Source organism: Kitasatospora sp. NPDC048194, assembly GCF_043202455.1.
GTDB lineage: Bacteria > Actinomycetota > Actinomycetes > Streptomycetales > Streptomycetaceae > Kitasatospora.
The window spans coordinates 1-57,671 of sequence record NZ_JBIDAK010000037.1 but is presented as its reverse complement, the minus strand read 5'-3'; the positions used below and the strand labels follow the sequence as shown (position 1 = coordinate 57,671).

The 57,671-nt window shown below is 74.4% G+C and carries 46 protein-coding genes and 1 rRNA gene (1 of these 47 running past the window's edge); 12 read left to right on the top strand and 35 right to left on the bottom strand.

Going from position 1 to position 57,671, the window contains the following annotated elements; all coding sequences use genetic code 11:
- A protein-coding gene (gene eccCa, locus ACGF07_RS30845; protein ID WP_392904077.1) for a type VII secretion protein EccCa crosses the window boundary here: on the top strand, positions 1-124 show its 3' portion. It extends 3,818 nt beyond the left edge of the window; only the last 124 of its 3,942 coding nucleotides appear in the window; the start codon falls outside the window, past its left edge; it ends in the stop codon at positions 122-124.
- 471 nt (positions 125-595) lie between these two features.
- Positions 596-2,002 carry an APC family permease gene (locus ACGF07_RS30840; protein WP_350744596.1) on the top strand — a complete coding sequence of 469 codons (1,407 nt, stop codon included), beginning with the start codon at positions 596-598 and terminating at the stop codon, positions 2,000-2,002.
- A gap of 107 nt (positions 2,003-2,109) precedes the next feature.
- Here the strand turns inward: ACGF07_RS30840 and ACGF07_RS30835 are convergent, their stop codons facing one another.
- From ACGF07_RS30835 to ACGF07_RS30815, 5 genes are all read right to left on the bottom strand, one after another.
- Entirely contained in the window at positions 2,110-2,262 is a 153-nt protein-coding gene (locus tag ACGF07_RS30835; RefSeq protein ID WP_392904075.1) for a hypothetical protein, read from the bottom strand.
- Between the two features lie 38 nt (positions 2,263-2,300).
- A complete protein-coding gene (gene mycP, locus ACGF07_RS30830) occupies positions 2,301-3,575 on the bottom strand; it encodes a type VII secretion-associated serine protease mycosin (RefSeq protein WP_392904074.1) in 1,275 nt (424 codons plus the stop codon).
- A 99-nt stretch (positions 3,576-3,674) separates the two neighbouring features.
- Complete coding sequence (locus ACGF07_RS30825; protein ID WP_350747808.1) at positions 3,675-3,965, bottom strand: WXG100 family type VII secretion target; 291 nt, start codon at positions 3,963-3,965, stop codon at positions 3,675-3,677.
- 102 nt (positions 3,966-4,067) lie between these two features.
- Entirely contained in the window at positions 4,068-4,370 is a 303-nt protein-coding gene (locus ACGF07_RS30820) for a WXG100 family type VII secretion target (protein WP_350747805.1), read from the bottom strand.
- Between the two features lie 181 nt (positions 4,371-4,551).
- The gene (locus ACGF07_RS30815) at positions 4,552-6,228 is read right to left on the bottom strand and encodes a type VII secretion protein EccB (protein WP_350747802.1); all 1,677 of its coding nucleotides are present in this window, start codon (positions 6,226-6,228) and stop codon (positions 4,552-4,554) included.
- 333 nt (positions 6,229-6,561) lie between these two features.
- Here ACGF07_RS30815 and eccE point away from each other — a divergent pair, with 333 nt between their 5' ends.
- The 3 genes from eccE (at position 6,562) to ACGF07_RS30800 (ending at position 10,962) form a co-directional block, all read left to right on the top strand.
- Positions 6,562-7,821: a type VII secretion protein EccE gene (eccE, locus tag ACGF07_RS30810; protein WP_392904071.1), complete on the top strand. Its 1,260-nt coding sequence runs from the start codon at positions 6,562-6,564 to the stop codon at positions 7,819-7,821.
- Positions 7,821-8,588, top strand: a complete 768-nt coding sequence (locus ACGF07_RS30805; RefSeq protein WP_392904069.1) for a hypothetical protein — start codon at positions 7,821-7,823, stop codon at positions 8,586-8,588. The genes eccE and ACGF07_RS30805 overlap by 1 nt, the downstream gene beginning before the upstream one ends.
- Before the next feature lie 130 nt (positions 8,589-8,718).
- Positions 8,719-10,962 (top strand): MinD/ParA family protein, encoded by a 2,244-nt coding sequence (locus ACGF07_RS30800; protein WP_392904067.1) that lies wholly within the window; start codon positions 8,719-8,721, stop codon positions 10,960-10,962.
- Between the two features lie 54 nt (positions 10,963-11,016).
- Here ACGF07_RS30800 and ACGF07_RS30795 read toward each other — a convergent pair whose 3' ends face one another.
- The 10 genes from ACGF07_RS30795 to rimP all read right to left on the bottom strand — a co-directional run bounded on the left by ACGF07_RS30795 (position 11,017) and on the right by rimP (position 24,253).
- On the bottom strand, positions 11,017-11,961 hold the full coding sequence (locus ACGF07_RS30795; RefSeq protein ID WP_350748427.1) for a bifunctional riboflavin kinase/FAD synthetase: 945 nt from the start codon (positions 11,959-11,961) through the stop codon (positions 11,017-11,019).
- A 65-nt stretch (positions 11,962-12,026) separates the two neighbouring features.
- Entirely contained in the window at positions 12,027-15,602 is a 3,576-nt protein-coding gene (locus ACGF07_RS30790; protein ID WP_392904065.1) for a serine protease, read from the bottom strand.
- A gap of 226 nt (positions 15,603-15,828) precedes the next feature.
- The gene (gene truB / locus ACGF07_RS30785) at positions 15,829-16,758 is read right to left on the bottom strand and encodes a tRNA pseudouridine(55) synthase TruB (protein ID WP_392904062.1); all 930 of its coding nucleotides are present in this window, start codon (positions 16,756-16,758) and stop codon (positions 15,829-15,831) included.
- 41 nt (positions 16,759-16,799) lie between these two features.
- Positions 16,800-17,903 (bottom strand): bifunctional oligoribonuclease/PAP phosphatase NrnA, encoded by a 1,104-nt coding sequence (locus ACGF07_RS30780; protein ID WP_350748435.1) that lies wholly within the window; start codon positions 17,901-17,903, stop codon positions 16,800-16,802.
- A gap of 2 nt (positions 17,904-17,905) precedes the next feature.
- Positions 17,906-18,349, bottom strand: coding sequence for a 30S ribosome-binding factor RbfA (rbfA, locus tag ACGF07_RS30775; protein ID WP_350748438.1), 444 nt, complete (start codon positions 18,347-18,349; stop codon positions 17,906-17,908).
- A 152-nt stretch (positions 18,350-18,501) separates the two neighbouring features.
- On the bottom strand, positions 18,502-18,795 hold the full coding sequence (locus ACGF07_RS30770; RefSeq protein WP_392904059.1) for a DUF503 domain-containing protein: 294 nt from the start codon (positions 18,793-18,795) through the stop codon (positions 18,502-18,504).
- A 136-nt stretch (positions 18,796-18,931) separates the two neighbouring features.
- On the bottom strand, positions 18,932-22,039 hold the full coding sequence (infB, locus tag ACGF07_RS30765; protein ID WP_392904057.1) for a translation initiation factor IF-2: 3,108 nt from the start codon (positions 22,037-22,039) through the stop codon (positions 18,932-18,934).
- 230 nt (positions 22,040-22,269) lie between these two features.
- On the bottom strand, positions 22,270-22,512 hold the full coding sequence (locus ACGF07_RS30760) for a YlxR family protein (protein WP_350746996.1): 243 nt from the start codon (positions 22,510-22,512) through the stop codon (positions 22,270-22,272).
- A 126-nt stretch (positions 22,513-22,638) separates the two neighbouring features.
- Positions 22,639-23,640 carry a transcription termination factor NusA gene (gene nusA / locus ACGF07_RS30755; RefSeq protein WP_350746993.1) on the bottom strand — a complete coding sequence of 334 codons (1,002 nt, stop codon included), beginning with the start codon at positions 23,638-23,640 and terminating at the stop codon, positions 22,639-22,641.
- 55 nt (positions 23,641-23,695) lie between these two features.
- Positions 23,696-24,253 (bottom strand): ribosome maturation factor RimP, encoded by a 558-nt coding sequence (rimP, locus tag ACGF07_RS30750; protein ID WP_392904054.1) that lies wholly within the window; start codon positions 24,251-24,253, stop codon positions 23,696-23,698.
- 293 nt (positions 24,254-24,546) lie between these two features.
- On the opposite strand from rimP, the gene ACGF07_RS30745 reads away from it, so the two are divergent.
- Positions 24,547-25,590, top strand: coding sequence for a DUF4439 domain-containing protein (locus ACGF07_RS30745; protein ID WP_392904083.1), 1,044 nt, complete (start codon positions 24,547-24,549; stop codon positions 25,588-25,590).
- A gap of 114 nt (positions 25,591-25,704) precedes the next feature.
- A complete protein-coding gene (locus tag ACGF07_RS30740) occupies positions 25,705-26,658 on the top strand; it encodes an aminoglycoside phosphotransferase family protein (protein ID WP_392904052.1) in 954 nt (317 codons plus the stop codon).
- Positions 26,659-26,700: 42 nt separating this feature from the next.
- Here ACGF07_RS30740 and ACGF07_RS30735 read toward each other — a convergent pair whose 3' ends face one another.
- The 5 genes from ACGF07_RS30735 to dxr form a co-directional block, all read right to left on the bottom strand.
- Positions 26,701-27,258, bottom strand: a complete 558-nt coding sequence (locus ACGF07_RS30735; protein WP_392904049.1) for a GNAT family N-acetyltransferase — start codon at positions 27,256-27,258, stop codon at positions 26,701-26,703.
- Between the two features lie 88 nt (positions 27,259-27,346).
- Positions 27,347-28,240 (bottom strand): GNAT family N-acetyltransferase, encoded by an 894-nt coding sequence (locus ACGF07_RS30730; RefSeq protein WP_392904047.1) that lies wholly within the window; start codon positions 28,238-28,240, stop codon positions 27,347-27,349.
- A gap of 177 nt (positions 28,241-28,417) precedes the next feature.
- The gene (gene ispG, locus ACGF07_RS30725) at positions 28,418-29,578 is read right to left on the bottom strand and encodes a flavodoxin-dependent (E)-4-hydroxy-3-methylbut-2-enyl-diphosphate synthase (RefSeq protein WP_207813195.1); all 1,161 of its coding nucleotides are present in this window, start codon (positions 29,576-29,578) and stop codon (positions 28,418-28,420) included.
- Positions 29,579-29,756: 178 nt separating this feature from the next.
- On the bottom strand, positions 29,757-31,061 hold the full coding sequence (locus tag ACGF07_RS30720) for a M50 family metallopeptidase (RefSeq protein WP_392904045.1): 1,305 nt from the start codon (positions 31,059-31,061) through the stop codon (positions 29,757-29,759).
- 94 nt (positions 31,062-31,155) lie between these two features.
- Complete coding sequence (dxr, locus tag ACGF07_RS30715; RefSeq protein WP_350746975.1) at positions 31,156-32,385, bottom strand: 1-deoxy-D-xylulose-5-phosphate reductoisomerase; 1,230 nt, start codon at positions 32,383-32,385, stop codon at positions 31,156-31,158.
- 203 nt (positions 32,386-32,588) lie between these two features.
- On the opposite strand from dxr, the gene ACGF07_RS30710 reads away from it, so the two are divergent.
- Positions 32,589-33,257, top strand: coding sequence for an NAD(P)H-binding protein (locus ACGF07_RS30710; RefSeq protein ID WP_392904042.1), 669 nt, complete (start codon positions 32,589-32,591; stop codon positions 33,255-33,257).
- Between the two features lie 108 nt (positions 33,258-33,365).
- On the opposite strand, the gene ACGF07_RS30705 is transcribed toward ACGF07_RS30710, so the two are convergent.
- From ACGF07_RS30705 to ACGF07_RS30695, 3 genes are all read right to left on the bottom strand, one after another.
- Entirely contained in the window at positions 33,366-34,808 is a 1,443-nt protein-coding gene (locus ACGF07_RS30705; RefSeq protein WP_350748796.1) for an aldehyde dehydrogenase family protein, read from the bottom strand.
- Between the two features lie 144 nt (positions 34,809-34,952).
- Positions 34,953-36,518 (bottom strand): PucR family transcriptional regulator, encoded by a 1,566-nt coding sequence (locus ACGF07_RS30700; protein ID WP_350748793.1) that lies wholly within the window; start codon positions 36,516-36,518, stop codon positions 34,953-34,955.
- Between the two features lie 154 nt (positions 36,519-36,672).
- Complete coding sequence (locus ACGF07_RS30695) at positions 36,673-38,754, bottom strand: ATP-binding protein (protein ID WP_392904039.1); 2,082 nt, start codon at positions 38,752-38,754, stop codon at positions 36,673-36,675.
- A gap of 241 nt (positions 38,755-38,995) precedes the next feature.
- Between ACGF07_RS30695 and gabT the strand changes: the two genes are divergently transcribed.
- Entirely contained in the window at positions 38,996-40,336 is a 1,341-nt protein-coding gene (gene gabT / locus ACGF07_RS30690) for a 4-aminobutyrate--2-oxoglutarate transaminase (protein WP_392904037.1), read from the top strand.
- 561 nt (positions 40,337-40,897) lie between these two features.
- Positions 40,898-41,551, top strand: coding sequence for a phosphatase PAP2 family protein (locus tag ACGF07_RS30685; protein ID WP_392904035.1), 654 nt, complete (start codon positions 40,898-40,900; stop codon positions 41,549-41,551).
- Here the strand turns inward: ACGF07_RS30685 and ACGF07_RS30680 are convergent.
- Positions 41,524-41,856, bottom strand: a complete 333-nt coding sequence (locus tag ACGF07_RS30680; protein WP_350744942.1) for a DUF2218 domain-containing protein — start codon at positions 41,854-41,856, stop codon at positions 41,524-41,526. The genes ACGF07_RS30685 and ACGF07_RS30680 overlap by 28 nt on opposite strands.
- A gap of 179 nt (positions 41,857-42,035) precedes the next feature.
- On the opposite strand from ACGF07_RS30680, the gene ACGF07_RS30675 reads away from it, so the two are divergent.
- The gene (locus ACGF07_RS30675) at positions 42,036-42,623 is read left to right on the top strand and encodes a MarR family winged helix-turn-helix transcriptional regulator (RefSeq protein WP_392904033.1); all 588 of its coding nucleotides are present in this window, start codon (positions 42,036-42,038) and stop codon (positions 42,621-42,623) included.
- Here ACGF07_RS30675 and ACGF07_RS30670 read toward each other — a convergent pair.
- Positions 42,514-43,455 (bottom strand): EamA family transporter, encoded by a 942-nt coding sequence (locus tag ACGF07_RS30670; RefSeq protein ID WP_392904081.1) that lies wholly within the window; start codon positions 43,453-43,455, stop codon positions 42,514-42,516. The genes ACGF07_RS30675 and ACGF07_RS30670 overlap by 110 nt on opposite strands.
- 102 nt (positions 43,456-43,557) lie before the next feature.
- Between ACGF07_RS30670 and ACGF07_RS30665 the strand changes: the two genes are divergently transcribed.
- Positions 43,558-44,463, top strand: a complete 906-nt coding sequence (locus ACGF07_RS30665) for a LysR family transcriptional regulator (protein ID WP_392904030.1) — start codon at positions 43,558-43,560, stop codon at positions 44,461-44,463.
- A gap of 144 nt (positions 44,464-44,607) precedes the next feature.
- On the opposite strand, the gene ACGF07_RS30660 is transcribed toward ACGF07_RS30665, so the two are convergent.
- The 10 genes from ACGF07_RS30660 to rrf all read right to left on the bottom strand — a co-directional run.
- A complete protein-coding gene (locus ACGF07_RS30660) occupies positions 44,608-45,372 on the bottom strand; it encodes a ZIP family metal transporter (RefSeq protein WP_392904027.1) in 765 nt (254 codons plus the stop codon).
- 375 nt (positions 45,373-45,747) lie between these two features.
- Positions 45,748-47,442: a restriction endonuclease gene (locus ACGF07_RS30655; protein WP_392904025.1), complete on the bottom strand. Its 1,695-nt coding sequence runs from the start codon at positions 47,440-47,442 to the stop codon at positions 45,748-45,750.
- Positions 47,443-47,557: 115 nt separating this feature from the next.
- Complete coding sequence (locus ACGF07_RS30650) at positions 47,558-49,468, bottom strand: hypothetical protein (protein WP_392904022.1); 1,911 nt, start codon at positions 49,466-49,468, stop codon at positions 47,558-47,560.
- 323 nt (positions 49,469-49,791) lie between these two features.
- Complete coding sequence (locus ACGF07_RS30645) at positions 49,792-50,448, bottom strand: YigZ family protein (RefSeq protein WP_350744954.1); 657 nt, start codon at positions 50,446-50,448, stop codon at positions 49,792-49,794.
- Positions 50,449-50,699: 251 nt separating this feature from the next.
- A complete protein-coding gene (locus ACGF07_RS30640; RefSeq protein WP_392904020.1) occupies positions 50,700-51,923 on the bottom strand; it encodes an IS4 family transposase in 1,224 nt (407 codons plus the stop codon).
- Between the two features lie 131 nt (positions 51,924-52,054).
- The gene (locus ACGF07_RS30635; RefSeq protein WP_392904018.1) at positions 52,055-53,344 is read right to left on the bottom strand and encodes a DUF6986 family protein; all 1,290 of its coding nucleotides are present in this window, start codon (positions 53,342-53,344) and stop codon (positions 52,055-52,057) included.
- 106 nt (positions 53,345-53,450) lie between these two features.
- Complete coding sequence (locus ACGF07_RS30630; protein ID WP_392904016.1) at positions 53,451-55,079, bottom strand: DUF2637 domain-containing protein; 1,629 nt, start codon at positions 55,077-55,079, stop codon at positions 53,451-53,453.
- 200 nt (positions 55,080-55,279) lie between these two features.
- Entirely contained in the window at positions 55,280-55,945 is a 666-nt protein-coding gene (locus ACGF07_RS30625) for a response regulator transcription factor (RefSeq protein ID WP_350744960.1), read from the bottom strand.
- Positions 55,897-57,306 (bottom strand): sensor histidine kinase, encoded by a 1,410-nt coding sequence (locus ACGF07_RS30620; RefSeq protein ID WP_392904013.1) that lies wholly within the window; start codon positions 57,304-57,306, stop codon positions 55,897-55,899. Before ACGF07_RS30620 ends, ACGF07_RS30625 begins: the two co-directional genes overlap by 49 nt.
- A 290-nt stretch (positions 57,307-57,596) precedes the next feature.
- Positions 57,597-57,671 (bottom strand): 5S ribosomal RNA (gene rrf, locus ACGF07_RS30615); the annotation flags it as partial.

Sequence of the window (57,671 nt, the reverse complement as noted above, 5' to 3'; positions counted from 1 at the left end):
GGACGAGGGGGCGCTGCTGGGGACGGTCAGGCCGCAGGCGCTGCCGCCGGGCCGGGGCGTCTTCGTGTCCCGCCGGGTGACCAGCGGGCAGATGGTCCAGACGGGCTGGCTGCCGGTGGTGTGATCACGCCGTCCGCTACGGAGGGTGATGGAAGGGGTCGGGCTCGCGGGAGTCCGACCCCTTCCGCCGTCCCAGCTGCTGAAACGTTACCTAGATCTTTCCGGGCCGGGGCTGCGGTTCCCGTACCTCGCGGGGGAGTTGCCTCTTCGCGAAGAGGCGCCTGGGGCTCACCCTGTTCGACCCGATCAAAGCCTTCGAATGAAGGCGTGCAACATGCTGTTCACCTTCGATTCATCCTCGATGGGGACGAGGTAACAAGTCGGACAAACCGCACGATGACCCTACGTGATCATCGGATCGCATGTTTATACCGTTCATGGCAACGGATTCCGAAGCAGTTCCGGCGTTGACGCGATCAATACGCCCAAGGTTCCATTGCGGCCCGGGAGCGACCGGAGAAGACCCGAGCAACCAGCCAGCGGAGGCGATACCGCTCCCCACCCCCAGGACCGTTCAGAGCCGATCGGAAGCCACATGACTGACACGCTTCGCCCGCCACAGCCCGTAGCCGCCACGGCGGCCGCGGCAGCCGCGCCCCAGCAGCTCAAGCGCTCGATCGGCGTGGTGGGCGGAACCCTGCTCACGCTGTCCTGCGTCACGCCGGCCTCGACCCTCTTCGTGATCGTGCCGGAGCTGTTCTCCAGCATCGGCAGCGCCACCGCCCTGGCCATCGCCATCGGCTCGGTGCTCTGCATCGCGGTCGCGTTCTGCTACTCCGAGCTCGGCACCCTGATCCCCAGCGCCGGCGGCGAGTACGCGATGGTCGGCACCCTGGCCGGCCGCCTGGCGGGCTGGCTGGTCTTCATCCAGTCGTTGATCGTGGTGATGATCGTCCCCTCGGTCATCGCCCTCGGCACCGCCGACTACCTGGCGCCCGTCCTCCACGTCGACAAGCCGATCGCCGGCGCCGCGGTGATGCTCGCCGCCACCCTGGCCGGTCTGCTCGACCTGCGCGCCAACGCCTGGATCACCGGCATCTTCCTGGTCCTGGAGGTCATCGCCGCCGGTGTCGTGTCGGTGCTCGGCTTCTCCCACACCAACTCCGCCCACCCCAGCCTGCTGCACGGCGTGGTCGCCGGGGACGGCGGCGCGGTCAGCCCGGTCGGCATCGGCGCCATCATCGGCGCGCTCGGCATCGCCCTGTTCGCCACCCAGGGCTTCTCCACCGCCGTCTACCTCTCCGAGGAGCTGGAGAACCCCCGCCGCACCGTCTCCCGCACCGTGCTGTGGACGCTCGGCCTCTCCAGCGCGATCATCCTGATCCCGGTCGCCGCCATCACCATGGGCGCCCCCGACCTGCAGACCCTGGCCTCCGGCGACATCTCCGGCATGGTCACCGCCTGGAGCAACTCCGCGGTCGGCACCTTCATCAGCCTGTGCATCGCGCTGGCCATCATCAACGCCGGCATCGTGATGGTCATCCAGAACTCCCGGGTGCTGTTCGCCTCCGCCCGTGACAAGGCCTGGCCCGAGCCGGTCAACAAGGCCTTCAGCACCCTCGGCCGCTTCGGCTCCCCGTGGATCGCCACCCTCGCGGTCGGCCTGCCCGGCGCCGCGCTCTGCTTCGTCAAGGGCGAGCTGCTGAGCAACATCACCGGCGTCGCCGTCACCGCGATGTACCTGCTGGTCGCGGTCGCCTCGCTGCTCTCCCGCCGCGGCCACCACAAGCACGCCGCCGCCTGGCGGATGCCGCTGTGGCCGGTCGTCCCGGTGGTGCTGATCGTCGTGCTGGTCTACATCATGACCCAGCTGGACGCCGAGCCCCTGCTGTGGACCGGTGGCATCACGGCCGCCGCGACCCTCTACTGGCTGCTCTACCTGCGCCCCCGGCAGGCCACCCGCTGGGTGATCAGCCTCCCCGAGGACCAGCAGGAGGGCTGACCCCCGGCCTCCTCCCCCGGCCCTCCGGGCCCCTGGCCCCCACCCCTCCCCCACACGGCAGTGCCCCGGGCTCCCCCTCGCCCGGGGCACTGCCACGTCCAGGACCGCTACTTCCTGAGCGTCCACACCGGGGCGGCCGCGATCGCCCGCATCTGGTCGTTGCTCAGCACCGGGGCCTTGCGGGTCGCCGGCGTCTTCTGGGTGCCGCCCTGCTCCGGACGAAAACCACCACCCGTACGAGTGAGCCGCAGAGAAGTCACGCTCGAACCCGTCCGGGCGCTCCGCGGGATCCTCCGGATCAGTCGGCGGACTGGCGGCGCCGGTCGCGCAGCACCACGCCGCCGCCGATCAGCAGTGCCACCAGCAGCGCACCGATGCCGAGCACGTACGTCGCGGTGCGCCCGTCGCGGTCCGCCTGGGTCTCGCCGAGGCCGACCGGCGCCGGCACGATCGGGGCGGCGGCCAGCTGCACCGGGGCGTCGGGGACGGCGGCGGAGGGCGCGGACTCGGGAGCCGTGGTGACGGCCTTGACCGGGTCCACCACGCCCCAGCCGACGAACCGGTTCGGGTCGCGCTCGGTGCGCTGGGCGGTCTGCTCGATCCAGGCCCGCACCTGGGCCGCCGTCCACTTCGGGTGCGCGCCGATCAGCAGCGCGGCCAGCCCGGAGACGTACGGGGCGGCGAAGCTGGTGCCGTTGTCCACGCACTGGCCGCCCCCGGGCACCGTGGAGAGCATGTCGACACCGGGCGCGGCGACCTTCACGAAGGAGCCGTACTGGGAGAACGGCGCGCGCTCGTTGTTGCGGTCGGAGGCGCCGACGGCCAGCACGGTCGGGAAGGCGCCCGGGAAGGTGTCGCCCTCCTTGCCGTCGTTGCCGGTGGAGGCCACCACCACGACGTTCTTCTGCTCGGCGCGCTGGACGGCGGCCTTCAGGTCCGCGTAGCCGCCGAAGTGGGAGTCGCCCGCGCCGCGGACGTCCTGCGAGATGTTGATGACCCTGGCGTTGCCGTCGACCGCGTCGTCGATGGCCTTGACGAGGGTGGTGACGTCGCCGTTGCCCTCGCTGTCGTTCTGCCGGATCGAGAGGATCTGGGCGTCGGGGGCCAGCCCGACGAAGCCGGTCCGGTCGCTCCGGGCCGCGGCGATGATGCCGGCCACCTTGGTGCCGTGGCCCACCGGGTCGTCCTTGGAGGTGCCCTCGACGGGCTGGTTGGTCTCCTTGTTGACCAGCAGGCTGGGGCCCGCCTGGACCTTGTCCACCGGCTGGGGGTGCTCGGGGTCGCCGGAGGGGACCTGCCCGGCGAGCTGCGGGTTGCGGACGTCGACCCCGGTGTCGATGACCGCCACCTTCACGCCCGCCCCGGTGGTCCGCCCGCCCTGCCAGAGCGCGTCCAGCAGGAGTCGCTGGAGCGACCACGGCACGGTCTGCACGTCGGGCGCGGGCTTGGGGCAGTCACCGGCGGCGGCGAGCCCGGGCCCGCCGTCCGCGTACGCCGGGGCGGTGAGCGGGCCGCCCAGCACCGCGAGCGCGGCCAGCACCGCGGCCGTCCTACGGAACCCGCGTCGGGACACCCTGCCACCCCTCATGTCTCTCCACCCCTGCCACGCGCCGAAGGGCGGGTGCCCGGAACCCGGGTACCCGCCCCTGTCGTCCCGTCCGGGACCGCTCGGTCAGTGCCAGAGCTTGGCGTTGGCGTCCTCGGTCTGCTTGTAGCTCTGCGCGGCGCTCTCCAGCGAGCTCGCGATCTTCGAGCAGGTCTCCTTCAGGTTGGAGGCGGCGCTGTCCCACTTGACCTGCTGGGCGTGGTAGCCCTCCTGGGCCTTGCCCTGCCAGCTCTGGGCGATGCGGGCGACGTCCTTCTTCAGGTCGCTCAGCATCGTGTCGATGCGGCCGGCCGAGGCCTTGACCTCCTCGGCGGCGTGGTGGACGGTCTGGAAGTTCACGAGGATGTGGTCGGACACGGTGTCTCCCTTGACGAGTGGGCCGGGCACCCCGCGCTCGACCGCGGGCGCCCCGGCGGGCGGAAGGTCGGAACTGGGCGGTGATCAGTGCGAACCGGGCGGTCAGCCCTGGTTGCCGAACAGCGCCTTCTGCTCCTCTTCGGTGCTCGCGTAGTGCTTCGTGGTCAGCTCGATGGCGTGCTGGATCTTGCCCAGCGACTCCTTGAGGTCGGCGATGTCCTTGTTGACCTGCGTCTGCAGCGTCGTGTAGGCGCTCGCCGCCTGGCCCTTCCAACCGCTGGTGATGTTGGTGACCGTGCTCTCGAGCTTCACCCGCTCGGCCTCGATCTTGCCGATCGCGTCCTCGATGCGCTTGGCGAAAGCCTGCATCTCCTGAGCAGTCATCGTGAACTGACCGTCAGCCATGCTCCACCGTCCCCCATGAGACAAACATTGCGTGTACGGAGCGCCACAGGAGCCCTCCGCCGCATCACCCGTGTGATGTCCAGCAGCACTGTAGTCGGCACACGCAACTCACCCAACCTCGAGCACCGAGTAGTTACCAGACCATGACACTGACGCCAAGTCCTTTGCCGGATCCGGCCGATCAGGCGTTCTGCGGCTGCGCGGCGCTCTTCGCCGTGAGCGGCGGGCCGGCCGGGACCAGGTTCGACCACTGCTGCGGCACCGGCAGCGGCTGGACGTTCGGGTAGCCCAACCGCGCCTGGTTGCCGCCCGGTTGGTCGTCCGGGTTCTGGGTCGGCTGCTGGTCCGGACCGGTGGCTCCCGGCTGCGGGGTCGGCGTCTTCGGGGCGCCGCCCTGGCCGCCGCCGGGCGGGGCGGTCGCGGCCCGGCCGCCGTCGCCGTTCGACGGGACGGCGTAGCGCAGGCCGGTCTCGGTGATCAGGAAGTCGGTGCCGGAGCCGCCGGCGGCGTTGTCCAGCGCCCGGTAGAACAGGCCGTGACCGGGCGTCACGTACGCGGCGCCCGCGCCGTTGTTGTACGGCGCCGGGTAGGCCGTGCCGGCCCAGACGCTGCGCTTGGGGGTGCGCCCGTCCTCGGCCAGGCCGTCGAAGGTGCTGCAGACCACCAGCCGGGCGTCCTGGCGGTCCTGCCAGTTGTTCACGGGCGCACCGGTCCTCAGCGGCCAGTCGTCCGCGGTGCCCGGCAGCCGGGTGTCGGTGTTGTACCTGGACTGCTCGGCCGGGGTCAGCTCGTCGCTGCGCGGCTTCTTGTCCTGGTCGTTCTTGTAGAGCACCTGGTAGGCCGGGTTCTGCCGGATCAGCTCCTCCTGGAAGGGGGTGATCAGGAAGAGCCGGTCCTTGCCGACCACGTAGTGGCGGTCCTGGTAGTGCACCAGCCGGCCGATCCGGCGGTCCGCCTGGTTTCCCAGCTCCACCGAGGAGTTGGGGCCCTGGGTGTCGGCCGCCCCCTTGACGTCCGGGAAGGTGATCGGGGTGCCGGGCACCAGGGTGTCCAGCCACTCCCGCTTGACCCGCTGCGGCACCGCGTTGGGGCCGAACACCGCGGTGATCAGCGCCTTGCGCTCCCTGTCGTCGGACTGCGGCGACCCGATCTCGTGCTTGCGGCCCTGGGCGTCGACCAGGAACGCCTTCGCGCCGCCCGCGGCCGGCTGCCCCGGCGCCGGAGCGGCGGAGACCTGCTGGTCGTCCGCCTGCTGCACCAGCATCAGCTGGTCCGGGCCGAGCACCCGGTCCTTGGCCGACAGCGCCGCCGCGTCCGCACCCGCCGCCACGAACACCGCCTGGTTGACGGTCTCCTGCTTGTCGTCCGAGCCGGGTCGGTCGCAGACCGCCCACTTCATGGGCTGGCTCGCGTTGTCCTTGCTCGGCAACTTGTCCGGCGCGTACGGGATGCCGATCGTCGGGCCGTGGTTCGGGTAGCGGTCGAGCACGCCGTCGTCCACCACCACGACCTTGGCCTCCGCGGGCAGCACCAGCCGCGCCGAGGACATGTTCAGCACCTGGTGCAGCCGCTTGGTCCTGCCGTCCGGGTCGGTCAGCACCACGTACCGGGTGGTGGACTGCTTGCCCTGGATGATGTTCTTGCCGTTGTCCCACTGCAGGGGCGCGGCCGGCTTGAACACCCCCCAGAGCCCGAAACCGCCCACCACCAACGCCCCGACCAGGACGCTCGGCAGCACCGCCTTCACCGGTCGCGGCGCGTCCTCGTCGCTTCCGCCGCCGGAGGGCAGCAGGAACGCCCCCACCGTGCGTTTGCGGGCGAAGGTGTACGCGTTCAGCTCGTCCCGGCGCGATGCCATCCTCGTCGTCCCCCTTGTCAGACGTAAGCCGTACGCGGTCGGCCCTGTCGGCACGACCTGCCCCGCGGTCCGCACCCGCCGGGCGGGATCCGGCCCGAACCCTCTACGATGCGGCAGCAGACGGTGAGTACGGTACGGGTACGGTCCGCGAACCAGCCAGCCGGGCCGCGACAACGGATCAGAGAGGGCCACCGGGGGATGCCAAGCCAGACCGCTCCAGGACGCCGCGGCACCGCAGGCGACGGGAGGTCGCGCCGGTCCGGCCGGGCCCGGCGCGGGCCGGCCGTCGAGGCCGCGGCCGGCCGTCCGCCGACGGCCGGCGGCCCCGTCCAGGTGCGCGTCAACCCTCGCCCGGGGCTGCTCGGCGGGCGGCTGAAGCTCCAACAGCTGGTGCTGGTCGAGGTCGCGGTCGCCCTGGTCGCGGTGGGCTGGACGATCAGCCGCCCGGTCGCGGCCGGCTTCGGCGCGGTCTCGCTGGCGCTGCTGGTGCTGGCGCTCGTCCCGCTGCGCGGCCGCACCATCCCCGAGCTGCTGCGCGTCCGCTCCGCGCTCAAGTCCCGCCGCCGGCAGGCGAAGGAGCTGCTGCCGCCGCCCGGCACCGACCCGGCCCTGGCCCCCGCGCTGGAACTCGAACCGGGGCTGCGCACCTGCACCCACGCCACCGAGGCGGAGTTCGGCGGCCGTCCGGTCCGCCGGGAGACCGGCATGGTCGGCGACGGCACCTTCCTCAGCTCGGTGCTGCTCGTACAGGCCAAGGACCAGCCGCTGCGCCCGGCGCGCACCGCACTGCCGCTGCCGCTGGACGTGATCTGCTCGGCGCTCACCGTGGACGACATCACCCTGGAGTCGGTGCAGCTGGTCCAGCACACCCAGCCCGCCCCGGCCCCGCACCTGCCCGAGCAGTCGCTGGCCGCCCGCGCCTACCGCGAGCTGCCGGACGGCACCTCCACCCCCGGACTGCGGCTGACCTGGATCGCCCTCAAACTCGACCCGGAGCGCGCGGCCACCGCCGTCCGGGCCCGCGGCGGCGGCGAGGAGGGCGCCCGCAAGGCACTCCAGCGTGTGACCGACCAGCTGGCCGGGCGGCTCAACAGCGCCGGGTTCAACGCGACCGTGCTGGACGAGCGGGAGCTGATCGCCGCCCTGGCCATCGCGACCTGCGCCAACCCGATCGCGGTCGCCGGGCGCCAGGGCACCGGCAGCGGCGGCGGCACCACCCGCCGCACCCAGGAGGGCAACCGCTTCTGGCGGATCGACGACCGCTGGCACACCACCTACTGGATCTCCCGCTGGCCGCAGCTGAGCCGCCCGGGCGGCGCCCCCGGCCGGATCGCCGCGCCGGACCTGGTCAACCTGATCACCGGCTCCCCGGCACTGGCCAGCACCTTCAGCCTGACCGCCGCGCACGGCACCGGCGGCTCGGTGACCGTCAGCGGACACCTGCGGGTGACCGGACGCAGCGAGAGCGAGGTCGGCCAGGTCGGCCGCCAGGTCGAGGCGCGGGCGCAGAGCTGCGGGCTCGGCCTGGTCCGGCTCGACCTCGAGCAGGCCCCCGGCATGCTCGCCACCCTGCCGCTGGGAGGAGCGTCCTGATGGCGTACCAGACCTACCCCGCCCCCGGTCCGACGCCCGGCGCGGAGCAGCGCCGGCCCCGGCCGCGGATCCTGCCCGGCTTCGGGCTGCGCGGGCCCCGCCGGGAGAAGCACGTGCTGGAGGCCGCCGACCTCGGGGCGCTGGCCTTCCCGGTCGGCGACGACGGCGTGGTCATCGGCGTCGACCCGCAGGGACTGCCCGCGGTGCTCGGGCTGTTCCGCCCCAGCGCCTACGACCTGGTGCTGGTCGGCGGCATGTGGACGGCGCAGATCATCGCGCTGCGCGCGGCCGCGGTCGGTGCCCGGGTCGTGGTGGAGACCGCGCGCGGGCAGCTCTGGGGGCCGCTCGCGCAGGCCGCCGGCGGCGGACAGCCCTGCGTGACGGTCCACCAGGTCGGCAGGCTCGGCCCGCAGGGCGCCTCGGTGGCCTCGCCGGTGCTGGTGGTGCGCGACCTCGGTGCCCGCCCGCCGCGCAGCCGGCTCTCCGCCGCGCCCTGGCAGACCACCCTGACCCTGCTGCCCTACCTCGGCCCGAACGCCGCCCGGGTGCTGAACTCCGCCGACCTGGTCGGCGTGCAGCGGGTCTCCCCGCAGGAGGCGGAGCTGACCGGCCGGGTGCTGTCCCTCCCGCCGGAGGTCGTGGCCGCCCTGCCGACCCTCGGCGACGACCTGACGCTCTGGGCCACCCGGATGCGGCGCCAGTACGTCCGGTCGGTGGCCGGACAGGCCGAACAGCAGGTGCTCGGCGGCCCGCGCCGGATGGACTGAGCCGGCCGTTGCGGGCCGGTCGACACCGGTCCGGAGCGAAGCCGCCTTCATCGGGGGCAGCCGTACGGCCTAGTCTTTGTTGCGGCAACGGCACCGCTGAACAAGCGGCGGCGAACACGAGGGAGCCCTAGTGAGCAGCGATCGGGACGGCGTCTACGTCGGCGACAACGCGGCGGAGGACGACGACGACTGGTCCGACGCGCCCGACTACACTCCCCCGTCCTGGTACGTGCAGTCGGACGCCCCGGCGGCTACCGGCGGTGGGCCGGCCGGCAGCCCCGCTCCGGGCGACCCGGCCGCCGCGCCCGTGCCCGCGCCCGCGCCCGGTGCCGAGGCGGCCGCCCAGGCCCAGGCTCCCGGCGCGGCCCAGGCTCCCGGCGCGGCTCCGGCTCCGGCTCCGGCTGCGGCTGCGGCTGCGGCTGCGCCCGTGACTCCGGCTGCGGCTGCGCCGCAGGGTCCGCCGCCGGTCCCGGGCCCGGCGCCCGAGCCGGCTCCTGCTGCCGCGCCCGGTGTGCCCGCGCCGTCCGTCCAGGCCGAGGCGCAGCACGTGCCCTTCCCGGCGACGGCCCCGGCCGCGGCGCCCGAGCAGCAGGCCCCCGCCGCGGCCTGGCCTGCGGCGGAGGCGGTGGCCCAGCCGGGCCCGCCGCAGCCGTACCCGGCGCAGCCGTCCGCCGCCGGTCAGCCGGGGCAGCCCCTCGCTCCGCAGGATCCGGCGCAGCCGCCCGTCCAGCAGCAGGCGCAGCAGCAGCCCCCGGCGGCACCGCAGGCACCGCAGGCGCCTCAGGGCCCGCAGGCACCGCAGGGTGCGCAGGGCCCGCAGGCGGCGTGGGACCCCCAGGCGGCGTGGGCCGCCGGACAGCTGCCCGCCGCCGGGCAGCCGCAGGCTCAGCCGCAGCCCGGCCTTCAGGCTCAGCCCGGCCCGCCGCAGCCGGTCCAGCCGCAGGCCGCGCCGGTGGACCCGCGCCAGCTCGGCTGGCCGCAGCCCGGCGCCTACCAGCAGCCGGCCGCCGGCCAGCCCCAGCCCGGCCAGCCCGGCCAGCTGCAGCAGCCGGTCCCCGGGCAGCCCTGGCCGCCGCAGGGCGCCGCCGCTCCGCAGCCCGCCGCGTTCCAGCAGGCGGCCGCCCCGCAGCAGACCGCGCACGGCGCCCCGCTCGGCTACACCGCCGCCGTCGAGCTGTCCTCGGACCGGCTGCTGCGCAGCCAGCCCAAGCAGCAGCGCCAGCAGCCGCGGTTCCAGTTCGGCGGCAAGGCCGCGGCGGCCGAGAAGGCCCGCAAGCTGGAGATCATCCGCACTCCGGTGCTGAGCTGCTACCGGATCGCCGTGATCAGCCTCAAGGGCGGCGTCGGCAAGACCACGACCACCACCGCGCTCGGCGCGACCCTGGCCAGCGAGCGCCAGGACAAGGTGATCGCGATCGACGCCAACCCGGACGCCGGCACGCTCGGCCGCCGGGTCAAGCGCCAGACCGGCGCGACCATCCGCGACCTGGTGACGGCCATCCCGCACCTGCGCAGCTACATGGACATCCGTCAGTTCACCTCGCAGGACCTGAACTCGGGCCTGGAGATCCTGGCGAACGACGTCGACCCGGCCGTCTCGACCACCTTCAACGACTCGGACTACCGGCAGGTCATCGACGTGCTGGGGCGCCAGTACCCGATCATCCTGACCGACTCGGGCACCGGCCTGCTGTACAGCGCGATGCGCGGGGTCCTGGACCTCGCCGACCAGCTGATCATCGTCTCCACCCCGAGCGTGGACGGTGCCTCCAGCGCCTCGACCACGCTCGACTGGCTCTCCGCGCACGGCTACGCGGACCTGGTGCAGCGCAGCATCACGGTGGTCTCCGGGGTCCGCGAGACCAGCAAGATGATCAAGGTCGAGGACATCGTCGCCCACTTCCAGACCCGCTGCCGCGGCGTCGTCGTGGTGCCCTTCGACGAGAGCCTGGCAGCCGGTGCCGAGGTCAACCTCGACATGATGCGGCCCAAGGTCCGCGAGGCGTACTTCGACCTGGCCACCCTGGTCGGCGAGGACATCATCCGGGCCCAGCAGGCGGCCGCCCAGCAGGCCGGCTGGCAGCAGCAGGCCCAGCAGCCGCACCCGTACCAGCCGCAGGCCCCCCAGCCCGCGCCCGGCGCGCCGTGGGCGCCGCAGCCCGGCCAGGCGCCGCCGCCGCCCCCGCCCGGGTACGGCTACCCGCCCCAGCCGGGCGCCCCGGGCCCGTGGCCGCCGCAGCAGGGCGCCCCGCAGCCCGGCCCCGGCTACGGCTACCCGTCCGCCCAGGGCCAGCCGCCGGCGCCCGCGCCGGACGGCTACCAGCCCCCGCCGGCCGGCTACGGCTACCCGCCGCAGGCACCCCCACAGCAGTGAACGGGCGCAGGGCCCGCCGACACGGAGTCGGCGGGCTCTGCGGCGTCCTCGGGGTCAGGCCCCGTCGGTCAGCTCACGCGCGCGCTTGACGTCGTCGGCCATCCGGTCCAGCAGCGCCTCGACGGAGTCGAACTTCTCCATGCCGCGCAGGTAGGCGAGGAAGTCCACCGCCACGTGCAGCCCGTACAGGTCCAGGCCGACCCGGTCGATGGCGTACGCCTCGACGGTGCGGGCGGTGCCGTCGAAGGTGGGGTTGGTGCCGACCGAGATCGCCGCCGGCATCCTCTCGCCCTCGGCCGTCAGCCAGCCCGCGTACACCCCGTCGGCCGGGATCGCGCTGTGCGGGACGGTCTCCACGTTGGCGGTCGGGTAGCCCAGTTCGCGGCCGCGCTGGGCGCCGCGCACCACCACGCCCTCGACCCGGTGCGGGCGGCCCAGCACCTCGTTCGCCCCGGCCATGTCCCCGGTCTCGACCAGGCGGCGGGTGAGGCTGGAGGAGAACGGCTCGCCGTCCCCGGCGGTGCCGCACACCTGGAGGTCGACCACCTCGACCTCGAAGTCGTCCGCCCGGCCCAGCTCGGTGAGCAGCGCGACGTCGCCGGCGGCCCGGTGGCCGAAGCGGAAGTTGGGGCCCTCGATGACGAGCCTGGCGTGCAGCGCCTCCACCAGGACCTGCCGGACGAAGGTCTCGGGGGACTCCTGGGAGAAGGCGGTGGTGAACGGCAGGACCAGGACGGCGTCCACGCCGAGTTCCGCGATCAGCTCCGCCCGGCGCGGGTGCGGCGCCAGCAGGGGCGGGTGGCTGCCCGGGCGGATCACCTCGCGCGGGTGCGGGTCGAAGGTCACCACGACGGCGGGGACGCCGAGTTCGCGGGCCCGCTCGACGGCCCGTCCGATGATCAGCTGATGTCCACGGTGCACCCCGTCGAACGAGCCGATGGTGACGACGCTGCGTCCCCAGTCACCGGGGATCTCCTCCAGGCCACGCCAGCGCTGCACCCGACCGCTCCTTGTTCCGTACGGTGCGTACCCTCGGTACGCTCAAACGCTCAATACCCGAACCCCTATAGCGTGCCATGCGCCTGCCCCGGCTCAGGCACCGGAATGGGGGTTGACGGCGCCGGGGGCCGCGGCGCCCGCACGGGCACCGTCCGCTCGGCCTCGGCGGCGGCGTACTGCGGATCGCGCCCGGCCGCCACGAGGGCCCGCATCCGGGCCAGTCGGGGGCCGTCCGGGGCGGTCGGCGCGGCGTCCCGCGGCCACTGGGCGATCAACTGGGCGAAGGCCGCCGAACGCCCGGCGCAGCGCACCAGCAGTTCGTCCGCGTCCGCCAGGCCCGGGGTCGCCCGGGCGAGCACGGCGCGGGCCCGGGCCGGGTTCTCGGCCGCGCAGTGCTCGGCGAGGCCCGCCACCGCCGCGGTGAGCACCTCCGGGTCGGTCTCGGCGGCGAGCAGGGCATCCAGCAGTTCGCAGCGCAGCGCGTCCGCCGCCGGATCGGCCACCGGGACGGACAGCACCTCGGCGAACGGCCGGCGGGCCGAGGCCGTACGGGCGGCCAGCGCGGCGCCGAGCAGCACCCGCAGCTCCAGCCGGACCGCCGGGCCGTCGACGGCGGCCCGCGCCAGCTTCCGGCCGACGTAGTCGACGGCGACCGGCCCGGAGAGTTCCGGCTGCCGGCGCAGCAGCCGGGCGGCCAGTTCGGCGCCGTGCCGGGCGGCCGCCGCGCCCCGGGCGTCGGCGAGCACCCGCAGGGTCTCGGCGGTGGCCGCACCGGGGGCCGCCAGCCGGTCGGCGAACGCCGCCAGCACGGGCTCCGGGTCGCTCTCCAGGGCCGGGGCGAGCGCCCACGGGGTGAGGAAGGCGTCGTCGCCGGCCCGGTAGCGGGCCAGCGCGGCGTCCAGGTGCTCGGCCCTGGACGCGCCGTCCCCGACCAGCAGGGCCAGCGCGGCGCCGTGCAGGCCCGGCTCGTCCTCGCGGGCGAGCAGGGTCAGCGCGGCGAACCGCAGCAGCTCGGCCCCGGCGCCGGCCGCGTACGGCGCCGTCCGCAGCGCGTGCACGGCGGCCGCGACGTGCCGTTCGGGCCGCCGGTCGTGGCTCCAGCGGTCCACCGCACGGCACAGCGCGGACGGCTCCTCGGCGGCGAGCACGGTCAGCAGGGCGTCCGCCCTCGGGTGCGCGGCGTCGGCCAGCGCGTCGGCCAACTCGTCCAGGGCGAGCCACCGGTGGACGTACAGCAGGTCGTGGGCGAGGTCGGCGACGCTCCCGCCGGAGCGGCCCGGCAGGGGGCGCGGGTCGTCGAACCAGGCGCAGAGCAGCGGGAAGACCGCCACCGGGTCGGCACGCAGCCGTTCGGCCACCGCGCCGAGGAAGCGCTGCGCCGGGCCGTCGGCGACCACCAACCGGCGCAGCAGGGCGAGTTCGGTTTCGACGGGCAGGCCGAGGCCGGTCCAGAACGCCGGACCGAAGCGGGCCGTCGTGCCCAGCGCCTCCCCGCCCCCCGCCGCGGCCCGCTCCGCGATCCGGCCGGCCAACTGCTCCAGCAGCGCCCGGTGTTCGGCCGGGTCGGGGCTGGCGGCCAGCCCGGCGACGAGCAACCGGGCCGCCCACCAGGCCGGTTCACTGCCCGGCGGGCGCAGGTCCAGGGCGCGCCAGATCCGGTGCAGCCACGGGTCGAGAGCGGGGGCGCCCCAGGTCTCGGCCACCCGGCGCAGCGCGGCGGCGACCGGACCGATCCGGTGCCGGGGCACGGAGTTCGTCCCGGTGCCGGGCGGGGCCGGGGTGTCCTCGGCCTCGCCGAGCAGCAGCCGCAGGGCCGCGTCCAGGTCCAGGTGCTGGCCCTGCAGCCAGTCGGCGAACTCGCCGTGGGCGAAGCGGTACCCGGGCCCGGCGGGGACGAACAGGCCCTCGGCGAGCACCGCCGTGGCCCACCCGCCCTCGGCCGGGAACAGCTCCTCGAAGGTCCTCCGGCGCAGGCCGCCCGGCTCCCCGCCGAGCATCCGCCGGGCCGCCTCGTGCACCCGCCCGGCCACCGCCGCGGCGAGGCGCCGCACCCGTCCGTGATCCGGCCCGGCGGGCCGGGCGGCGCCCCTGCGGTGGGCGCCCGGGCGGCGCGGGCGGCCGTCCCCGGCGAGCCGCTGGGCCACCCGCAGGCAGCGCAGGTCCAGGTGGGCGCCGAACAGCTCGCTGCGGCGCACCGGTTGGTCGTGCACGCCCTGGGCCCACAGCTCCCCGGCCAGCCGGACGGCCAGCGGGTGCCGGGCGTCCTCGGCGGCGGGCGGGCGGCCCGGCGGCAGCCCGTAGCGGCGGCGCACCCGCTCGGCCGCCTCGGCGGGCAACGGGCCCAGCCGGTGCCCGGCCAGGCTCGGCGCGCCGGGGCCGGCGCCGTCCAACCGGACGGTGGGGGCGCTGGCCAGGTCCCCGGCCGGGCCGGGCTCCGCCAGGTACCGCAGGCCGTCCGCGCCGCTGCCCCAGGGCTCGGCCGCGAGCCGCTCCCAGACCTCCTCGCCGCAGGCGGTCAGCAGCCGCGCGCCGCAGCCGGTGAGCCACTGCCCGGCGCCGCGCAGCCAGCGCGGCCCCAGGTCGGCCGGGGCCTCCTCGGGACCGTCCAGCACCACCAGCAGCGGCCGCCCGGCGGCCGCGCAGAGCGCCGCCACCGGCTCGGGCGCGGGCGCCGGGATCCCGAGTTCGGCCGCCGCGGCGGCCAGGGCCCGTTCCACCGGCTCGGCCAGCGAGCGGTCGTCGGCGCGCAGGTCGGCGCCGCGCAGCCAGAGGGTGGGCAGCGGCCGGGCACCGCCGGAGCGGCGGACGGCCAGTGCGGCGAGTTCGGTGGAGCGCCCGCTGCCGGGGGCGCCGACCAGCGCGGTGACGGTCGCCGTCAGCTCATCGCCGCTCAGGCCGTCCGGGCGGTCCACCCGGTCGGCGGCGAGTCCGGCCACCCGGTCCGGACCGGCCCCGGCGGCGGCCAGTTGCGCGGCGGTCAGCCGCAGCACCCCGGCCAGGTTGAGCGCCCGACCGTACGCGGGCACGGCCGCCGCGTTGCGCGCCAGCACCTCCGCCAGCGCCTCGGCGACCACCCTGCCGCCGCCGGCCGGAACGGCCGGCAGCGCCCCGCCGTACTGCGGGCCGCGCAGGCAGGGCGCGGTCACCGCGACCACGGCGCCGCTGCGGGCGTCCAGCACCGGCGAGCCGGGCGGCACCGCGGCCCCGCCGACCACCGGCACGTCCAGCAGCAGCACCCCGGCCAGGGGGTGCCCGCCGTACACCGCGCCGGTGACTCCCAGCAGCCCGCAGCGCAGCACGGCGATCCGTTCGTCCTGCCCGGTGAGCGCGGGCAGCAGCACCTCGTGCCCGGCCCCCACGGCCGCGACCGGCAGCGGCGGCACCGGGAGGCCGCCGACGCCGTCGGTCCGCAGCAGGGCGAGCCCGTGCTCGGGCAGCAGCACCACGGAGTCCGGGCCGAGCACCCGGGTCTGTCCGCCCGGGGTGTGCAGCACCACCCGGCCCAGGCCCGCCACGCTCTCGTGCGCGGTCAGCACGCCGCCGTGCGGGTCGGCGACGAACCCTAAGCCGTGCAGCCGCCCGTTGAGGTCCCGGATCCGCAGCAGGTGCCGCCCCGGATCGCCCTCCAGAAACCCCGGCATGTGTGCCCCTTCGACCGTCGCTCGCCCGCCGCCGGGAGCCTGCCCGCCGGGGCGGCGGCCCGACCGCTCACGCGCCGCTCACCACGGTCGTTCACCTCTCGCGCTCCCCCGCGCGAGTGAGCCGCCTCTTCGAGTGATTGACCCGCAACGGTGAAACCCCCCGCCAGGAGCCTCCGCACTCCTGACAGGGGGTTTCACCGGTCGTGACGCCGATTGCGGCGGCGGCTCAGCCGACGAACACCGCCACGGGCTTCGCCTGCCCGCCCCTCTCCTCGACCAGGGCCAGGAAGCGCCCGTCCGGCCCGAACACCGCGATCGGTCCGTCCACGCCCAGCCCCGGCGCCTTCAGCCGCGCGCCGTGCGAGAGCTTCTGCGCCGACGCCTCGTCCAGGTCCCAGCGCGGGAAGGCGGCCGCCGCGGCCTGCGCGATCGGCAGCACCTCCAGGCCCGTGGCGGACTCGCCGGTGACGGCGGCCTCCAACTGCTCGAGGGTGCGCGCCGACTCGACGCCGTACGGCCCGACCTTGGTGCGCCGCAGCGCGGTCAGGTGCCCGCCGACGCCCAGCCCGGCACCGAGGTCACGGGCCAGGGCCCGGATGTAGGTGCCGGAGGAGCACTCCACGGTCACTTCCAGGTCGACCACCGGCGTGCCGTCCTCGGCGACCGCGGCGCGCTGCCCGTGCACGGTGAAGGAGTGGATCGTGGTCGGCCGGGCCGCCAGTTCGAAGTCCTCACCCTCGCGCACCCGGGCGTACGACCGCTTGCCGTCGATCTTGATCGCGCTGACCTTCGACGGCACCTGCATGATCTCGCCGGTCAGCGCCGCGATCCCGGCGTCGATCGCCTCGCGGGTGACGCCGTCGGCCGGGGTCGAGGAGGTGACCTCGCCCTCCCGGTCGTCGGTGACGGTGGTCTGGCCGAGCCGGATGGTCGCCTCGTAGGTCTTGGCGGTCAGCATCAGGTGGCCGAGCAGCCGGGTGGCCCGCTCGACGCCGATCACCAGGACGCCGGTGGCCATCGGGTCGAGCGTGCCGGCGTGCCCGACCTTCCGCGTCCCCGCCAGCCACCGCATCTTGGCGACCACGCCGTGCGAAGTGATGCCCTCGGGCTTGTCGACGATCACCAGGCCGTCCGGGCCGGTGCCTTTGCGCTTCATCGAGTTCTTTCTCTGAAAACTTCGGAAAACCCCAGCAGGGGTCAACGTACCGGTCGCAGCGCGGCCCGGAACCGCTCGACCACCGCGGCCACGTCCTCCCGGGCGCTGAACCCGGCCGCGAAGACGTGCCCCCCGCCGCCCAGCTCGGCACAGGCGGCGGCGACGTCGACCGCCCCCTTGGAGCGCGAGGAGCCGCGCAGCGTGCCGTCCGGGTCCTGCTTGAGGACCAGCGCCACCTCGGCCTCGGCCGGCCTGCGCAGGATGTCGATCAGCCCCTCGATCTCCTCCACCGTGACGCTGAACAGCGCCAGGTCCTGGTACGGCACCCAGGTCCACACCAGGCCCAGCCCCTGGGCCGCGTCCGGCTCGTAGACGGCCCGGTCGAGCGCGGCCGCGAGCACCTTGAGGTAGCCGAAGGAGGAGGTGTCCCACAGCTGCCGGGAGATCAGGTCGTGCCGGATGCCGGTGGCGAGCAGCCGGGCGGCGAGCTCGTGGGTCGCGGGCGTGGTGGCCCGGTACTTGAACGAGCCGGTGTCGGTGGCGACCCCGGTGTACAGGCAGGTGGCCAGGTCCTGGTCGAGCTCGACGCCCAGCCGCCGCAGCAGCTCGTCGACCAGCACGGCGGTGGCCGGCGCGGTCGGGTCGATCAGCTGGTGGGTGCCGAAGCCCGGGTTGGAGGCGTGGTGGTCGAACACCACCAGGACGGGCGCGGCGAAGGCCTTGTCGTGCAGCAGGCCCAGCCGGCTCTGCGCGGCCACGTCGAAGCAGAGCACCAGCTCGGGCTCGTCCGGCACCTCGGCGGCCGGCACGATCAGCTCCTGGCCGGGCAGGAAGGCCAGCGACTCGGGCACGATCTGCGGGTCGTCGCCGAAGGAGACCCGCACCTGCTTGCCGAGCCCGCGCAGCGCCAGCGCCGCCGCCAGCGAGGAGCCCAGCGCGTCGCCGTCCGGGCAGATGTGGCAGATCAGGTCGATCGAGCGGGCCCGCCCGATCTCCGCCACCACCTGCTGCCAGAGCAGCTCGAAACCGCTCTCCTCGGCGCGCGGCCCCGGGAGCGCCGCGAGGGCACCCTCCACCGTGCTGGTGGAGGACGCCCCCGTGGTCGATCCGGCTCGCGAGGCGGCCTGAGCCGGCTCACCCGCCATGCCTACTCGTCCTCGTCGTCACGCTCGGACGCCGGCACCCGGTACGGGTCCGCCTCTCCGGCGTAGGTCGCCCCCGCGGCCTGGGTGCGCACCGCGGCGTCGGAGGTGCGGGCCCGGTCGAGCAGGTCGTCGATGTTCCGGGCGTTCTCCGGCAGCGCGTCCGCGACGAAGGTCAGCGACGGCGTGAAGCGCACCCCGGTCTGCTTGCCGACCTCGGAGCGGAGCACGCCCTTGGCGCTCTCCAGCGCGGCCGCGGTGGCCTGGCGCTCGGTCTCGTCACCGAAGACGGTGTAGAAGACGGTGGCCTCGCGCAGGTCGCCCGTCACCCGGGTGTCGGTGATGGTCACGAACCCCAGCCGCGGGTCCTTGATCCGCCGTTCCAGGGTCTGGGCGACGACCACCTGGATGCGGTCGGCGAGCTTGCGCGCCCTTGCGGTGTCGGTCACGTTGCCTCCTCGTGCAGTGGGCCCGGTACCCGGGCGAGCTGCCACCCGTCGGGGCCCACGCCCCAAAGTACCGGCCCGCGCCCGGCCTTGCGGGCGCTCTGGCTCCTGATCTGTGTGAGAACGGCGACTTCCGTCGGCGCCCTCCACAGCGGTCATTCGTCGTCGTTGTGGTACCTCCTCCTCGCGGAGAGGAGCTGCACCTCGGGGCGGCCGGCGACCAGCCGCTCACAGCTGTCCAGGATCTCGGTGACGTACCCGGCGTCGCCGGACACCACCGCGAGGCCGATCTCGGCCCGGCGGTGCAGATCCTGGTTCCCGGTCTCGGCAGCGCACACGCTGTACTTGCGCTGCAGTTCGGCCACGATGGGCCGCACGATCGAACGCTTCTCCTTGAGCGAGTGGACGTCGCCCAGCAGCAGGTCGAAGGTGAGTGTTCCCACGAACATGTGTGACAGGTCTCGCCGACCTGGAAGGCCTCGGGGAGGACGGCCCGGAACCGGGCCGGTCTACCAGGACCCTACACAGCGAGACCGGGGCCGGTCGACGGAAATACACCCGTCGACCGGCCCCGGTGACCAGCGACTACGCGCGCGGCTTCTCGCGCATCTCGTAGGTCTCGATGACGTCGTCGACCTTGATGTCGTTGAACGACCCCAGGGTCACACCGGCCTCGAAGCCCTCGCGGACCTCGGTCGCGTCGTCCTTGAAGCGGCGCAGACCCTCGATCGAGAGGTTCTCCGCCACGACCTTGCCGTCGCGCAGCAGGCGGGCCTTGGCGTTGCGGCGGATGAGGCCCTCGCGGACCAGGACACCGGCGATGTTGCCGAACTTGGAGGAGCGGAAGACCTCGCGGATCTCCGCGGCGCCGAGGCGCACCTCCTCGTACTCCGGCTTGAGCATGCCCTTGAGGGCGTTCTCGATCTCCTCGATCGCCTGGTAGATGACCGAGTAGTACCGGACGTCCACGCCTTCCTTCTCGGCCGCGGTCCGCGCACGGCCTTCGGCGCGCACGTTGAAGCCGATGATGATGGCGTCCGAGCCCATCGCCAGGTCCACGTCGGACTCGGTGATGGCACCCACACCGCGGTGCAGGACCCGGAGCTCGACCTCCTCGCCCACGTCCAGCTTGACGAGGGCGTCCTCGAGGGCTTCGACCGAACCGGAGACGTCACCCTTGATGATGAGGTTGAGCTGCTCGATGGAGCCGGCGGCGATGGCCTTGTCCAGGTCCTCCAGGGACACCCGGACCCGACGCTGCGCGAAGGCGGCGTTGCGGTCGCGGGCCGAGCGCTTCTCGGCGATCTGACGGGCGGTGCGGTCCTCGTCGACGACGATGAAGCTGTCGCCGGCGCGGGGCACCGAGGTCAGACCGAGCAGCAGCACCGGGCGGGACGGGCCGGCCTCGGTGAGGCTGTTGCCGTTCTCGTCCAGCATCGCGCGGACGCGGCCGTAGGCGTCGCCCACGACGATCGAGTCGCCGACGCGGAGCGTACCGCGCTGCACCAGCACGGTAGCCATGGCGCCGCGGCCCTTGTCCAGGTGCGCCTCGATGGCGATACCCTGCGCGTCCTGCTCGGGGTTGGCCCGCAGGTCCAGCGAGGCGTCCGCGGTCAGGACCACGGCCTCCAGCAGCTGGTCGATGTTCAGGCCCTGGCGCGCGGAGATGTCGACGAACATGGTGTCGCCGCCGTACTCCTCGGCCACCAGGCCGAACTCGGTCAGCTGACCGCGGACCTTCGTCGGGTCGGCGCCCTCGACGTCGATCTTGTTGACGGCGACCACGATCGGCACACCGGCGGCCTTGGCGTGGTTCAGCGCCTCGACCGTCTGCGGCATGACACCGTCGTTGGCCGCGACCACCAGGATCGCGATGTCGGTGGACTTGGCACCACGGGCACGCATGGCGGAGAACGCCTCGTGACCCGGGGTGTCCAGGAAGGTGATCGGACGCTGCTCGCCGTTCACCTCGGTGACCACCTGGTAGGCACCGATGTGCTGGGTGATGCCACCGGCCTCGCCGGCCACCACGTTGGACTTGCGGATGGCGTCCAGCAGGCGGGTCTTACCGTGGTCGACGTGACCCATGACGGTGACCACCGGCGGGCGCGGGGCGAGGTGCTCGTCGCCGCCCTCGTCGGCACCGAAGTCGATGTCGAACGACTCCAGCAGCTCGCGGTCCTCGTCCTCCCGGCTGACGATCTCCAGCTGGAAGCCCATCTCGTCGGCGAGCAGCTGCAGCGTCGCGTCGGAGACCGACTGCGTCGCGGTGACCATCTCACCGAGGTTGAACATGACGGAGACGAGCGCGGCCGGGTTGGCGTTGATCTTCTCCGCGAAGTCCATCAGCGAGGCGCCGCTCGACAGGCGAACGGTCTGGCCGTTGCCGCGAGGGAGCATCACACCGCCGACGGACGGGGCCTGCATGGCCTCGTACTCCTGGCGCTTCGCCCGCTTCGACTTGCGACCGCGAGCCGGGCGACCGCCCGGGCCACGACCGAAGGCGCCCTGCGTGCCACCACGGGCACCCGGGCCGCCGGGACGACCACCGAAGCCACCGGGGCGCGGGCCGCCGAAGCCGCCGCCACCACCGGGAGCACCGCCACCCGGACGCGGGCCGCCGAAGCCGCCACCGGCCGGACGCGAGCCCGGACCGGCCGGACGGCCCTGGAAGCCGGGACGGGCGCCGCCGCCGGGACCTGCCGGACGGCCGCCGGGGCCACCCGGACCACGGCCACCCGGGCCCGGACGCGGGCCGGCCGGACGCTGCGGCATCATGCCCGGGTTCGGACGCGGCATGCCGGACGGGGTCGGCCCGCCGGGACGCGGCGCGGCCGGACGCGGCATGCCGTCGGGACGGGGGGCACCACCCGGACGCGGCGCACCGGCACCCGGCGCACCGGCCGGACGCGGACGGTCACCACCCGGACGCGGCGCACCGGCACCCGGCGCACCGGCCGGACGCGGACGGTCACCACCCGGACGCGGCGCACCGGCACCCGGCGCACCGGCCGGACGCGGACGGTCGCCACCGGGGCGCGGACGGTCGCCGCCCTGCGCGCCCGGAGCACCCGGACGGGCACCCGGCGCGCCCGGACGGCGGTCGCCGGGGCGGGCCATGCCGGTCGCGCTGCCCGAGGTGAACGGGTTGTTGCCCGGACGCGGGCCGGCCGGACGCGGGCCCGGACGGGCACCGCTGCCGGCCTGACCGGCCGGACGCGGGGCCTGGGCGGCCGGGCGCGGGGCCTCGGCCGGAGCCGGCGAGGAGAACTCGGCCGCGGGCGCGGCCGGGGCCGCCGGGGCGGCGGGACGCGCGGCCGGGCGCGGGCCCGGGGTCGGCGCGCCCGAACGCGGGGCGGCGGGGGCGGCCGGCGCGGAGGGAGCCGCGGCGGCCGGGGTCGGACGGGGACCGGGGGCCGCGGCGGGGCGCGGACCCGGGGTCGGGGCACCCGGCTTGGGTGCACCCGCGGCAGGTGCCGCGGGCTGGGGCGCCGCGGTCTTCCGCGGGCCAGGCTTGGCGCCACCACCGGTGGGGGCCACTCCAAGCGCGTCAGTCAGCTTGCGCACGACCGGCGCCTCGATCGTCGAGGACGCCGAACGGACGAACTCACCGAGCTCGGTCAGCTTGGCCATCACGGCCTTGCTCTCCAAGCCAAGCTCCTTGGCGAGTTCATAAACCCGGACCTTAGCCACTTCACTCCTGTCTATGAGTCCGGGGGTCTCGTCCGCCGGACTGTCGCTACTTCATGGGCGTACCCATCGCGTACTCATCGCGTACTCATCGAGTGCTCATCGCAATCTCGACCTACTTCCACATCGCGAGGTACCTGACTGGTGGCGCGGCGCGCGGCTGCCCGCACGCCGTGCTTGTTGCGGTGGTTCTCCGCCGCGCTGGGCGGCGGCTGTCGCGGGAGGCGGCCCGACTAGGAGGCCCCGCCCGCCCGCTCCTCGATGAACTCGCGGAGCCGCTCCGTGTCGAGCGCGCCCTGGAGCCGGAAGGCCCGGGGGAACGCCCGACGGCGGACCGCGAGGTCGAGGCAGGCCGGATCGGGGTGCAGGTGTGCGCCCCGGCCCGGGAGTGCGCCACGGGGATCGGGGACGCAGACGCCCTCGACCGCCGTGACACGCAACAGCTGGTGCTTGGCCGCGCGCTTGCGGCAGCCCACGCAGGTGCGTTCCGGGCGTGCTCGGACATGCGTCCGGCCAGACGAAGGCAAGTCTACCCCTCCGAAGCGACATGGCGCCGCCCCGCTGATCCCGGAGGACCGCGGGGACGCTCAGGACAACACTGACTACTGGGCCGGGGATTCCTCGGTCTGGCCCTCGGTGTCCGGCCGGATGTCGATCCGCCAGCCGGTCAGACGCGCGGCCAGGCGGGCGTTCTGCCCCTCCTTGCCGATCGCCAGCGACAGCTGGTAGTCCGGAACGATCACCCGCGCGGAGCGCTGGGCGGCATCCACGATCTCCACGCTGGTCACCCGTGCGGGGGACAGCGCGGCGGCCACCATCTCGCGCGGGTCCTCGGACCAGTCCACGATGTCGATCTTCTCGCCGTGCAGCTCGCCCATCACGGCGCGCACCCGGGAGCCCATCGGACCGATGCAGGCGCCCTTGGCGTTCAGCCCGGCGCGGCGCGACCAGACCGCGATCTTGGTCCGGTGGCCGGCCTCACGGGCGATCGCGGCGATCTCCACGCTGCCGTCCGCGATCTCCGGGACCTCCAGCGCGAACAGCTTCTTGACCAGGTTCGGGTGGGTGCGCGACAGCGTGACCGACGGCCCGCGGACCCCGCGGCGCACCGCCACCACGTAGCACTTCAGGCGGGTGCCGTGCCGGTAGTCCTCGCCCGGGACCTGCTCCTGCGGCGGCAGGATGGCCTCCAGCTTGCCGATGTCGACCAGCACGTTCTTCGGGTCGTTGCCCTGCTGGACGACACCGGTGACGATGTCGCCCTCCTTGCCCGCGTACTCGCCGAAGGTCTGGTCGTCGGCGGCGTCGCGCAGGCGCTGCATCATCACCTGGATGCCGATGCTGGACGCGATCCGGCCGAAGCCGCTCGGGGTGTCGTCGAACTCCTTCGGCTCGACCCCCTCGTCCAGCTCCGCCGGGTCCTCCATGGCCCACACGGTGACGTGGCCGCTCTTGCGGTCCAGGTGCACCCGGGCCCGGCGGCGCGAGCCCTCGGTGCGGTGGTACGCGGTGAGGAGGGCGGACTCGATGGACTCGACCAGCAGGTCGAAGGGGATGTTCTTCTCGTTGACCAGCGTGCGCAGGGCACTCATGTCGATGTCCACGGCTACGCCTCCTCGTCTTTCGTCACGTTCATGATGGTCGTACGGCGGCCGGGGCTCACTCGGTGCCGTCGTCCCCCTCGTCGGAGTCGGCGGCGTCGTCGAAGTCGGCGGCCTCGTCCAGGAGCTTCTCGTCGTCCTTGCGGTTGAACTCCACCTGGACCCGCGCCCGGGCCACCTCGCCGTACTCCAGACGGCGTTCCTTCGGGCGGCCGCGCCCCTTCACCGGCTGCACCTCGACCAGCGCGCCGTCCTCGTCCGCCTCCAGCACCCGGGCGACGATCTCCCCGCCGTCGACCAGGTGGATGGCGGCCAGCCGGCCCTCCGCACGCTGCCAGTGCCGCGGCAGGACCAGGGGACGCTCCGCACCCGGCGAACCGACCTCCAGCAGGTAGGGCTCGTCGCCCATCACGTCGGACGCGTCCAGGGCCTCGCCGACCACCCGGCTGAACTCGGCGATGGTGTCCATGTCCACGCCGCCGTCGGTGTCGACGTCGATCTGCACCTGCCGGCGGCTCCCCGCCTTGGTGACCTTGACGTCCTCCAGGTCCAGTCCGGCCTGGGCGGCCAGCGGCTCGAGCAACGCGCGCAGCCGGTCGGTGTGGGTGGTGCTCATCCGGGTGGACTCCTCGGCCGCGTCTGCTGTTGTCGGAAGGTCGCCCCGCGCCCTCCGCGCCGCAGGGGCGCACACCGGGTCACGGCAGCTCGGCCCAAAGCCTAGCCGGTGAAGCACCCAACCACCGATTCCGGACCACCACCGACCGGTCGGACGCCACCCACTGCGAGCAAGGTCACATCCGCCCGCCCGGCCCGGGCCGCCGCCCGCGATCGTGGGGGTTCTGCGAAGATTCAGGCCGACGAGGGCAGGCGGGGAGGCCGTCCTCCCGTACCCGCCCCGGAGTGACCTCGATGCAGCCGCCCAGCCGACGGACCTTCCTGGCCCTCGGGCTGATCACCCTCACCAGCGCCTGCACCGGCTCCCCCGGCGGCGACCCCGACGGCGATGTGGTGCCCGGCAACCGGCGCCCCGGCCCCGACCCGGACCTCGCCGTCCGCCTGCGCGCCCTCGCCGCCACCGACACCCTGCTGGCCGCGTACGGCAGTGCCCTCGCCGCCCCGGACGCCCGGACCGCCCTGCTCCAGCCCCTCCGGGCCGAGACCGCCCAGCACCGCGCCGCGCTCGCCTACGGCGTCCCCGCCGCCTCGGTGCCGCCGACCTCGGCCGCCACCACCCCCGCGGCGAACGCCACCCCCACCGCGACCACCACCCCAGCCGCCCCGGCCACCCCGGCCGCCCTGGCCGCCCTGGAGCGCCGGACCGCCCAGTCCCGCCTCGCCGAGCTCGGCGCCGCCCGGCCGCCGCTGGCCCGGCTGCTCGCCTCCGTCGCCGCCGCCAACACCCTGCACGCCACCGCCCTGGACCCGACCGACCAGGGCATCGACCAGCCCGCCGGCACCACCGCCCCGACGCCCGCCGCCCCGGGCACCGGCTCCACCCCGGGCACCGACTCCGTACCGGCCCTGCAGAACGCCCTCGGCGCCGAGCACGCCGCCGTGTACGGCTACGGCGTCGTCGGCGCCCACCTGTCCGAGGACCGGCCGCGCGCCGACGCCCGCACCGCCCACGCCGCCCACCAGGCCCAGCGCGACGCCTGGCAGCGCCTCCTCACCGCCCTCGGCGCCACCCCCACCCCGGCCGCCGGCGGCTACCAGCTGCCCTTCCCGGTCACCGACGCCCCCGCCGCCACCAGACTCGCCGCCCACCTCGAAACCCGGCTCAGCGCCGTCTACGCCGACCTGGTCGCCGCCCTGCCCGCCGCCCAGCGGCCCACCGCCGCCACCGCCCTGCGCGACTGCGCCCTCCGCGCCCGCCGCTGGGGCGCCCCCGACACCGCCTTCCCCGGCATCCCGGAAACCGTCCCCACGCCGACGGCGGCGACGCCCCGGCCCTGACGGCACCGGCGGCACCCGGGCCCCCGCCCGCGGCACGCCCCACCACCCCCGATCCCCCGCCATCCCCGACAATGGACACACGCCCCGAGGACCCCACCAACCGGAAGGCCAGGCATGTCGGGAAGCCCGCCCCCCGTCCCCGTCCCCACCTGGCTGGCCGACAGCGTCACCGCCGCCCACGGCGAGGCGGGCCGCCAGTGGCTGACCACCCTGCCCGCCCGAGCAGCCGCCCACCTGAGCCGCTGGAACCTCACCCCCGAACGCACCCTGGACCCCGGCGGCAGCCTCAGCCTGATCACGTACGTCCACCGCGACGACCTCTCCCCCGCCGTCCTCAAGACCGGCCTGGTCACCCCCGAGACCGCCCACGAGCACACCGCCCTCACCCACTGGGCCGGCCGGGGTGCCGTCCTCCTCCTCGACGCCGACCCCGCCGAGGGCGTCCTCCTGCTGGAGCGCCTCCACGGCGAGATCCCGCTGCGCTCACTGGCCGAGTCCAAGGCCATGCTGGAGGCCACCAGCCTGCTGCACCGCCTCTGGGTGGAGCTGCCCGAGCCGCCGGCCCCCTACCCCACCCTCAGCGCCCGGGTCGCCGACACCGCCGCCCGGGTCGCCGAGCTCACCCGACACGGCGAAGACCCCGCAGGGACCGGCCGATCCCTGACCGCCGCCCAGCCCCTGATCGCCGAAGCGCTGGCCACCGCCGAGTCCCTGGCCGCCTCCGCCACCGAGAACTTCCTCCTGCACGGCGACTTCCACCACGGCAACGTCCTGGCCGCCGACCGCGCCCCCTGGCTGGCGATCGACCCGCGCCCGCTGGCCGGCGAGCGGGCCTACGACCTGGCCCGGCTCGCGCTGGACCGCGCCGACACCCTGCTCGGCTCCCCCGGCGCCCCCGCCGCCGTCCGCCGCCGGCTCCACCAGCTCTCCGACGCCCTCGGCGTCGACGAGGACCGCCTGCGCGGCTGGACCCTCTTCCGTTCCGTGGACCTGGCCCTCCGCTCGCTCACCGCGGGCCGCCAGGAGGACGCCGAACTCCACCTGGAGTTCGCGGGGCACCTCTCGTAGCGGGAGCCGGTGAGCCCGCAGGCCCGTGCGCCCCCGGCCTGCCTAGCCCCGCCCGCCGCCGGGGCCCCGCAGCGGCAACCGCGCTCCCATCACCGCGTACAGCCGGTCCGTGGCGGGAAACCGCACCGCCCGGGCCAAGTCCTGGTAGCCCAGCGCCCGGTAGAGCCGCCGGGCCGGCGTCTCGGCGTCGATCGCCGACAGGATGCTCCGGTCCAGCTCCGACGCCTCGCACAGCCTCCGGATCAGTCCGGTCCCGACGCCCTGCCCCTGGAACTCCGGCAGCACGTGCAGTTCGGTGACCGCGAACACCCCGTCCAGCCAGTCCCCGTGGCCCCGGGCGGCCAGGTACGGCTCGATGACCGTGCTCCACCAGTGCTCCCGCCGGTTCGGCATCCCGTACCCGAACCCGACCAGCCGCCCTGCGCTCATCGCGCCGAACGCGATCACCCCGGGCTGCCCGGCGTGCCGGCCGACGATGTGCAGCCGTACCGTGACCTCCTCGGGCGTGAGCCCGAACGCCACCGCCTGGACCTCCAGCGCCTGCGGCGCCCAGGCCGCAAGGTCGATGGCCTCGATCGTCACCCCGGTCAGCTGATCCATGCTCCGGACGTTACTACCAGCGGCCCGGCGGTGCGGCCGAAGATCCGAACCCGGCCCCGGAGAACCGCGGGCACGGCCCGGGGAACCCTCAGAACAGCACGCTCATGAACGCCCCGACCTCGCGGAACCCCACCCGCCGGTACGCCGCCCTCGCCCGCAGGTTGAAGTCGTTGACGTACAGCGAGACCACCGGCGCCACCTCCCGCAACGCGATGTCCAGCACCGCCGCCATCCCGGTCTCGGACAGACCCTGCCCCCGGTACTCGGGCGCCACCCAGACCCCCTGGATCTGGCAGGCCCCCTCCGTCACCGCGCCGATCTCCGCCTTGAACACCACCTGCCCGTCGTCCGAGAACCGTGCGAACGACCGCCCGGTGGAGACGAGTTCGGCCACCCGGGCCTGGTAGAGGAGCCCGCCGTCCCCCGCCAGCGGCGACACCCCCACCTCCTCGGTGAACATCGCCACGCACGCGGGCATCAGCGTCTCGACCTCGTTGCGCCGCACCCTGCGCACCAGCGGGTCCGGTGCGATCTCCGCCGACGGCGTGGAGGTCGCCAACAGCGGCTGGTGGGCCCGGACTTCACGGGCCGGTCCCCAACTGCGCTCCAGCAGCGCCCAGAAGGAGGCGGTCGCCTCGGCCGGCCCCACGATCGAGGAGCAGCGCCGCCCCTGGCGCCGGGCCCGTTCGGCGAAGGCCGCGACGGCCTGCGGTCCGGCGTTGACCAGGACGAGGTTCGCACCCGCGTAGCAGAGGGATTTTAGCGAACCGTCGCGGTCGTACCAGCCCCAGATCTCCCCGCCGAGCCGCCAGGGGTCCAGCCCGACGGACTCGACCCGGGTGGCGACGAAGGCGTTGGCGACCGGGTCGCGGTGGAGGACCTCCAGGGCGTCCGCGAGGTCGGGGGGTTCCAGCACGCGGGTGGCGGCCAGGGCCCGGGCTACCTGGAAGGAGCTGGGGAGAATCACACCTCGGTCGAGCATCGAGACCGCACCTCACTGAGACGACTCTGGCCGCACCCTACTCCGTGGCCCCACCCGGCTACGGCTGCGGGGCCGTCCGCGAACGGACGGCCCCGCTTCCGGAAAACTGCGCTGCAGTCGCGTTCGACCCGGGCGGGATCCGGACGGGCCGGAGCCGGCGATCGGGTCGAACGGCGGTCACTCGGCGGCGACGACGGTCGGCGAACCGGCCTCGACGCCCTCCTCCTGCATCTGCTCGGCGAGCTTGAGCGCCTCCTCGATCAGGGTCTCGACGATCTTCGACTCGGGAACGGTCTTGATCACCTGCCCCTTGACGAAGATCTGCCCCTTGCCGTTGCCGGAGGCGACCCCGAGGTCGGCCTCGCGGGCCTCGCCCGGGCCGTTCACCACGCAGCCCATGACGGCGACGCGGAGCGGCACCTCCATGCCCTCCAGGCCGGCGGTGACCTCCTCGGCGAGCTTGTAGACGTCGACCTGGGCGCGGCCGCAGGACGGGCAGGAGACGATCTCCAGCCCGCGCTGGCGCAGCCCGAGGGACTCCAGGATCTGGGTGCCGACCTTGATCTCCTCGGCCGGCGGGGCCGAGAGCGAGACCCGGATGGTGTCGCCGATGCCCTCGGCGAGCAGCGCGCCGAAGGCGACCGCGGACTTGATGGTGCCCTGGAAGGCCGGTCCGGCCTCGGTCACGCCGAGGTGCAGCGGGTAGTCGCAGGCGGCGGCGAGCTGCCGGTAGGCCTGGATCATCACGACCGGGTCGTTGTGCTTGACTGAGATCTTGATGTCGCGGAAGTCGTGCTCCTCGAACAGCGAGCACTCCCACAGCGCGGACTCGACCAGCGCCTCCGGGGTGGCCCTGCCGTACTTCTCCAGCAGCCGCTTGTCGAGGGAGCCGGCGTTGACGCCGATCCGGATCGGCACCCCGGCGTCCTTGGCGGCCTTGGCGATCTCGCCGACCTTGTCGTCGAAGGCCTTGATGTTGCCCGGGTTGACGCGCACGGCCGCGCAGCCGGCGTCGATCGCCGCGAAGACGTACTTCGGCTGGAAGTGGATGTCGGCGATCACCGGGATCTGCGACTTCTTGGCGATGATCGGCAGGGCGTCGGCGTCGTCCTGGGAGGGGACGGCGACCCGGACGATCTGGCAGCCGGACGCGGTGAGCTGGGCGATCTGCTGCAGCGTGGCGTTGATGTCCGAGGTGACGGTGGTGGTCATCGACTGCACCGAGACGGGGGCGTCACCGCCGACCGGAACGTTGCCGACCATGATCTGCCGGGAGTACCGGCGCTTGGCCAGCGGCTTGAGCGGCAGGGACGGAATACCGAGCGAGATCGCGGTCATGTGCGCAGGGTTCCCCGGGGTTGAGGTGTGGTCGACCGCCCGGCCGCTGGGACGGCCGAGGCCGGGCGCGCTGACGATCGCGCACCCGGCCTCCACGGTACGGCACGGTCAGGGCCGCCAGCACACCCGCCGTACCCGAACGCACTCCGGGCGGGGGACGGGGGTCCGAGGACCGGCCCTAGCTGATCTTCACCGGATTGACCAGGTCGGCCACCATCACCAGCAGGGTGAACCCGATGAAGACGCTCGCCACGACGTACGCCACCGGCATCAGCTTGGCGACGTCGAAGGGGCCCGGATCGGGACGTCGGAACAGCCGGGCGATGCGGCGGCGGACGGCCTCCCAGGCCGCGCCGGCGATGTGGCCGCCGTCCAGCGGGAGCAGCGGCAGCATGTTGAACAGGAAGAGCGACAGGTTGATGCCGGCCAGCAGGTTCACGAAGATCGCGACCCGCTGGGCGGCGGACTCGTCGAGGGAGAACACCTCGCCGCTGACCCGCGCCGCGCCGACCATGCCGATCGGCGAGTCGGGGTCGCGCGGGGCGTCGCCCACGACGGCGTTCCAGAGGCCGGGGATCTTGCCGGGCAGGGCGGCCAGCGACTTGACGCCGTTCGCGGCCATGTCGGTCATGCGGTCGACGGACTGCCCGAAGGTCTGCTGGACGGTGTCCCTCTTGGGAGTGAATCCGAGGAAGCCCGCCTGGACGGTCTGGCCCTTCAGCGGCACGCCGTCGCCGTCGTACTTCTGCACGTCGTTGACCGCGATGGTGGGCTTGAAGGTGAGCTGCTGACCGCCGCGCTCCACGACGATCTCCACCTGCTTGCCGGGCGACTTCCGGATGTCCGCCTGGAGCTGGTCGTAGTCGCGGATCCGGTCGCCGTCGAAGGAGAGCACCTTGTCGCCCTGGCGCAGGCCGACCTCGTTGGCCGGGGTCTTCGGCGCGTCGGCGGGGCAGGTGTCGGTGGGCTGGCCGGCCTTGACGACGCACGCCGCGACCGAGCCGATGGTGGGCACGGGCATCGAGACGCCGAAGCCCATCATCACGGTCAGGAACAGTCCGAACGCCAGGACCAGGTTCATGAACGGCCCGGCGAACATGACGATGATCCGCTTCCAGGGCTTGCGGGTGTAGAACAGCCGGTCCTCGTCGCCCTCCTGCAACTCCTCGTAGGAGGCCTCGCGGGCGTCCTCGATCATGGTCCGCCACGGCGAACTGCTGCGCTTGGTGATCCGGCCGTCCTCGCCCGGCGGGAACATCCCGATCATCCGGATGTACCCGCCGAACGGGATCGCCTTGATGCCGTACTCGGTCTCGCCCTTCCGGCGCGACCACAGGGTCGGGCCGAAGCCGACCATGTACTGCGGCACCCGGATGCCGAAGAGCTTGGCCGTGGAGAGGTGGCCGAGCTCGTGCCAGGCGATCGAGACGAGCAGCCCGACCACGAAGACCAGGATGCCGACCACCGTCAAAACCGTTGCCACCGCTGGCCCTCCGTCATGCCGCTCCGCTCATCGTCTGGTCGTACCGCGTGCCCTGCCGGACCGGGGGTGCCGCCGGTACCGCGGGCCGGTGTGCTCAGCCCGCCGCCAGCTCGCGGGCCCGGGCACGGGCCCAGTCCTCCGCGTGCAGGACGTCCTCGACCGTCAGGGAAGTTCCCGCCACCGGCGTGCCGTGCTCGGCCACGACCTTGGCAACAGTGTCCACGATCCCCGTGAAGGCGAGGCGGCCCTTCAGGAAGGCCTCCACACACTCCTCATTGGCCGCGTTGAACACCGCCGGCGCCGTCCCGCCCAGGGTGCCCACCTCGCGGGCCAGCTCCACCGCCGGGAAGGCCTCGTCGTCCAGCGGGAAGAACTCCCAGGTCGCGGCCTTCGTCCAGTCGCAGGCCGGGGCGACGTCCGGCACCCGGTCCGGCCAGCCGATCCCCAGGGCGATCGGCATCCGCATGTCCGGCGGGCTGGCCTGCGCCAGGGTCGAGCCGTCGGTGAACTCCACCATGGAGTGCACCACCGACTGCGGGTGGACCACGACCTCGATCCGGTCGAACGGCACGTCGTACAGCAGGTGCGCCTCGATCACCTCGAGGCCCTTGTTGACCAGGGTGGCCGAGTTGATCGTGACGACCGGACCCATCGCCCAGGTCGGGTGCGCCAGCGCCTCCTCCGGGGTGACCCCGGCCAGCTGCTCCCTGGTCCGGGTGCGGAACGGCCCGCCGCTCGCCGTCACCACCAGCTTGCGGACCTCGGCCCGGGTACCGCCGGCCAGCGCCTGGAACAGCGCCGCGTGCTCGGAGTCCACCGGCACGATCTGGCCGGGCTGCGCCACCGCCTTCACCAGCGGACCGCCGACGATCAGCGACTCCTTGTTCGCCAGCACCAGCACCCGGCCGGCCTCCAGCGCCGCCAGGGTCGGCCGCAGGCCGATCGACCCGGTGATGCCGTTCAGCACCGAGTGGCACTCCGTCCCGGCCAGCTCGGTCGCCGCGTCCGGCCCGGCCAGCACGGCCGGCAGCGGACGGCCCGCCGCCTTCGCCGCCAAGGCCTCGCGCAGCGCCGGCTCGGCCGCCGGATCGGCCACCGCCACCGTGTGCACACCCAGCCGCAGCGCCTGCTCGGCGAGCAGTTCCACCCGACCACCGGCCGCCGACAGGGCGACCACCCGGAAGCGGTCCGGGTTGCGGAGGACCACGTCGATGGCCTGGGTGCCGATCGAACCGGTGGAGCCGAGGATCACCAGCTCCCGGGGGCCGGAGGGGTCCGCCACGGTGGGCGTGAAACGCAGCTGCGGGTGGGCGAGCGAAGTCATGCGCCCCATTGTGTCCTGTTCGCGGGTGTCCTGGTGGCGGGGTCCGGTCGGGGTCGCGGGGTCCGGTCGGGGTCGCGGGGTCCGGTCGGGGTGGCGAGGCCCGGTCGGGGTCGCGGGGTCCGGTCGGGGTCGCGGGTCGGCGGGTGTGTCCGGTCGCGGCGCTCCCCAGGACGGCCCGGCCCGCCCGGGCTACCGTCGGAGCCATGCGTACCGTCATCGCCGGGGGCCACGGACAGATCGCCCTGAAGCTGGAACGGCTGCTCGCCGACCGCGGCGACCGTCCCGCCGGGATCATCCGCCGCCCCGAACAGGCCCAGGACCTCGTCGACGCCGGCGCCGAGCCGCTGCTGCTCGACCTGGAGTCCGCCACCGTCCCCGAGCTGGCCGCCCTGCTCGCCGACACCGACGCGGTGGTCTTCGCCGCCGGCGCCGGACCGGGCAGCGGCGCCGACCGCAAGAACACCGTCGACCGCGACGCGGCCGTGCTGCTCGCCGACGCCGCCGAAGTGGCCGGGGTGCGGCGCTACCTGATCATCTCCTCGATGGGCGCCGACGCGGCCGCCCGCCACCCCGGCGACCCGGTCTTCGAGACCTACCTGCGCGCCAAGGGCGCCGCCGACGACGCCGTCCGGTCCCGCACCTCACTCGACTGGACGGTGCTGCGCCCGGGACGGCTCACCGACGGCCCCGGGACGGGGCTGGTCCGCCTCGCCCCCTCGGTCGGCCGGGGCTCGGTCGACCGGGCCGACGTGGCCGCCGTCCTGGCCGCGCTGCTGAACGAGCCCGGCACCGCCGGACAGACCCTGGAGCTGGTCGCCGGGAACGCCACCGTGGAGGAGGCCGTCGCCGCCGCGGCCGGCCACGACGCCTGAGCGGCCCGCCCGCCCCCCGGCCGAAGGGCCGGGGCCGAAGGGCCGGGGCCGCACACGACGGAGGGCCCGGTCCGCCGAGCGGACCGGGCCCTCCTCGGGCGCCGTCGGTCAGAGGTCCAGGCCGGTCAGCACCATGACCTTCTCGACCGTGTAGTCGTCCATCGCGTACTTGACGCCCTCACGGCCGACACCGGAGTCCTTGACGCCGCCGTACGGCATCTGGTCGGCGCGGTAGGACGGCGCGTCACCGATGATCACACCGCCGACCTCCAGCTCCCGGTGGGCGCGGAAGGCGGTCTGCAGGTCGTGGGTGAACACGCCCGCCTGCAGGCCGAACGGCGAGTCGTTGACGGCCGCGAAGGCCTCCGCCACGCCGTCCACCTTGTGCAGCGACAGCACCGGGCCGAACACCTCGGCCTTGGCCAGGATCGCGTCGGCGGGCAGCTCGGCCAGCACGGTCGGGGCGTAGGTCGCACCCTCGCGGGTACCGCCGGTGAGCACCTTGGCGCCCTTGGCGACCGCGTCCTCCACCCAGGACTCCACCCGCTTCGCGGCGTTCTCGTCGACCAGCGGGCCCACGTCCGTCGCGTCGTCGTTCGGGTCGCCGGTGACCTGCGCGTTCACCTTGGCCACGACCTTCTCCACCAGCGCGTCGTACACCGACGCGTCGGCGATCACCCGCTGCACCGAGATGCAGGACTGGCCGCCCTGGTAGTTGGCGAACATCGCGATCCGGGTGGCCGCCCAGTCCAGGTCGGCGTCCGAGGACCAGTCGGCGAGCACCACGGCCGCGGCGTTGCCGCCGAGCTCCAGGGTGGTGTGCTTGCGCGGCACCGAGTCCATGATCTGGTAGCCGACCTTGTCCGACCCGGTGAAGGAGATCACCGGCAGCCGCTCGTCCTGCACCAGCGCGGGCATGCGGTCGTTCGGCACGGTCAGGATCGACCAGGAGCCGGCCGGCAGGTCGGTCTCGGCGAGGATCTCGCCCAGCACCATCGCCGACAGCGGGGTCGCCGGGGCCGGCTTGAGGATGATCGGGGCGCCGACCGCGATCGCCGGGGCGACCTTGTGGGCGACCAGGTTCAGCGGGAAGTTGAACGGGGCGATCCCCAGCACCACGCCGCGCGGGAAGCGGCGCACCAGCGCGAAGCGGCCCACACCGCCCGGGTCGGTGTCCAGCCGCATGGTCTCGCCGTTGGTGCGGCGCGCCTCCTCGGCGGCCCAACGGAAGACCGACACCGCGCGGCCGACCTCGCCGCGGGCCCACTTGATCGGCTTGCCGTTCTCGGCGGTGATCAGCCGGGCGAGCTCCTCGGAGCGCTCCGCCAGCCGCTTGGCCACGTGGTCCAGGGCGGCGGCCCGCTGGTGCGCCGGGGTCGCGGCGAACACCGGCAGCGCGGCGACGGCGGCGTCCAGCGCCTCCTCGACCTGCGCGTCGGTCGGGATGCTCACCTTGCCGACCAGACGGCCGTCCCAGCTGTTGTGCACCTCGAAGTCGGCGTCACCGCTCGCCCGGCGGCCGGCGAGCCAGAAATCGTACGTGGTGGTCACCGTGGTACCGGCCCTCTCCTCGTCGTCGTACGGCCCACGGGCGTGGGACCCGAACCCGAGGGTAGGGGCGCGGGCGCACCCACCGGATTGGCCGACTAGGAGCGTTCGGCCCGGAGGCCACTCCACCGCGTCCAGGCGGGTGTTCTATTCCTCCCCGGAGCGGAGCGCCAGCCACAACTCCATCCGCACGTCCGTGTCGTCCAGCGAGCGGCCCAGCAGCTCCTCGACCCGGCGCATCCGGTAGCGCAGCGTGTGGCGGTGCACCCCGAGATCGGCCGCCGCCGCGTCCCACTGCCCGTGCCGCGACAGCCACGCCCGCAGCGAGGCCACCAGGTCACCGCGGGCCGTCCGGTCGTGCTCCCGCAACGGCCGCAGCAGCCCCTCCGCGAAGGCCGTCACCGCGTCCTCCCCGAGCAGCGGCAGCAGCGAACCCGCGCCGACCTCCTCGTGGTCCACCGACCGGCGGCCACCGCGCAGCGCCACCGCCAGCGCCCGCTCCGCCTGCGCGTGCGCCGTGCCCGCCTCCTCCAGCGCGGCCGGCGCCGAGACGCCCAGCGACAGGCCCTCGTGCTCCTCCACCGCGCCCAGGCAGGCCCGGTGCACCGCGCCGTTGTCCAGCGCCAGCACCATCAGCCGCGGCCCGTGGGCGCCGTCCTCCCGGGCCACCAGCAGCTTCTCGCCCACCCGGGCACCCGCCTGCTCGGCCCGGTCGCCCAGCTCCGCGAGCGCCTCGGCAGCCTCCGCGTTCGGCCCGGCTCCGGCCACCAGTACCCGTATCGTCCCCTCCGGCAGGCCGCCGAACAGCCCCGCCGCCACCTGCCGGGCCGTCGGCACCTCGCCGGCCAGCACCATCCGCAGCAGCGCCGCACCCATCCGCTCCTCGGCCTGGCGCAGCTCGCGCGAGCGCTCCAGGGTGAGGGTCAGCAGCGCCACCGCCGCGTTCAGCACGTACCGCTCGGTCGGCGTGATCCGGTCCTCGGTCCCCACCGCCAGGAAGCCCCGGGCCCGCCGGTCCGCCCCCAGCGACTGGACCACCACGTAGTCCTCGTCCGCCGTGTCTATCCCCGGCGCGCGCCCCTGCAGCGCGGCACTCGACGGCGCCGGCCGCCGGCGCAGCCGGTCCACCTCCGCCGCCAGCCGCCCCGCCCGGCGGGCCGCCCAGTCCGGCGCCACCACCGACAGCGCACCCGACCCGTCGTACAGCGCCGCCCAGCCCCCCAGCCGGGCCGCCAACCGACGCACCACGGCCGTCGTGCCGTCCTTGCCGAGCGCCGCCCGGGTCAGCTCCTCCTGCGCCTCGAAGCTGGTCGTCACCGCCTCGTACTGCTCCGCGGCGAGCGCCGCCGACACCGCCTTGCTGATCGCGATGAAGGGCGTCGGCTCCGGCACCCGCAGCAGCGGCAGCCCCCGCTGCGCCGCCGCGTCCACCAGCGGCTGCGGCACCTCGGTGTGCGACAGGCCCACCCCCAGGCCCAGCCCCACCACCCCGGCGTCGGCCAGCCGGTGCACGTACGCCTGCAGCTGCGCCGCCGTGCGGCCCAGCTTGATGCCGGTGGTGAGGAGCAGCTCCCCACCCTCCAGGAACGGCGTCGGGTCGTCCAGCTCACTGGTGTGCACCCAGCGGACCTGCCGCTCCAGGTGGTCCGCGCCGGCGAGCACCGTCAGGTGGAGCGAACTGTTGCGGACGACGGAGGCGAGTGTGGGGGGCATGGCACCTTCGAAGGTTCGACCTGACCGCGCCGTTGCGGCCGGGCGAGGAGAGGGACGTGGGACTGGTGAGGGTCTCTCCCCTTCATTATGGACGGCCCGGACAACGGGCACTGCCGAATCCACCTCGAAGGCGATTTCCCCGGCCCCGCGCGCGTCAGCCCCGAAGGTCCACCAGCAGCGGCGGCACCTGCTCCCCCGACACCGCCGTCAGCGACACCACGGCGTGCCCCGCCGGCAACGCGTGCGCGAGGTCCGACGGCGACCACCTCAGCCGCTCCACCTCGCGGGTCGTCACCGACTCGGTCTGCGCCGTGGTACCCGACAAGGCCTTCCGCCCGAGCCGGCCGACCCGCCTCACCACCCCGCCGGACGTGTCGGGGGTGTGGGTGACCGCGGTCTCCTGCACCAGGTGCGTCCCCCAGGCCTCCGAGAACAGCCGCCCGTCCCAGGGCGCGATCCCCGGGAAGGCCATCCGGCAGCCGACCGCGCCGAAGAGCGGCGCCCGCAGCGCCTCCGGCAGGTCCACCAGCGTCCGCAGCAGCAGCACCGCCCCGGCGTTCGCGCCCCGCATCCGCTGCAGGCCGCGGACCGAACCGGCGTCCAGGGCGGCCGAGGCGTCGTCCACCACCAGCCCCGCGAACAGCGAACGGTCCTCCCGGGCGCCCGCCGCCTGCACGAACTGGCCCACCACCAGGCGCGACAGCATCCGGGCGGCCTCCGGGTGGCTGCGCTCGGGCAGCTTCACCCGCACCCGCAGCGGATGGTCCAGCACCCGCATCGCGAACGGGGGGCGGCCGGTGCCGTCGGTCGCGAAGGCGCCCTCGAAGGCCGGCCGGTCCAGCAGCGCCAGCCGGTCCGCCAGCAGCGCCCCTGGATCGTCCGCCCGGCCGCGCTGGCGCTCCCGGTGCTCCAGGTCCCGCTCGTACGCCGTCAGCCGCCCGGCCGCGCCGAGCGCCTTCACCAGCGCCGCCAGCGCGTCGGGCTCGCCGCCCAGCAGGGCCCGCAGCTCGCGCACCCCCGGGTAGCGGCGGTACGCGGCGTGGAACGGGCCGACCACCTGCTGAAGCGCCGTCCGGGCGTTCTCGGCACGGGCCGTCAGCTCGTCCGGCAGGAGCGCGTCGGCCAGTCGGGCGGCGGCGTCGTCCGGATCCCGCGCGCCGCCGTAGAGGTCCAGGCCGTACGCCGAGGCCGGATCGGCGGGGGCGATCACCACGTCGTACCAGGCGTCCGGACCGAGATCGGCGTCCGCCGCCCCCACCACCACCGCGCACGCCGTACCGGCCAGCGCCTGGAGGCACAGCGCCTCCGCCACCGGCCTCGCCAGCCGGGCGGTCTTCCCGGTCCCGGCCGGGCCGACCGCCAGCAGCGAGGTGCCCAGCACTGCCGGATCCAGCGCGAAGCCGGCCGCCCGGTGACTCAGCGGGTTCTTCGGCACGTCCTGGGCCACGCCGAGGCACACCTGGCCGACCAGCAGATCGTGCCGCCGCGCCCGGCCGGGCAGCTCGCGCGATTGGGAGGGGTGCACGAACGCCGCGGCGCCGCGGGCGGCCACCTGCTCGACGAAGGCGGGCACGAACACCGGGTCCGCCTGCGCGGACTCCCAGGCGCGCCGGATCCGCACGTAGTCGACGTCACCGACCGGCTCGGCCTCCAGCCGCGCCGCCGCCTCGGCCGCCCCGCCCCGGCGCAACGAGTCCCACGGGTCCTGGCGGCGGGGGGCCTCCACCGCCCCGGTGTCCTCCTCGGCGGGCTCCTCCCTGGTCACCGCCCGGGACAGCAACGGGGCGGCGTAGCGGCGCCACACCTCGGGCCAGCGGCCCATCCGGCCGAAGACCTTGATGACGGCTCCGATCACCAGGGCGTTCGCGACAAGGAGCGTGAACATGGCCTCCGACTCGGAGGGCGAGGCGAGCGGACCGATGCCCGTCTGCCCGCCGAACCAGACGAGCACGTACATGAGGAGCTGCGTGCCGTACAGGTAGGCGAACCACCCCACCACCGCGTTGAGCGCCGCCCGCAGCAGCAGCGGCCAGGTCGGGACCTTGGCCGCCTCCGCGCGCTCCGGGTCGAGGCGGCGGTAGCCGAGCCGGTAGACGCCCGGTCCCGCGTCGGGCCGCGGGGCGGTGGCCCACTCGGCGAGGTCGAAGGCGGGGTCGCCGGGGCGTTGGTGGGGCAGCGGGGTCGGGGGTCTGGTGGTGGTGCGCTCGCCGTGGTGGTGTGCCCCGTCCTGTGCCATGTACGGCCCCGCTCCCTCGCCCGCCCGGCCCGATCACCGTCGGTGCCGCCATACCCATGCCGCCGTACCGGCGACACGCCCGCGCTCAGGGTAGTGGAGCGGGGCCTGCGGGTAGTCGCACCTCCTGCGCTGGCCGCGCCGGACAAGTCGGACGGCGCACTGCTACCGAGTGGCGCATGCCCGGCCGGGGAGGGCGGCCGTAGCCTGCGAAGCACCGAGCCGAGAAGTCTGGAGAAACCCCATGAGCGCCGTAACGCCGCTCCCGCAGGAGCGCCGCCTGGTCACCGCGATCCCCGGTCCGAAGTCGCAGGAACTGCAGGCCCGCAAGCTGGGTGCGGTGGCGGCCGGCGTCGGCACCACCCTGCCGGTGTACGTCACCCGCGCCAACGGCGGCGTGCTGGAGGACGTGGACGGCAACTCGCTGATCGACTTCGGCTCCGGCATCGCCGTGACGAACGTCGGCAACAGCGCCGAGGCCGTGGTGGCCAAGGCGAGCGAGCAGCTGGCCGCCTTCACCCACACGTGTTTCATGGTCACCCCGTACGAGGGCTACGTGGCCGTCGCCGAGCAGCTGAACGAGCTGACCCCGGGTGACCACGACAAGCGCACGGCGCTGTTCAACTCGGGCGCCGAGGCGGTCGAGAACGCGGTGAAGATCGCGCGCGCCTACACCAAGCGCACCGCCGTCGTGGTGTTCGACCACGGCTACCACGGCCGCACCAACCTGACCATGGGCCTGACGGCGAAGAACATGCCGTACAAGCAGGGCTTCGGTCCGTTCGCCCCGGAGATCTACCGGGTGCCGGTGGCCTACCCGTACCGCTGGCTGACCGGTGCCGAGAACTGCGCCGCCGAGGCCGCCGCGCAGGCGATCGACATCATCAACAAGCAGATCGGCGCGGAGAACGTCGCCGCGATCATCATCGAGCCGATCCAGGGCGAGGGCGGCTTCATCGAGCCGGCCAAGGGCTTCCTGCCGGCGATCGTGGAGTACGCGAAGGCGAACGGCATCGTGTTCGTCGCCGACGAGATCCAGACCGGTTTCTGCCGCACCGGCCAGTGGTTCGCCTGTGAGGACGAGGGCATCGTCCCGGACCTGATCACCACCGCCAAGGGCATCGCCGGCGGTCTGCCGCTGGCCGCGGTGACCGGCCGCGCCGAGATCATGGACGCCGCGCACGCGGGCGGCCTGGGCGGCACCTACGGCGGCAACCCGGTGGCCTGCGCCGCCGCGCTGGGCGCCATCGAGACGATGAAGGAGCAGGACCTCGCCGGCAAGGCGCAGCGGATCGGCGAGGTCATGCTGGGCCGCCTGCGCTCGCTGCAGGAGAAGTTCGACATCATCGGCGAGGTCCGCGGCCGCGGCGCGATGATCGCCGTCGAGCTGGTGAAGCCGGGCGGCAAGGAGCCGAACGCGGAGGCCACCGCGGCCATCGCCAAGGCCTGCCACGCCGAGGGCCTGGTCGTGCTGACCGCCGGCACCTACGGCAACGTGCTGCGCTTCCTGCCGCCGCTGGTCATGCCGGAGCACCTGCTGCTCGAGGGCCTGGACATCCTGGAGGGTGCGTTCGCCACCGTCTGAGCGGTGTCGCGCTCCAGGTCGTGAACCCCCGCCGGAGGGATGTCCGGACAGCGCTGAACGGCCCGTGGAGACCTCTGGTCTCCACGGGCCGTTCGGTTGGGTGGGGCCGTTCCCCAGGTGCCCACGACCGGTTCGGCCGGTGCCCGCGGCTGGTTCGGATCGGGAGCCGGTGAGAGCAGCCGACGGCGTGCCCGGCGAGGCGGCCGGCGTGATCAACGGGAGGGCCCGGAGGTTGTCCGGGGCAGGGTGAAGATGATGTGCGGAATCGCTGAAGGCGCTCGGCTCGGAAGGGCTGTTGACGTAATGTCATCGCAGATGGACAGCGAGCCCCAGCCATTGGCGGAGCCGCCCGCGGAGCCACCCCGAGGGGCGGGTCCGCGCGGGCGCCGCGAGGACAACCAGGCCGCCCCGCGAGGGTCGGTGCACACCGAAGGCCGATCGACCGACCGTCCGACCCACACCCCCCGGGGCGCACGGAACGGCGATCCTCAGAGCCGCCCCGGAGCTCTCCCCCCTGCTCCGGGGCGGCTGTCCGCCGTCCTGGGCGGGGCGGCGCGGTCGGTGGCAGTGCCGGTGTCGGCGGCGGTCGTGCTGGTCCTGGTCTCCTGGCAGGTGGCGGCGGACGGGCCGCTGCTCGGGCTGGACCGCGCGGTCCGCCGGGCGGTGCGGGCGGCCCACCCGGACTCCGTGCTCGATCCGCTCGGCCGACTGCTGTCGGACCTGGGCAGCGCCGTGCCCGCCGTGCCGGTGCTGCTGGCGGCCGGCGTGCTGGCCGCCTGGTGGTGGCGCCGGGCGGGGGCGGCGCGCTGGTGGCTGCCGCTGCCGGTGGCCGGGCTGACCTCGGTGCTGATCCCGCTGCTGGTGGTCCCGGCGAAGGCGGCGTTCGCCAGGCCCGGCCCGCTCGGGGATCCGCTGACGCCGGAGCAGTGGGGCTGGTACCCGTCGGGGCACACCGCGACGGCGACGTTCTCGTACGGGGTGGCCGCGCTGCTGCTGGCCCGGGCGGCGGGGCCGCGGACGGCGCGGGGGCTGGCGGCGGGTGCGGCGCTGCTGGCGCTGGGGGTGGGTGCGGGGCTGGTGTGGAGCGACTTCCACTGGCTGCTGGACGTGGTGGCAGGCTGGTGCCTGGCGGTCCTGGTGCTGTGGGCGCTCGACCGGCGGCTGCCCCGGCCGGGCGCCCGAAGGCCTCAGGCCTCGGACTCCTCGTTGCGGTGAACGAGACCGGCCTCGCCGTTGTCGCGGTGCCACTCGACGACGAGCTCGTCGCGGGTGCCGAAGCGGACGAGGTGGCGGCCGACCACGTCCTCGAGGCCGGGCAAGTTCTCGCGCTCGCCCTCGACGGTCAGCAGCAGCGCGTCCGGGGCGGCCTCCAGCGTGGCGGTGCCTGCGCCGAACACCAGGGTCCCGCGGCCGGTCTCCTCGGAGAAGGTGGCCTCGATCTTGCGGCCCATGTGGGCGGCGAGCTGCTTGGCGTAGCGGCCGGGACGGTCGGTGACGACGCGCGCGGTGGAAACGGGCATGGGCCCTCCAGGGTCGGGGAGGGAACTTAGGGTCCCCTCACTCCTCATCACGCTACCGCAGATACTGAGCTAAGCTCAACATATTTCCCCGGCCGTGCCCGCGGCTCCCTCCGCCGCCCGCCGCAGGCCCCCGACCGGCCCCGATACGCTGGCCCGGACGCCAGCCGAGGAGACCGCCGATGACCACCACGCCGACCGACGATCCGGCGGACCGCCCCTCCGGACCGGGCCCCGGCCCCGGCTCCTCCGGTCCCGGCTCCTCCGATCCCGCATCCGACTCCCCCGGCAGCGCGGCCGAGCTGGCGGACGCGATGACCAGGGCGATCAAGCGGATCCGCCGTCAGACCGGCTGGCGCCTGGAGCCCTACGGCATCACCCCCGGCCAGGCCCGGGCGCTGCGCACCCTCGCCCACGTGCCCGGCTGCGAAACGCCGGACCACGCCATGCGGCTGAGCGACCTCGCCGACAAGCTGCACATCGCCCCCCGTTCGGCCACCACCGTGGTCGACGCCCTCGAGGAGGCTGGCCTGGTCGAGCGCAGCCCCGATCCGGCCGACCGACGGGCCGTGCGGCTGCTGCTGACCGAGGCCGGGCGCGCGGCGGTGGAGCGGATCGGGCAGGTCCGGGACGAGGTGGCGCAGGAGTACTTCGGCGAGGTCAGCCCCGAGGACGAGGAGGTGCTGCTGCGAGTGCTGCGCTCCGCCGAGGCCCGCTTCCTCGCAGCCGGGCCGCCACGGCGCTCGGCAGGCCACGGCGCAGCCCGGTGATCCCCACCCCGGCGATCACCAGCAGGGCGGCCACCGCGGAAGACGGGCTGATCCGCTCGCCGAGCAGCAGCCAGGCCGAGGACATCCCGAACACCGGGACCAGCAGCGAGTAGGGCGCGACGGCGGTGGCGTCGTAGCTGCGCAGCAGGTGGCTCCAGGCGACAAAGCCGAACAGGGTGGACACCAGCCCGACGTAGCCGATCGTGCCGAGCCCGCCGAGGGTAATCCCGCGCAGCGCCCGCAGGTCCGCGGCCGGGCCCTCGACCAGCAGGGACAGGCCCAGCAGCGGCAGCGGCGGGACGGCGCTGACCCACACCATCCAGCGCAGCGCGTCCGGCGGCGCGGCCTTGCGGGTCAGCACGTTGGACAGCCCCCAGGCGACGGCGGCCAGCACCACCAGGGCGAAGGCGCCGAGCGGGCCGTCGAGACCCTGCTCCAGGGCGCTCAGGCCGATGCCCGCGAAGGCGATCGTCAGACCGATCAGCCGCTGTCCGCCGGGACGTTCACCGAGCAGGGCGGCGGCGAACAGGGCGGTGAAGCCGGCCTGCCCCTGGAGGACCAGCGAGGAGAGGCCGGCCGGCATCCCGGCGTGCATGCCGAGGAAGAGCAGCCCGAACTTGACCACCCCCAGGACGAGGCCGACCGCCAGCACCCAGCGCCACGCGACCTTGGGCGGCCCGACGAGGAAGACCGCGGGCACCGCGACGACGGCGAACCGCAGGGCACCGAAGAGCAGCGGCGGGAAGCTGTCCAGGCCGACGTCGATGAGGACGAAGTTGAGGCCCCACACGGCGGCGACCAGGACGGCCAGGGCGATGTGACGGGGGTGCATGCCGCTCGGGGCGGCGGGTGTCGCGGTCATGGGTCGAGCATGGCGTCGTTGATCGTGTAGCACCAGCAACGAAACCTGAAGGCCACACTTTAGGATCGCTGCATGATGGATCTCGGACGCCTCCGGGCGCTGCACGCGGTGGCGGTGCACGGTTCGGTCGGTCGGGCCGCGGCTGCCCTCGGGTTCACGCCCTCGGCGGTCTCGCAGCAGATCGCCAAGCTGGAGCGGGAGACCCGGACGGTGCTGCTGGAGCGTCGGGGCCGGGGCGTGGTGCTGACCGACGCGGCGCGCGAGCTGGCCACCACCGCCCAGGCCGTGCTGGGGCTGGTGGAGCAGGCCGAGGTGCGGCTGGAGGAGCAGCGCGGCCAGGCGGTCGGGCGGCTGCTGGTGGCGGCCTTCCCGTCCGGCGCACGCGGGCTGATGCCCGCCGTGCTGGCCGGGCTGCGGCGGCGCTGCCCGGAGCTGGACGTACGGCTGCTGGAGTGCGACCCGTACCCGGCGGCGGAACTGGTGGCCCGGGGCGAGGTGGACCTCGCGCTGGTGCAGGACTGGCCGAGCGTCCCGCTGCCGGTGCAGGAGGGCCTCGCCCGGCTGGACCTCGGCACCGACCCGGTGGACCTGCTGGTGCCGGACGGGGACGAACTGGCGGCGCTGGACGCGGTGCCGGTGGAGCGGCTCTGCGGGCAGCGCTGGATCAGCGTGCCGCCGGGCAACATCTGCCACGACTGGCTGGTGCGGACCCTGCGGGAGGCCGGCGAGGAGCCGGACGTGCGTTACCAGGTCGGCGAGTTCGAGACGCAGATCGCGCTGGTGGCGGCCGGCCTGGGGATGGGCCTGGTGCCCCGGCTCGGCCGGGGACCGCTGCCGGCCGGGGTGGTGGCCCGGCCGGTGGCCTCCCAGCCGAGTCGGCGGGTGTTCGCGCTCTGGCGGGCCCAGGCCTCCCGGCGGCCGGCGATCACCGAGGCGCTGGCCGCGATGCGGGAGTGCTGGAGCCGGCTCGCCGGGTAGGGGAGGCCGGTCGGCCGACCGGTCCGGCTGGGGGGGCAGGGGTGGAGCTGGGGCCGGCGTGGGGCTCGGGCCGGGGTGAAGCTGGGGCCGCGGTGGGGCTCGGGCCGGGGTGACTGCGGGGCTGCGGCCGGGTGGGGCCGGCTGTCAGTTGGCGAAGCCGATGATCAGCCACATGAAGCCGACCCCGGCCACGGTGCACAGCAGGGTGCTGCGCGAGGGGTGCGGGCTGTGCGCCTCCGGGAGGATGTCGGAGGTCGCCAGGTACAGCAGGAAGCCGGAGAAGAAGCCCAGGTAGAGGCCGAGCAGGTGCTCCGGGATGGTGAAGGCCAGCGTGATCGCGGCGCCGGAGACCGGGGCGAGCGCGTCGGCGGCGAGCAGGGTCAGCGCCCGGCGCCGGTTGTTCCCGTAGAGCCGCGTGATCGTGTACGTGTTGAAGCCGTCGGCGAAGTCGTGGGCGACCACGGCGATGGCCACCACCGTGCCGACCGTGGTGCCGGCCTGGAAGGCGGCGCCGATCGCGAAGCCGTCCATCACGCTGTGGCCGACCAGGGCCAGTGCGGCGGTCAGTCCGATGCCCTGCGCCCCGGCGTGGTGGGTGTGGCCGTGGTGGTGGCCGTGGGTGTGCTCCGCGTACTCGCCCTCGTGGCCGCAGTGGATGGCGACCGCGCGCTCGATCACGTGGATGGTGAGGAAGCCGACCGCGAACATCAGCAGCGCCTGCGGCACGCCGTGCACCTCGCCGGGCGCCTGGTGGAGGGCCTCCGGCAGCAGGTCGAAGGCGACCACGCCGAGCATCAGGCCGGCTGCGAAGCCGAGCACGAGATGGCGGCGGTCGCCGGTCCGCTGGGCGACGAAACCGCCGATCAACGTCATCAGGAACGCCCCGGCGGCGACCAGGACGGCGGTCATCGGGCTGCCTCCCGCGCCGGCCCGGCCGGATGGCCGGTACCGCCGTGTGGTCTGCCGAGCGCTGTGCCCATTCCTCTCCCCCTGGGATCCGCCCGTGGCCGGGCCGACCGCCGACCGTACCGGACGGCCGTTCGACGGTGATCGCCCGGGGGGTGCCTGGGCCGACGGGGTTCGGTCCTCAGCCTCGGCCCGGGGCCGGTGGGTCGCCCGCCGGGTGGGCCGTCGGAGTGAACGCCGTGGCAGGAGCGACCCCGCCCGACCGGCTCGGGGGCGGGTCGGGCAGGGCAGCAGGCCGGGGTCCAGGTCCGGGTCCAGGTCTGGATCTGGGTACGGGTCCGGGCCCGGGCCCGGGTCCGGGTCCGGGGCGGCGGTTCGTCAGAGGCCTGCGGCGAGGGGCAGCCCGAGGTGGGTACGGGCGAGTTCGCGAACGCCGTCACCGTCGATCAGGTGGATGTGCCGGTGGCTCTCCTCGGCGGTGAGGTCCAGGGCCTCGTCGGTGAAGCGGCCGGTGGTGAGCCGCAGGCCGCGTTCGGCGGACTCCTCGGCGACGGCCTCGGCGAGGGTCATGATCTGCTCCGCACCGACCGGCGTGGCACCCCTCGACGCCCAGACCACCCAGCGGCCGGGCAACGCGCTGCCCGGGGACCCCTCGCCGGTGGCGACCAGCCCGTCCGGGCCGCGCAGCCGGACGCTCCACTCGGCCAGCCCTCCCCTGGTGAGCAGGTCGCGCACCAGCTGGGCGAACTCGTTGGCGGACAGGTCGGGCGCGGCCGGGACGGCGGCCCCGGCCTGGGCGGCCGGCTGGACGACGGTCCGGGCGTACGGGTCCGGGGTGACGGCGGCGCCCAGCTGGCGCAGCCGGACCAGGGCCTCGTCCTGCTCGGCGTCGGCGTAGACGCCCTCGCCGTCGCGCTCCTCGTACGGGGCCTCCGGCGGCAGCAGCCGGGTGCGGGCCAGGGCGTCGCGGTCGGCGTCCACGCTGAGCAGGCAGAGCGGCTCGGCCGCACCGGGCTCGCGCAACCAGCCGTTCAGCACGACACCGGCGAGTATCTCGTCGGTGTCGACGGCGTCGGCGGCCTGCAGGGCGCGCAGCGCGAGCCGGGCGACCAGCCGTAGGTAGTCGGTGGCCCGGTCGGCGGGCGGACGCGGCACGGGCAGGATGTCGCCGTCGGGGGCGAGCCGGTAGCCGGTGAGGGAGGGCACCAGGTCGAGCGGGGGCAGGTCGAGGTCCAGCACGGCGGTGCGGGTGAGCGGGCGGAACACCGCCCGGCAGGGGGCGGCGAGGTCCTGGGTGGCCGTCTCGGCGGCGGCCAGGGCCCGCTCCAGGAGCGACTCCACCGCGGCGGGCTCGGCCAGCCGGTAGGCGCGCCGGCACTCCTCCAGGCTCTCGTTGTACTCGCGCACGGCGCGGGCGCGGGCCTCCTCGGCCTCCTCGTGGGCGCGCCGGGACTCGTCGGCCGCCGGACGGTCGGCCTCGGCCCGGCGGGTGCGCCACTCGCGCAGGGCCCGCTGGTGGGCCAGCCGGGCCTGAGCCAGTTCGCGCTGGTACCCGGAGTCGAGCAGGCGGCGGGACGGCCCGGCCTCCGGGTCGGCGGCGGGCGGTTCGGCGGGTGCGAAGTCCGCCCAGCGGGGTTCGGGCTCGTCGGTCGTGGCCGCGTCGTCGCCCGGGTAGGGGCGGGGTTCGTAGTGGCGCAGTTGGCTCTCGAAGTCCATGGCGGAGACGGGCAGCGCGGCCCGCCGCAGCAGGTCGGTCAGCCGGTCGTGCTCGGCCTGGACGGTGAGGGTGCGGTGGTGGGCCAGGGCGGCGGCCCGGGCATGGGCGGCGATGCCGTCCCCGGGGTCGCTGGCGCCGGGGTCCGTGCTGCCGGGGCCGGTGGTGCCGCCGGCGGACGGGCCGTCACCCGCCGCCCCGTGTCCGGGGCGGTCGGGTGCGGTCCGGCCGTCGACAGGGTCGTCCGAGTCCGGGTCCTGGTCGGCGCCGAGGTCGCGGAACACCGAGGCGAGGAAGCCCGGTTGGGGGAACGGGACGGTGTCGGTGCCGTCGGACCGGCCGTCTGCTGAGTACTGCATCGGTCGTCGTTCCCCCATGCTCGTCCGGCGCCTGCCCGGGCGGCCGGCCGGCCCGCGACCCCCGCCCCCTGCCGGACATTGTCCACCGAACGGACGCGGCGGTCAGCCGAGCCGGTCAGTTGGTCCGGGTGTTGGTCAGGTGCAGGCCGATGTAGCCGACGTAGATCCGGCCACTTCCGGAGCAGTCGTCCAGGTAGTGCAGCCGGGGCGCGGTGCGGCCGCCGCCGATCCGCAGGTGCGCGCCCATGAACGCGCGCCGGGTGGCGTCCACGCATTCCGGGACCGGCAGCATCCGTTCCCGCTTCCACTTGGTGTGGCTGAAGACCGTCCGGGACTCCCCGCGCACCGCCTTGCGGGGCGGGAAGCGGTGACAGCCGTCCGGGGTGTGCTCGCACCACTGCTTGAAGTCCCCGCCCGCCGCCCCGCGCACGGCCGCCTCGGCGTACTCCTGCAGGGCCGTCAGGCCGTCCCAGGCGAGTCGGGCCCAGCCGGCGCCTGCGCACTGGAACCCGTCCAGCGCCAGCGCCGCCTTCTGGTCTCCGGTGAAGGTCAGCAGCGGGAACTCGCCGAGCCGCGCCATCAGTTCGGTGAAGGTCTCGGGCTTGCCGAGCCGGCCGGAGGGCTGAGCGGCCCGCCGGCCGACGAGAGAGGGACCGCCGAGCGAGGGACCGCCGTGGGACGGGCCGGAGAGCGACGGACCGGAGAGCGACGGACCGGAGAGCGACGGACCGGAGAGCGACGGACCGGAGAGCGACGGGCCGGAGAGCGACGAGCCGATGCCCGGGCTGCTGCAGTGACGGCCGGTCAGGCCTCGCCCGACGGTCCGGAGGCGCCCCTGCTGGCCCTCGTGGCCCTCCCTGCCCTGGGCGCGGTCGCGGCGCTCCAGTCGCAGGGTGCGGCGGACCCGCTCCAGTTCGTCGGCCCTGGCCTGCTGTTCGGCGCGGTCCTGCTGCTCCTCGCGGGCGAGCGCGGCCAGCTCGGCGGCCCCCTCGACGGCCGGAGCGAGGGCCTGGTCAACGCCCGCTGCGGTCGGCCGGTCGGCGGACCGGCGGAGCTGGGGCGGCGGGACGCGCAGGACCGGAACGGCCGCGAGCGGGGGTGGAAGCGGCTGGTCGGCGGCGAGGCGGCGCGGCTCGCGGGCGAGCAGGCCGGCGGCGCGGCGCAGATCCTGCTCTATTCGGCCCCGGGCGAGTACCGGATGTCGGGCGCCGTCCTGCCGGGAGGCCGGGTCGACCTCGGGCAGGTAGGTGCGCACCGCACCGCCGTACACGGTGTGGTACTCCAGCGCGACGTTGAAGCCGGTGCGGGCACCCGGATCCAGCACGTAGGCGGTGGCGAGGCCGGGCAGCTGCCGGCAGAGCGGGCGGACCACGTCCTCGACCCAGCGCTCGAGCGGGAGGTTCACCGGGACGCTGGCGACCACGGTGGGCAGTCGGCGTTCCGGGTCGCAGAGTTCGTCGATCAGGGCGTCGACCCCGTCGGCCGTGATCACCCGGGGTGCCGGGTGCACGGCGGCCGGGCCGTCGGTGGCGTCGAGCAACGGGAGGAGGGTCCGGGCGAGTTCGGGCACCGGCACCCGGCACGGGGTCCGCACACCGCTGCCGGTGCTGTGGGCCTCGGCCTCCAGCCGGAACCAGGTGCGGCCGTCGGCGCCCGTGGCCACGGTGACGGTGAGCTGCCCGGTGCCGTGGGGGGCCGGGGTGCGCAGCCGGCGGCGGTCGTAGCGGCCGGCACCGGAGGGGCCGCGCAGCGGGCCGTGGTCCCGGTCCAGCAGGACGCGGTCGCCCAGGCGGAGCCGTTCGGCGGCGAGGGGGGTTCCCGGTTCGGCCGGCCAGGCGGCCCGACGGGCCGGTGGGGGCTCCTCGCAGCCCTCCTGCTTGAGCCAGGAGGCGAGTTGCTCATCGGCCAGGGCGACGGCCTCGGCGTGCGGGAGGGCGGTGGTGACGGTCATCCGGTAGGGCGTCGCGGGGCCCCGGGGGCCGGGTAGGTCGGCACCGGCGGGCGACGGCGAGCGGTCTGAGGTCATGCGCATACCTCCGTGGTGCGGGGTGGGGTCTGGTGTCCTCCATCGATGGTTTTCGTCCGGTTCGGCCGGATCCTTGCCCAGGAAACGCCACGGCCCGGAGCGGAAGTTCCAACTCCGGGCCACGACACTACGTTCGGGTGAATCTGCTCAAGCGGCCTTCCGCGTGGCGCGACCGCTCGGCTACGGGAAGCGACCCTGGCCGGAGGTTCCGGACGGCTGTCCGGGCAGTTGCCCGGCGGTTCCCCGGGTAGTCGTCCGACCGTTCCCCGCGCTGGTCCCCAGGCGGCTCTCCGGGCTGGTCTCCGGGCTGATCCCCCGGCAGCTCAGACCGGCACTTCGACGTAGCTGCGACCGACCGGGACCGCCACCGAGGCGCCGCCGGTGGCCTCGGCCAGCCAGGTGTGGAACGCGGCGACCTCCGGTTCCGGCACGCCCACCTCGATCCGCACCCCGTCGGCCTGGTAGGAGAGGTCGTTCACCGCGTACCCGGCGGCCCGCAGGTCGTTCTCCACCCGACCCGCACGCACGTGGTCCGCCGTGACCGCCAGCAGCGCGACCGGCCGCCGCTCCAGCAGGCCGATGCCGTCGACCGCCTCCGACACCGCGCTCCCGTACGCCCGCACCAGACCGCCGGCGCCGAGCTTGATCCCGCCGAAGTAGCGGGTCACCACGGCGACGGTGTCGGTCAGGCCACGGCGGCGCAGCACCTCCAGCATCGGGACCCCGGCCGTGCCGCCGGGCTCGCCGTCGTCGCTGGAGCGTTCGCGGCGCTGCTCGTCGCCGACCACGAAGGCCGTGCAGTTGTGCCGGGCGTCCCAGTACTGCTTGCGGATTCCGGCGATGAAGGCCTGCGCCTCCTCCTCGTCGGCAACCCGGGCGAGGTGGCAGATGAACCGGGACTTCTTGATCTCGATCTCGTGGCTGCCGGCCCGCCGGATGGTGAGGTACGGCCTGCTGGTCGGTTCCGGCGTGGCGGACATGGCGCGGTACTTCTCCCGGAAACGACGACGGCTGGCGGCGCGCACCCCGGTGTCCCGGAGCCGCACCGCCAGCCTAGGCGCAATGCCGGTGACTTTAGGTTGTGTCGCGCGGGGTGATGGTTGGTGTTGCTGGTTGTGGTGGTGGCCAGTTGTGGTGCTGGGCCCGCTTGAGGGGCCAGTTGGACATCTTGCGTTTGATGACTCGCGGGCAGGTCCGTTGACGGCGCGGAGGCAGCAGGCGTTCGGCGATCTCAGCCAGGGTGCGGGTCAGTGCTGCGGCGAGTCGTCCGGGGGGATAGCGCCGCCTGGGCGGGGACCTGGCGGCGCACGACCCGCAGGCTGCGGGTGAACGAGAGCCGATCGGGGTCCAGACCCTCGTGGAGGGCGGCCTGGTGCATCAGCCGCCGGATGGCGTGGTGGACGAGCAGGAGGCCGTAGACCTCCTGCTCGACGCCCCATGGGTACTTCGAGCGCAGGACGAGCTTGGGACCGCGCTGATGGGTCTTGATCTCGTCCAGGGTGGTCTCGATCTCCCAGCGCTGGGCGTAGAGCGCGGCCAGCTCGGCGGCCGGCGCCTCCTTCGGATCGAGGAGGGTGGTGACCAGCCGGTAGAGCGTGGCGTCGCCGGTGCGGGCGAGGGTGTACTCGATGACCCGCACGGTCACCGGGTTGCGGCGGCTGCGGCGGTCGGGCTCCGCGTGGACGGTGCTCAGGTACGAGCCGTCGTCGAGGACTCGCACGACGGGCAGGTTCGCGCTCTTGCGGACCCGCCACAGCAGGTCGGCTCCGGTGGCCCGGGCCTGCTGCCACAGCTCGAAACCGTAGAAGCCCCGGTCGGCCAGCAGCAGCATCCCGGCTTCCAGGTGGGTGAACAGCCGCCGGGAGAGCGTTTGCTCGCTGACCGACAGCGGGCCCACCTCGGAGCCGAAGACGCAGTGGGTGCCGCACTCGGCCAGCCCCACGACCCTGGCCTGCGGGAACGCGCCCGTCCCGCGCCCCGTGCCCGGGCGGCCGAAGAACGCGTCGTTGGCCTCGGTATCGGCCAGGTCCAGCGTGGTGCCGTCCATCGCCACCACGCGCCAGCGCCGGTACCAGGCACCCGCCGTCTCCGGCGCGGCCACCGGTCGGCACACCCGCGCGAACAGCAACCGCAACGGCTCCGGGCCCAGCCGCCGCCGGGCCCGGCCGATCGCGGCGGTCGTCGGCACCCGCCACGACCGCCGCCCGTCCCCCAGTCCCTCGCCCAGCAGCCGCGCGACCTCCTCGTAGCCCTGCCCGAAGAACAGGCACATCGCCAGCACGAAGTACACGACCACCCGAGCCGGCAGCAGCCGACTCCTCTTCTCGCCGCGCCCGGTCTCCGCGATCACCTCATCGACCAGACCCGGCGGAAACGCCTGGGTCAGCACCCCGATCGCGATCCGGTCCGACAACCGCTCACCCGCAGGCGACTTGACCTGCCCCACCCTTGCCACACCACAACCAACGAGCCCCAGACACCAAAGTCACCGGCATTGAGCCTAGGCCCTGTCCGGACGGCCGGAACGCCGGCGGCGGACCGTCAACGGCAGGACCGTCAGTGACCGGACCGTCAACGGCCGGAGCGTCAGCGGCCGGCGAGGGCGTCCAGCTGGGCGCGGTCGAGCCCGGTCAGCGCCGTGACCTCGGCCGGGTCGACGGCACCGCAGTCCAGCCCGCGCAGCAGGTAGCCGCTGAGCGCCCGGGCGGTGGCCGGCTCGTCCATCACGTCACCGCCCGCCTTGGCGACGTACGCGGCCAACCGGGCGGCGGCGGCCGCCAAGCCCTCGCGGTAGAAGGAGTACACCGCGACGTACCGGGTCGGCAGGTGCGCCGGGTGCATGTCCCAGCCCTGGTAGTAGGCGCGGGCCAGCGAGCGGCGGACCAGGTCGTGGTGGAGCTTCCACGCGGCGTGCACCTGCTCGGTGGAGCCGGTGGGGATCACGTTGGTCGAGCCGTCGGAGAGCCGGACGCCGGTCCCGGCCGCGGCGACCTGCATGACGGCCTTCGCGTGGTCGGCGACCGGGTGGTCCATGCTCTGGTAGGCCGCGCTCACCCCGCAGGAGGCGCTGTAGTCGAAGGTGCCGTAGTGCAGGCCGGTGGCGCGGCCCTCGGCCGCCTCGATCATCAGGGCGACGGTGGCGCGTCCGTCCGGTCCCAGGATGGCCTGGGTGGTCTCGATCTGGATCTCGAACCCGATCCGCCCGGCCGGCAGCCCGGCGCGGCGCTCGAAGTCCTCCAGCAGCCGGACCAGGGCGGTGACCTGCTCGGCGTAGGTCACCTTGGGCAGGGTCAGCACCAGGCCGTCCGGCAGACCGCCGTTCGCCACCAGGGTGGCGAGGAAGAGCTCCAGGGTGCGGATGCCACGGGCGCGGACGGGCGCCTCCATGCACTTGATCCGGATGCCGATGGACGGCGGGGCGCTGCCGTCGGCGACCGCGGCGGCGACCAGCTCGGCGGCGCGGAGCGCGGCCGCGTCCTCCTCGGCGTCCGGGCGCGGGCCGTAGCCGTCCTCGAAGTCGATCCGCAGGTCCTCGATCGGCTCGCGCAGCAGCTTGGCGCGGACCCGGGCGTGCACGTCGGCGAGCAGGTCGCCGTCGGCGACGCCGAGGGCTCGGGCCAGCTCGGCGGGGGTGGCGGCGTGGGTGTCGAAGGCCTCGAGCGCCTGGCGGCCCCAGTCCCGCACGGTCTCGGCGCCGAAGGCGTCGGCCGGGACGTAGACGGTGTGCACCGGCTGCCGGCTCCCGGAGTCGCCCGGGTAGCGGCGCGCCAGGTCGGCGTCCACCGGGGCGAGCAGCGCCTCCACGGCGGCGCGGGCGGTGGCGGAGAAGGACGCCCCGCCCGTCGGCCCGGTTCCGTCGACCTCGACCTGCGACATCCGCACTCCTCCGTGCCGAACCAGCTCTTCAACAGTTTGTTGAGGCGAAGGTAGCTGCGGCGGGGTCGGGCGTCAATGGCCGACCGAGCGGTGGACGCGGGGTGGGTCAGTCCCTCCCGGCGGCGGCGTAGCGGTCGCGCAGCTGCGGGTAGAGCTCGGCGACCTCCTTGGGGTGGACCGAGCCGTCCGGCCCCTTGCCGGTGAGGCCGTACTCGGCCGTCAGCCAGGCGGCGAGGCGCTGGGGGTCGGGCTGGTGGCCGTGGTTGTCGATGTAGGAGACCAGGGCGTCGTAGGCGATGTCCTGGTCGAGCGGAACGAGCCCGTGGCGGTCCTCGGGCAGCTCGGCCAGGCCGGGCTCCTCGGCCGCGACGGGCTGCCCGGGCTGCCCGGCCTGCATCGGCCGCTCGGCCTGGCCGTGCTGGGCGGCCGGAGCCGGCTGCGGTCCCGCCGGGTCGGGCTGCGCGGCGACCGGGCCCTGGGCCTGCGCCCGGGGCGCCGGAGCCGGGGCGGCCGAGGAGGCCGGGGCGGGTGCCTCGGTCGAACGCGGCGGCTTGAACCACGGCGAGGCCTGGCCGGGCACCCGTCCACCGGTGGCCGGGTCGACCGAGTGCCCGGTGGTGCGGATCGGACGTGCCGTCCAGACGTTCAGCTCCTCGCCCCGGGGCTGCGGAGCCGGCTCCGTCGCCTCCGCGGGCTCCTGGGCGACGCGCAGCCGGACGGCGTGCAGCTTCGCCAGCATCGGCGCGGCGACCTCGGGCGACAGCGGCGCGGCGGCTGCGGCCGCGGCTGCCGGCCCTGCGGCGCCAGCCGGGGCTGCGCCCACCGGTGCTGCGCCGGCCGGGGCCTCGACGGAGGACTGCGCCTGGGCCTGGGACGGGACGTGAGCCGGCTCCGGGCGAGGCTGCTGCGGGTGCGGAACCGACTGCTGGGCCGCGCCCGCCGCGCCGGCGGCGGCCACCGGGGCGATGGCCGCGGCGTTGCGGCTCTGCTGGAGCTGCAGTTCGAGCCCCTTGGCCTCGTTCTCCGCCGTGAGTTCCTTGGCCTCGCGCTCGCGGGCCTCCTCATCCAGCCGGTCGAGCAGCGACGGGTCCAGCGGGACGCCGAACTTGGCGAGCTTGAGCGGCAGCAACGCCTGGATGGGCGCCGACCGGCGCCAGCCGCGGCCGTAGCGGAAGCGCAGCTGCGCGCGGTAGACCAGGCGGTTCTGTTCGAGCCGGATGACCTCGTCGTAGGAGCGGAGCTCCCAGAGCTTCATCCGCCGCCAGAGCCGGAAGGTCGGCACCGGCGAGAGCAGCCAGCGCATCACCCGGACCGACTCCATGTGACGGTCCGCGGTGATCGCCGCGATCCGGCCGACCGCGTGCCGGGAGGCCTCGACCACGACCACGAACAGCACCGGGATGACGGCGTGCATCCCCATGCCGAGCGGGTCGCCCCAGGAGGCCGCCGCGTTGAAGGCGATGGTGGCGACGGTCAGCAGCCACGCCGTCTGACGCAGCATCGGGAAGGGGATCCGCAGCCAGGTCAGCACCAGATCGAGGGCGAGGAGCACGACGATGCCCGCGTCGACGCCGATCGGGAAGGCGTAGGAGAAGGCACCGAAACCTTTCTCCACAGCCAGCTCGCGCACCGCGTTGTACGAGCCCGCGAAGCCGATGCCCGAGATGATGCAGGCACCGGCAGCGACCAGGCCGAGCAAGCCGCGATGGGCCTTGGTGAGCGTTGGGCGTGCCATTACGTCTATCAACCCCTGGATCTCGGCTGCTGCCGTACGCGCCTCGGCTGCCGGTTCCCGCCAGTCAGGCCGCCGGACGGCTGAGCACCCTCCGGGCTCGGCCCATCGGAGTTTACTCGTACGCGTGTTTCACCGTTTCCGCAGCCTGGAGGGCAACGCCCCGGCAGGCGGGAACAGCGCCCCCGGGGCCGTTCGGCCCGTCAGCGGTTCTGCACCGCCGTGCCGTTGAGGTAGGCCAGCACGGCCATCACCCGCCGGTTGGCGTCCTCGTCCGGAGCGAGCCCCAGCTTGCTGAAGATGTTGGCGATGTGCTTGGCCACGGCGCCGTCGCTGACCGAGAGGCGGGCGGCGATCGCCGAGTTCGAACAGCCCTCGGCCATCAGCTCCAGCACCTCGCGCTCGCGCGGGGACAGCCCGAGCAACGGGCCGGGGCGACGGGACGTGGTCTGCATCAGCTTGGCGATCACGTCCGGGTCCATCGCCGTCCCGCCCGCGGCCACCCGGCGGACCGCGTCGATGAACTGCCCGGCGTTGAACACCCGGTCCTTCAGCAGGTAGCCGACGCCGCCCGTGCCGTCGGCCAGCAACTCCCGCGCGTACAGCTGCTGGACATGCTGGGACAGCACCAGCACCGGCAGCCCCCGGATCTCCCGGCGCGCCTTGAGCGCGGCCTGCAGCCCCTCGTCGGTGAGCGTGGGCGGCAGCCGGACGTCGACCACGGCGACGTCCGGGCGGTGGGTCAGCAGCGCCTCCAGCAGTTCGGGGCCGGTCTCCACGGCGGCCGCGATGGTGAACCCATGCGCTTCCAGGAGGCGGATCAGGCCTTCGCGAAGGAGGTAGAGGTCCTCGGCGAGGACAACTCGCACGGCAGCTCCAAGGTGATGGTGGTGGGACCGCCCGACGTGCTGTCGATGGCGAGGACACCGTCGAAGGTACCCAATCGGCGCTCGATCCCGCGGAGGCCCGTACCGCGCGACGGATCGGCCACGCCGACGCCGTCGTCGGTCACCGTGACCCGCAGCAGGCCGGCCCGGTACAGGATGTCCACCCACACCTGCTCCGCCCCCGAGTGCTTGGCCGCATTGGCCAGCAACTCGCTGATGCTGAAGTACGCGGCGGCCTCCACCGGGGCCGGCAGCCGGTCCGGCAGGCTCACGCACACCTCCGTCGGCAGCGCGCTGTCCAGTGCCAACGCCCGGACGGCATCCCCCAGTCCGCGCTCCGCCAACACCGGCGGGTGGATGCCGCGAACCAGGTCGCGCAGTTCCTGCAGCGCCCGCGCCGAGGACTGCCGAGCCTCGGCGAGCAGTTCCCTCGCGGCCGCCTGGTCGGTCTCCATGAGGTGCTCGATGGTGCCCAGCGTCATCCCGATCGCGACCAGCCTCGCCTGCGCACCGTCGTGCAGATCGCGCTCTATCCGCCGCAGCTCGGCCGCCTGGCTGCCCACCGCGTCCGCCCTGGTCTCGGTCAACTCCGCCACCCGCCGGGTCAGCTGGGCGTGCGTCGCCCGGCCGTCCTGGTCCAGCACCCGGCGCGCCACCTCCGCGTAGCCGCGCACCGCGAGCGGGGCCAGGAGCACCCCCGCGAGGACCGTCCCGATCCCCACCGCGAACCTCAGGAGGACCGGCCTCACGTACGGACTCAGCGGGCCGACGCCGACCGCGAGGTCCGGCCCCGACACCGTGCAGGCCGCCCCCAGCACCAGCAGGACGGCCACCGGACCGGCCAGGGCGGCGACCAGGAAGGGGTTCACCACCAGCCAGGCCAGCTCGGCGCGGGTGGTGCGGTCCCGCAGGCCCCAGTGGACCAGTTGCACGTACTTCGCGACCAGCCGGGAGCGGTGGTACGAGTACCCCGTCCACCAGTGCCCGCGGTCGTCCAACTCCAGCTCCGGCCGCGGTCCGTACGCCACCGGCAGGCGGATGCCGTACCAGCGGTCCAGGAACCCGCGCGTGCGGTTCGCGGTCCTGCGGACGAGGGTGGCCGCCACCAAGGAGCCGGCCACCACGGCAGCGGCGAGGGCGATCATGGATCCTGGGGCGTAGTACCAGAGGAACCGTTGCGTCACCACTCCGGCGAAGACGGCCGCCACGACCGGCAGGATGAACCCCACGGCCGCGGCCAGCGCCACCTGGGCCAGCCGGACCAGCCCCTGACCACCGGCTTCGAAGGCCGCCCGGGTCTGCGCACGCACGGACGTGCCGCTGGTACTAGTCACTGTGGTCACGCGAGCTCCTGATTCCGGTACCGATCGTCCTCCCTCAGTGTTCACGAACGACCGGCGTCGGGCAGTGGCCGTGGCACCCCGATTCCGAGGTGGACCTAGGTCCACCTGTCGATGGCCGAAGCAATACCCGGCCGGCGATCGGAACGGATCGAAAACGTTGAGAAATCAGGAAAGGCCGGGAAGGCCGAGAAGGCGAGAGACGGCAAGAGACGGCAAGAGACGGCAGAGAGAGCGTGAAAACGCGAAGAACCCCCATCCGGGGATCCGGATGGGGGTTCTTCAGAAGAATTGTTCGGCGGCGTCCTACTCTCCCACAGGGTCCCCCCTGCAGTACCATCGGCGCTGTGAGGCTTAGCTTCCGGGTT

Coding starts and splice junctions, on each gene's coding strand:
- ACGF07_RS30790 (WP_392904065.1), bottom strand. CDS start 15,602: ATGCCGGGGTTTCTGGAGGGCGATCCGGGGCGGCACCTGCTGCGGATC.
- ACGF07_RS30780 (WP_350748435.1), bottom strand. CDS start 17,903: ATGGCGGGTGAGCCGGCTCAGGCCGCCTCGCGAGCCGGATCGACCACG.
- ACGF07_RS30745 (WP_392904083.1), top strand. CDS start 24,547: ATGCAGCCGCCCAGCCGACGGACCTTCCTGGCCCTCGGGCTGATCACC.
- ACGF07_RS30770 (WP_392904059.1), bottom strand. CDS start 18,795: ATGTTCGTGGGAACACTCACCTTCGACCTGCTGCTGGGCGACGTCCAC.
- ACGF07_RS30665 (WP_392904030.1), top strand. CDS start 43,558: ATGATGGATCTCGGACGCCTCCGGGCGCTGCACGCGGTGGCGGTGCAC.
- ACGF07_RS30805 (WP_392904069.1), top strand. CDS start 7,821: ATGGCGTACCAGACCTACCCCGCCCCCGGTCCGACGCCCGGCGCGGAG.
- ACGF07_RS30710 (WP_392904042.1), top strand. CDS start 32,589: ATGCGTACCGTCATCGCCGGGGGCCACGGACAGATCGCCCTGAAGCTG.
- ACGF07_RS30820 (WP_350747805.1), bottom strand. CDS start 4,370: ATGGCTGACGGTCAGTTCACGATGACTGCTCAGGAGATGCAGGCTTTC.
- ACGF07_RS30735 (WP_392904049.1), bottom strand. CDS start 27,258: ATGGATCAGCTGACCGGGGTGACGATCGAGGCCATCGACCTTGCGGCC.
- dxr (WP_350746975.1), bottom strand. CDS start 32,385: ATGACTTCGCTCGCCCACCCGCAGCTGCGTTTCACGCCCACCGTGGCG.
- ACGF07_RS30670 (WP_392904081.1), bottom strand. CDS start 43,455: ATGCACCCCCGTCACATCGCCCTGGCCGTCCTGGTCGCCGCCGTGTGG.
- ispG (WP_207813195.1), bottom strand. CDS start 29,578: ATGACCGCGATCTCGCTCGGTATTCCGTCCCTGCCGCTCAAGCCGCTG.
- ACGF07_RS30730 (WP_392904047.1), bottom strand. CDS start 28,240: ATGCTCGACCGAGGTGTGATTCTCCCCAGCTCCTTCCAGGTAGCCCGG.
- ACGF07_RS30840 (WP_350744596.1), top strand. CDS start 596: ATGACTGACACGCTTCGCCCGCCACAGCCCGTAGCCGCCACGGCGGCC.
- ACGF07_RS30675 (WP_392904033.1), top strand. CDS start 42,036: ATGACCACCACGCCGACCGACGATCCGGCGGACCGCCCCTCCGGACCG.
- ACGF07_RS30680 (WP_350744942.1), bottom strand. CDS start 41,856: ATGCCCGTTTCCACCGCGCGCGTCGTCACCGACCGTCCCGGCCGCTAC.
- ACGF07_RS30635 (WP_392904018.1), bottom strand. CDS start 53,344: ATGTCGCAGGTCGAGGTCGACGGAACCGGGCCGACGGGCGGGGCGTCC.
- ACGF07_RS30815 (WP_350747802.1), bottom strand. CDS start 6,228: ATGGCATCGCGCCGGGACGAGCTGAACGCGTACACCTTCGCCCGCAAA.
- truB (WP_392904062.1), bottom strand. CDS start 16,758: ATGAAGCGCAAAGGCACCGGCCCGGACGGCCTGGTGATCGTCGACAAG.
- ACGF07_RS30655 (WP_392904025.1), bottom strand. CDS start 47,442: ATGCAGTACTCAGCAGACGGCCGGTCCGACGGCACCGACACCGTCCCG.
- gabT (WP_392904037.1), top strand. CDS start 38,996: ATGAGCGCCGTAACGCCGCTCCCGCAGGAGCGCCGCCTGGTCACCGCG.
- ACGF07_RS30645 (WP_350744954.1), bottom strand. CDS start 50,448: ATGTCCGCCACGCCGGAACCGACCAGCAGGCCGTACCTCACCATCCGG.
- ACGF07_RS30700 (WP_350748793.1), bottom strand. CDS start 36,518: ATGCCCCCCACACTCGCCTCCGTCGTCCGCAACAGTTCGCTCCACCTG.
- ACGF07_RS30740 (WP_392904052.1), top strand. CDS start 25,705: ATGTCGGGAAGCCCGCCCCCCGTCCCCGTCCCCACCTGGCTGGCCGAC.
- ACGF07_RS30695 (WP_392904039.1), bottom strand. CDS start 38,754: ATGGCACAGGACGGGGCACACCACCACGGCGAGCGCACCACCACCAGA.
- rimP (WP_392904054.1), bottom strand. CDS start 24,253: ATGAGCACCACCCACACCGACCGGCTGCGCGCGTTGCTCGAGCCGCTG.
- ACGF07_RS30660 (WP_392904027.1), bottom strand. CDS start 45,372: ATGACCGCCGTCCTGGTCGCCGCCGGGGCGTTCCTGATGACGTTGATC.
- ACGF07_RS30650 (WP_392904022.1), bottom strand. CDS start 49,468: ATGACCTCAGACCGCTCGCCGTCGCCCGCCGGTGCCGACCTACCCGGC.
- ACGF07_RS30630 (WP_392904016.1), bottom strand. CDS start 55,079: ATGGCACGCCCAACGCTCACCAAGGCCCATCGCGGCTTGCTCGGCCTG.